The organism is Streptomyces sp. NPDC051822, assembly GCF_044452745.1.
Taxonomy (GTDB): Bacteria; Actinomycetota; Actinomycetes; order Streptomycetales; family Streptomycetaceae; genus Streptomyces.
Genome location: NZ_JBITBZ010000015.1, coordinates 55,634 through 113,304, shown reverse-complemented (window position 1 = coordinate 113,304; position 57,671 = coordinate 55,634). Strand labels below are relative to the sequence as shown.

At 72.8% G+C, this 57,671-nt stretch carries 46 protein-coding genes and 2 pseudogenes (2 of these 48 running past the window's edge); 25 read left to right on the top strand and 23 right to left on the bottom strand.

Annotated features, from left to right (window positions below):
* The 5 genes from ACIA8N_RS33710 to ACIA8N_RS33690 form a co-directional block, all read right to left on the bottom strand.
* Nucleotides 1-266, bottom strand: the start of a protein-coding gene (locus ACIA8N_RS33710) for a hypothetical protein (RefSeq protein ID WP_365787434.1). The gene continues 637 nt to the left of window position 1, outside the view; 266 of the gene's 903 nt are visible here — the first part of the coding sequence; the start codon lies at nt 264-266; its stop codon lies beyond the left edge, outside the window.
* The gene (locus ACIA8N_RS33705) at nt 263-1,372 is read right to left on the bottom strand and encodes a hypothetical protein (protein ID WP_365787436.1); all 1,110 of its coding nucleotides are present in this window, start codon (nt 1,370-1,372) and stop codon (nt 263-265) included. Before ACIA8N_RS33705 ends, ACIA8N_RS33710 begins: the two co-directional genes overlap by 4 nt.
* Nucleotides 1,369-2,421, bottom strand: a complete 1,053-nt coding sequence (locus ACIA8N_RS33700) for a hypothetical protein (RefSeq protein ID WP_365787438.1) — start codon at nt 2,419-2,421, stop codon at nt 1,369-1,371. The genes ACIA8N_RS33705 and ACIA8N_RS33700 overlap by 4 nt, the downstream gene beginning before the upstream one ends.
* Nucleotides 2,418-3,155: a cupin domain-containing protein gene (locus ACIA8N_RS33695; RefSeq protein WP_365787440.1), complete on the bottom strand. Its 738-nt coding sequence runs from the start codon at nt 3,153-3,155 to the stop codon at nt 2,418-2,420. The genes ACIA8N_RS33700 and ACIA8N_RS33695 overlap by 4 nt, the downstream gene beginning before the upstream one ends.
* A gap of 125 nt (nt 3,156-3,280) precedes the next feature.
* Nucleotides 3,281-4,018, bottom strand: a complete 738-nt coding sequence (locus tag ACIA8N_RS33690) for a lysophospholipid acyltransferase family protein (protein WP_365787442.1) — start codon at nt 4,016-4,018, stop codon at nt 3,281-3,283.
* Between the two features lie 188 nt (nt 4,019-4,206).
* Between ACIA8N_RS33690 and ACIA8N_RS33685 the strand changes: the two genes are divergently transcribed.
* Entirely contained in the window at nt 4,207-4,635 is a 429-nt protein-coding gene (locus tag ACIA8N_RS33685; protein WP_365787444.1) for a hypothetical protein, read from the top strand.
* Between the two features lie 147 nt (nt 4,636-4,782).
* Nucleotides 4,783-7,131 carry a protein translocase subunit SecD gene (gene secD / locus ACIA8N_RS33680; protein WP_365787446.1) on the top strand — a complete coding sequence of 783 codons (2,349 nt, stop codon included), beginning with the start codon at nt 4,783-4,785 and terminating at the stop codon, nt 7,129-7,131.
* Nucleotides 7,132-7,223: 92 nt separating this feature from the next.
* On the opposite strand, the gene mgt is transcribed toward secD, so the two are convergent.
* The gene (gene mgt / locus ACIA8N_RS33675; RefSeq protein WP_365787448.1) at nt 7,224-8,426 is read right to left on the bottom strand and encodes a macrolide-inactivating glycosyltransferase; all 1,203 of its coding nucleotides are present in this window, start codon (nt 8,424-8,426) and stop codon (nt 7,224-7,226) included.
* Between the two features lie 144 nt (nt 8,427-8,570).
* On the opposite strand from mgt, the gene ACIA8N_RS33670 reads away from it, so the two are divergent.
* The 4 genes from ACIA8N_RS33670 to ACIA8N_RS33655 all read left to right on the top strand — a co-directional run bounded on the left by ACIA8N_RS33670 (nt 8,571) and on the right by ACIA8N_RS33655 (nt 13,919).
* Nucleotides 8,571-9,338 carry an NPP1 family protein gene (locus ACIA8N_RS33670; protein WP_365787450.1) on the top strand — a complete coding sequence of 256 codons (768 nt, stop codon included), beginning with the start codon at nt 8,571-8,573 and terminating at the stop codon, nt 9,336-9,338.
* Between the two features lie 199 nt (nt 9,339-9,537).
* A complete protein-coding gene (locus ACIA8N_RS33665; RefSeq protein ID WP_365787452.1) occupies nt 9,538-11,943 on the top strand; it encodes a collagenase in 2,406 nt (801 codons plus the stop codon).
* An 84-nt stretch (nt 11,944-12,027) separates the two neighbouring features.
* Entirely contained in the window at nt 12,028-12,987 is a 960-nt protein-coding gene (locus ACIA8N_RS33660) for a proline racemase family protein (RefSeq protein WP_365787454.1), read from the top strand.
* The gene (locus tag ACIA8N_RS33655; protein WP_399416865.1) at nt 12,984-13,919 is read left to right on the top strand and encodes an ornithine cyclodeaminase family protein; all 936 of its coding nucleotides are present in this window, start codon (nt 12,984-12,986) and stop codon (nt 13,917-13,919) included. The genes ACIA8N_RS33660 and ACIA8N_RS33655 overlap by 4 nt, the downstream gene beginning before the upstream one ends.
* 55 nt (nt 13,920-13,974) lie before the next feature.
* On the opposite strand, the gene ACIA8N_RS33650 is transcribed toward ACIA8N_RS33655, so the two are convergent.
* From ACIA8N_RS33650 to ACIA8N_RS33630, 5 genes are read right to left on the bottom strand one after another with little or no spacing between them, the layout of a single operon-like run.
* Complete coding sequence (locus tag ACIA8N_RS33650; protein WP_365784667.1) at nt 13,975-14,991, bottom strand: oligopeptide/dipeptide ABC transporter ATP-binding protein; 1,017 nt, start codon at nt 14,989-14,991, stop codon at nt 13,975-13,977.
* On the bottom strand, nt 14,988-15,989 hold the full coding sequence (locus ACIA8N_RS33645; RefSeq protein WP_365784665.1) for an ABC transporter ATP-binding protein: 1,002 nt from the start codon (nt 15,987-15,989) through the stop codon (nt 14,988-14,990). The genes ACIA8N_RS33650 and ACIA8N_RS33645 overlap by 4 nt, the downstream gene beginning before the upstream one ends.
* Entirely contained in the window at nt 15,989-16,975 is a 987-nt protein-coding gene (locus ACIA8N_RS33640; RefSeq protein WP_365784663.1) for an ABC transporter permease, read from the bottom strand. Before ACIA8N_RS33640 ends, ACIA8N_RS33645 begins: the two co-directional genes overlap by 1 nt.
* Nucleotides 16,972-17,934 (bottom strand): ABC transporter permease, encoded by a 963-nt coding sequence (locus ACIA8N_RS33635; RefSeq protein WP_365784661.1) that lies wholly within the window; start codon nt 17,932-17,934, stop codon nt 16,972-16,974. The genes ACIA8N_RS33640 and ACIA8N_RS33635 overlap by 4 nt, the downstream gene beginning before the upstream one ends.
* Before the next feature lie 29 nt (nt 17,935-17,963).
* Complete coding sequence (locus tag ACIA8N_RS33630) at nt 17,964-19,709, bottom strand: ABC transporter substrate-binding protein (RefSeq protein WP_365784660.1); 1,746 nt, start codon at nt 19,707-19,709, stop codon at nt 17,964-17,966.
* Nucleotides 19,710-19,910: 201 nt separating this feature from the next.
* Here ACIA8N_RS33630 and ACIA8N_RS33625 point away from each other — a divergent pair, with 201 nt between their 5' ends.
* The 10 genes from ACIA8N_RS33625 to ACIA8N_RS33580 all read left to right on the top strand — a co-directional run bounded on the left by ACIA8N_RS33625 (nt 19,911) and on the right by ACIA8N_RS33580 (nt 31,799).
* The gene (locus ACIA8N_RS33625; RefSeq protein WP_365784658.1) at nt 19,911-21,068 is read left to right on the top strand and encodes an FAD-binding oxidoreductase; all 1,158 of its coding nucleotides are present in this window, start codon (nt 19,911-19,913) and stop codon (nt 21,066-21,068) included.
* A gap of 51 nt (nt 21,069-21,119) precedes the next feature.
* Nucleotides 21,120-21,434: a (2Fe-2S)-binding protein gene (locus ACIA8N_RS33620; protein ID WP_365784656.1), complete on the top strand. Its 315-nt coding sequence runs from the start codon at nt 21,120-21,122 to the stop codon at nt 21,432-21,434.
* Nucleotides 21,415-22,905 carry an NAD(P)/FAD-dependent oxidoreductase gene (locus tag ACIA8N_RS33615; RefSeq protein ID WP_365784654.1) on the top strand — a complete coding sequence of 497 codons (1,491 nt, stop codon included), beginning with the start codon at nt 21,415-21,417 and terminating at the stop codon, nt 22,903-22,905. The genes ACIA8N_RS33620 and ACIA8N_RS33615 overlap by 20 nt, the downstream gene beginning before the upstream one ends.
* A gap of 79 nt (nt 22,906-22,984) precedes the next feature.
* A complete protein-coding gene (locus ACIA8N_RS33610; protein ID WP_365784652.1) occupies nt 22,985-23,893 on the top strand; it encodes a dihydrodipicolinate synthase family protein in 909 nt (302 codons plus the stop codon).
* 34 nt (nt 23,894-23,927) lie between these two features.
* Nucleotides 23,928-24,932, top strand: coding sequence for a proline racemase family protein (locus tag ACIA8N_RS33605; protein WP_365784650.1), 1,005 nt, complete (start codon nt 23,928-23,930; stop codon nt 24,930-24,932).
* Nucleotides 24,929-26,314, top strand: a complete 1,386-nt coding sequence (locus ACIA8N_RS33600; RefSeq protein WP_365784648.1) for an aldehyde dehydrogenase family protein — start codon at nt 24,929-24,931, stop codon at nt 26,312-26,314. The genes ACIA8N_RS33605 and ACIA8N_RS33600 overlap by 4 nt, the downstream gene beginning before the upstream one ends.
* A gap of 47 nt (nt 26,315-26,361) precedes the next feature.
* On the top strand, nt 26,362-27,045 hold the full coding sequence (locus ACIA8N_RS33595; protein WP_037636470.1) for a GntR family transcriptional regulator: 684 nt from the start codon (nt 26,362-26,364) through the stop codon (nt 27,043-27,045).
* Between the two features lie 105 nt (nt 27,046-27,150).
* Entirely contained in the window at nt 27,151-28,416 is a 1,266-nt protein-coding gene (locus ACIA8N_RS33590) for an alpha/beta fold hydrolase (RefSeq protein WP_365784646.1), read from the top strand.
* Nucleotides 28,417-28,527: 111 nt separating this feature from the next.
* Nucleotides 28,528-30,594, top strand: a complete 2,067-nt coding sequence (locus ACIA8N_RS33585; protein WP_365784644.1) for a pectinesterase family protein — start codon at nt 28,528-28,530, stop codon at nt 30,592-30,594.
* Nucleotides 30,595-30,689: 95 nt separating this feature from the next.
* A complete protein-coding gene (locus ACIA8N_RS33580) occupies nt 30,690-31,799 on the top strand; it encodes a hypothetical protein (RefSeq protein ID WP_365784642.1) in 1,110 nt (369 codons plus the stop codon).
* Between the two features lie 57 nt (nt 31,800-31,856).
* On the opposite strand, the gene ACIA8N_RS33575 is transcribed toward ACIA8N_RS33580, so the two are convergent.
* The 3 genes and pseudogenes from ACIA8N_RS33575 to ACIA8N_RS33565 all read right to left on the bottom strand — a co-directional run.
* Complete coding sequence (locus tag ACIA8N_RS33575; RefSeq protein WP_365784640.1) at nt 31,857-34,526, bottom strand: LuxR C-terminal-related transcriptional regulator; 2,670 nt, start codon at nt 34,524-34,526, stop codon at nt 31,857-31,859.
* Nucleotides 34,527-34,653: 127 nt separating this feature from the next.
* The gene (locus ACIA8N_RS33570) at nt 34,654-35,595 is read right to left on the bottom strand and encodes an alpha/beta hydrolase family protein (RefSeq protein WP_399416868.1); all 942 of its coding nucleotides are present in this window, start codon (nt 35,593-35,595) and stop codon (nt 34,654-34,656) included.
* A gap of 147 nt (nt 35,596-35,742) precedes the next feature.
* Nucleotides 35,743-36,094, bottom strand: a pseudogene (locus ACIA8N_RS33565) (MFS transporter); the annotation flags it as partial.
* Nucleotides 36,095-36,733: 639 nt separating this feature from the next.
* Here ACIA8N_RS33565 and ACIA8N_RS33560 point away from each other — a divergent pair.
* Together ACIA8N_RS33560 and ACIA8N_RS33555 are read left to right on the top strand one after the other, a co-directional pair.
* The gene (locus ACIA8N_RS33560; protein WP_365784638.1) at nt 36,734-41,476 is read left to right on the top strand and encodes a DUF6531 domain-containing protein; all 4,743 of its coding nucleotides are present in this window, start codon (nt 36,734-36,736) and stop codon (nt 41,474-41,476) included.
* Complete coding sequence (locus tag ACIA8N_RS33555; RefSeq protein ID WP_365784636.1) at nt 41,473-41,982, top strand: hypothetical protein; 510 nt, start codon at nt 41,473-41,475, stop codon at nt 41,980-41,982. Before ACIA8N_RS33560 ends, ACIA8N_RS33555 begins: the two co-directional genes overlap by 4 nt.
* Before the next feature lie 336 nt (nt 41,983-42,318).
* Here ACIA8N_RS33555 and ACIA8N_RS33550 read toward each other — a convergent pair whose 3' ends face one another.
* Nucleotides 42,319-42,750 carry a heme-binding protein gene (locus ACIA8N_RS33550; protein ID WP_365784634.1) on the bottom strand — a complete coding sequence of 144 codons (432 nt, stop codon included), beginning with the start codon at nt 42,748-42,750 and terminating at the stop codon, nt 42,319-42,321.
* A gap of 41 nt (nt 42,751-42,791) precedes the next feature.
* Complete coding sequence (locus tag ACIA8N_RS33545) at nt 42,792-43,994, bottom strand: MFS transporter (protein WP_365784631.1); 1,203 nt, start codon at nt 43,992-43,994, stop codon at nt 42,792-42,794.
* Nucleotides 43,995-44,220: 226 nt separating this feature from the next.
* On the opposite strand from ACIA8N_RS33545, the gene ACIA8N_RS33540 reads away from it, so the two are divergent.
* Nucleotides 44,221-45,450, top strand: a complete 1,230-nt coding sequence (locus ACIA8N_RS33540; protein WP_365784629.1) for a SpoIIE family protein phosphatase — start codon at nt 44,221-44,223, stop codon at nt 45,448-45,450.
* Nucleotides 45,451-45,576: 126 nt separating this feature from the next.
* Here ACIA8N_RS33540 and ACIA8N_RS33535 read toward each other — a convergent pair whose 3' ends face one another.
* Both ACIA8N_RS33535 and ACIA8N_RS33530 read right to left on the bottom strand, forming a co-directional pair.
* Nucleotides 45,577-46,236: a DUF308 domain-containing protein gene (locus ACIA8N_RS33535; RefSeq protein WP_365784627.1), complete on the bottom strand. Its 660-nt coding sequence runs from the start codon at nt 46,234-46,236 to the stop codon at nt 45,577-45,579.
* Between the two features lie 1,016 nt (nt 46,237-47,252).
* Nucleotides 47,253-47,855 (bottom strand): sigma-70 family RNA polymerase sigma factor, encoded by a 603-nt coding sequence (locus ACIA8N_RS33530; protein ID WP_365784625.1) that lies wholly within the window; start codon nt 47,853-47,855, stop codon nt 47,253-47,255.
* 235 nt (nt 47,856-48,090) lie between these two features.
* Here ACIA8N_RS33530 and ACIA8N_RS33525 point away from each other — a divergent pair, with 235 nt between their 5' ends.
* Entirely contained in the window at nt 48,091-48,909 is an 819-nt protein-coding gene (locus ACIA8N_RS33525) for a DUF4397 domain-containing protein (RefSeq protein ID WP_365784623.1), read from the top strand.
* Nucleotides 48,910-49,003: 94 nt separating this feature from the next.
* A complete protein-coding gene (locus tag ACIA8N_RS33520) occupies nt 49,004-49,609 on the top strand; it encodes a class F sortase (protein WP_365784621.1) in 606 nt (201 codons plus the stop codon).
* A gap of 46 nt (nt 49,610-49,655) precedes the next feature.
* On the opposite strand, the gene ACIA8N_RS33515 is transcribed toward ACIA8N_RS33520, so the two are convergent.
* Nucleotides 49,656-50,651, bottom strand: a complete 996-nt coding sequence (locus tag ACIA8N_RS33515) for a MerR family transcriptional regulator (protein WP_365784619.1) — start codon at nt 50,649-50,651, stop codon at nt 49,656-49,658.
* Between the two features lie 99 nt (nt 50,652-50,750).
* Nucleotides 50,751-51,008, bottom strand: a complete 258-nt coding sequence (locus ACIA8N_RS33510; RefSeq protein WP_365784617.1) for a DUF6479 family protein — start codon at nt 51,006-51,008, stop codon at nt 50,751-50,753.
* A 472-nt stretch (nt 51,009-51,480) separates the two neighbouring features.
* Between ACIA8N_RS33510 and ACIA8N_RS33505 the strand changes: the two are divergent.
* A pseudogene (locus ACIA8N_RS33505) lies at nt 51,481-52,090 on the top strand (phytanoyl-CoA dioxygenase).
* A gap of 87 nt (nt 52,091-52,177) precedes the next feature.
* Here the strand turns inward: ACIA8N_RS33505 and ACIA8N_RS33500 are convergent.
* Nucleotides 52,178-54,664, bottom strand: coding sequence for a glycoside hydrolase family 9 protein (locus ACIA8N_RS33500; RefSeq protein ID WP_399416864.1), 2,487 nt, complete (start codon nt 54,662-54,664; stop codon nt 52,178-52,180).
* Nucleotides 54,665-54,884: 220 nt separating this feature from the next.
* On the opposite strand from ACIA8N_RS33500, the gene ACIA8N_RS33495 reads away from it, so the two are divergent.
* The 3 genes from ACIA8N_RS33495 to ACIA8N_RS33485 are packed head-to-tail and all read left to right on the top strand — an operon-like array spanning nt 54,885 to nt 55,703.
* Nucleotides 54,885-55,337 (top strand): hypothetical protein, encoded by a 453-nt coding sequence (locus ACIA8N_RS33495; protein WP_365784615.1) that lies wholly within the window; start codon nt 54,885-54,887, stop codon nt 55,335-55,337.
* On the top strand, nt 55,273-55,506 hold the full coding sequence (locus ACIA8N_RS33490) for a substrate-binding domain-containing protein (RefSeq protein WP_365784613.1): 234 nt from the start codon (nt 55,273-55,275) through the stop codon (nt 55,504-55,506). The genes ACIA8N_RS33495 and ACIA8N_RS33490 overlap by 65 nt, the downstream gene beginning before the upstream one ends.
* 26 nt (nt 55,507-55,532) lie before the next feature.
* Nucleotides 55,533-55,703 carry a hypothetical protein gene (locus ACIA8N_RS33485; protein WP_365784611.1) on the top strand — a complete coding sequence of 57 codons (171 nt, stop codon included), beginning with the start codon at nt 55,533-55,535 and terminating at the stop codon, nt 55,701-55,703.
* Between the two features lie 36 nt (nt 55,704-55,739).
* On the opposite strand, the gene ACIA8N_RS33480 is transcribed toward ACIA8N_RS33485, so the two are convergent.
* Nucleotides 55,740-57,233, bottom strand: coding sequence for a glycoside hydrolase family 43 protein (locus ACIA8N_RS33480; RefSeq protein ID WP_365784609.1), 1,494 nt, complete (start codon nt 57,231-57,233; stop codon nt 55,740-55,742).
* Nucleotides 57,234-57,445: 212 nt separating this feature from the next.
* Nucleotides 57,446-57,671 carry the final stretch of a beta-galactosidase gene (locus ACIA8N_RS33475; protein ID WP_365784607.1) on the bottom strand. It continues 1,760 nt past the right edge of the window, so 226 of the gene's 1,986 nt are visible here — the last part of the coding sequence; the start codon falls outside the window, past its right edge; its stop codon occupies nt 57,446-57,448.

The following is a 57,671-nucleotide window of genomic DNA, read 5'->3' as shown; positions in this document are numbered from 1 at the left end:
GCGTCCAGCGCGCGCGTGAAGGCGGGCAGGCGCAGGACCGGGGCAGGGGTGCCGGGGATCCGGCCGAGGAGGGCCGCTCCGGGGCTCAGGACGCGGCAGGTCTCGTAGTAGAGCTGGCGCTCGGTGAAACGCAGCCCGCCGGGCGCGGCGGCGCGGTCCGCGGCCACGGCGACGGCCCGGCCGGCCGGCCGGGCGGCGAGGCCGTGACCGGGGCGGCGGCCGGGAAGGGCGGTCGGGGCGGCGGGAGGAAGGTGTCGCTGGCTCATCCGGCCGGGGCGCCTTTCGTTCGGGACGTCCCGCCGACCGGCGCCGGCGGTTCGGCAGGCCAGCTCAGGAAGCCGTCGGGGGAGCGGAGTCCGGCTGTCCTCGCCGCCCGCGCCTGCCGTACCGCTGCCGTGACGACCGCCTCCAGGCGGCGTGGCGGCACGGCGGCGAGGGGGCTCCAGAACCCCTGGGCCAGCCACGCGGCGTCCGCCTCGGACAGGCCCGCGACGGAACGGAGGTCCGCGGCGCTCGCCCCGGGCGCCTTCGCGACCCGGTGGACGGCTCCGCGGCGCGTCCGGACGGCAGCCGCGGGAAGGCCCGCGTCCAGCACCACCCTGTCCGGGTACGCCTGCCGCAGCAGCGGGGCGAGCAACGCCCCCAGGGTGCTCGCGTCGTGGAGCACCACCACCGGAAGCCCCTCGGGTACGTCGACGAGCGCCTCGTGCGCGGCGGACGGCCGGGCCTCGACGAGGAGCGCCTTCAGCTTCGCGGGGATGCCGTTGACCCGGAGGAACACGGCGACCGCGTGGTCGGTGCAGAGGATCACGGCCTCGGGGCGGTCCACCGGGGCCTCGCGGGGTGCCGGGGCGCGCGGGCCGTCGTCCGCCACACCCGGCGGCAGCTTCCGGTAGGCGGCCTGCCAGGGGCCGGCCATCATCTGCCGGAACTCGCCCTCCGCGGGGCTGATGTACGACCGGGGGGCTTCGGCGGGCCTGTACCGCATGACCGAGGCCGCCACCACGACGGCGACGGCGGCGGTGACGGTGACGGCGATCGTGCCCGGCGGGCCGTGGGTGAGCGCGCCGGCCACGAGCAGGAGCAGGGCGAGGGGAGCGGCGACCAGCCACCGGACGCCGGCTCTGATCCCGCGGGCGGGCTTCGCCACCCGGCAACTGCTGTACGTGCGGCTGAGGTACCAGAGCTGGGTGACGGTCATCCGCAGCCGGCCGCTCTCGGTGGCCTCCGCGGCGATCCGTCGGATCCGGAGGTCGTTCATGCCCCGGCCGTGGATCCTCGGGTCGAGCGCGAACCGCTTCGCGCAGCGCGAACACACCTGCCCGGTCCGTTCCTTGGCCGGCAGCTTGGCGGCGCAGTGGGGGCAGGTCACCGGTCACCCGCCAGGTCCGGTGCCGCCGTGTCCGGCCAGGTCAGGAAGCCCAGGTCGGCGGCGCGCCGCCGGTCGGCGTCGAGCCCCCGCGTGAGCTGTCCCGCGACCCGCTCGACGACGGTGAGCAGCCGGGCAGGCGGCAGCCCGACGAGCGGGAACCGCCAGCCCTTGGCGAGCCACTTCAGTTCCTCGGGGGTGAACGCGCCGAGTCCGGCCAGGAGCCGCATGTCCTGCGCGCCGGGCCTGCGCCCAGGCTCCCGGTACGGAACGGCCTGGGGCAGGGCCCGTACCGTGCGCAGCGGCGGTGCGGCGTCCACGACGGTACGGCCCGGCAGGGCGTCCCGGACGCGCAGGACGAGGAGTTCGCCGTACGCGTCGATGTCGCGGAGCACCAGTACCGGACCGCTCGACGGCACCGCGCGGGCCTCCTCGGGGCTCCGGGCGGGGACCAGGCCGTAGCGGGCGGGCAGCCCGTCGGCGACGAGGAAGGCCAGGACGGCGGGGTCGGGGCAGACGAGGACCCCGAAGACGGCGCCCGGCTCCGCCGCGCCGGCTGGGGCGGAGTCCCCGGCGTCCAGCACTCCGGCCGGCAGGGCTCCGTACACCTTGCGCCACTCGGCGAGCACCTGGGCGGGGAAGGCCTCGCGGGGGACGGTCGGGATGCCCTTCCCGACGCCCGCGGCACGGGCCGCGGCGATGCCCAGGGCGACGAGCAGCATGGCGGCGGTGAGGAGCAGCACCTGCGGGACCTCGCTGACGGCGGCCGCGATGGTGGCGATGACGGCCACTCCGACCGCCGGGCCGACGCAGCCCGGCGCGAAGACGTCCTCCCGGAGGCGCTTGCGGGAGAGGGCGTACCAGAGCTGGTCCGGTGTGATCCGGATGCGGCCCTCGTCGGTGAGCGCGGTGGTGATCCTGCGCACCCGGAGATCGTTGAGACCGAGCGGGTTGGTCTTGGGGTCGAGGGCGTACGAGCGGTGGCAGTGGGAGCAGCGGTTGCCGGTGCGTTCCCTGCGGAGCAGGCTGCGTTCGCAGTGCGGGCAGATCACCGGGGCACCTCCAGGGCGGAGGCCATCCGGCGCAGCCGCGCGGCGATCCGTTCCCGGACCGTCGTGGCGGCGATGCCGTCGACCCGCTGGGCGCGTTCGATGTCGCGGAGCGCGGCGGCCAGGGCCCGGTGGTCGGTGAGCGCTCCGGCGGCCGGGGCGGTGCCCCCGCCGGGGCCGCCCGCGGGCGCATCCGCCCGCCGCTCGGCCTCGGCCGCGGTGATCGCGTAGTCCTCGTGATCGATCCCGTAGCCGGTGTTCGCGGCGAGGATCGTCAGCGGTACGTCGGCGCGGTTGGCGAAGGAGTGCGGCATCATCTCCGGGATCCGGATCAGCATCCCCGGCACGAGCGGGACGTCGACGACGCGTGCCCGGGCCCCGTCGTACAGCCCGCAGGCGGCATGGCCGAGGCTGAGGACGAAATGCTCGCCGCCGTGCGCGTGCGGGGTGAAGGCGCTGCGCGGGCCCACGACCCCGAGTTTGACGGTGGCGTTGGACGGCCGCTCGGGCGAGGTGGCCGCGTCCCCCACCAGATAGTGGGCGAACTGCCCGTCGTCGATGAACCGCAGGAAATCCCGCTCCGGCCCGAGCTCCCTGCGGCCCTCCCGGTCGGCGAGCAGGATGCCGCCGTCGGGCCTCAGGTGGTACAGCTCCACGCCGCCCGGCAGGTCCCGGGGGAGCCCGCCGGGCATGTCCTCCGGCACCCTGTCCCACGCTCGTACGGGTCGCTCCGCCATCGCGCCTCCCCCTGACGCCCGTTGCACGTGCTCACGTGCAACCAGCGCATCGTAGAACGCCGTTCGGTAACAGCGGGAGTCCTCGGCGTGACTCCCGGGCGGTCCGGAGGTGAACGCCCGACGTCTTACGCCGCCTCACGCCGGGCGCGACCCGGCGACGACCCGGCCGCGGGGTCCGGCGCATGGCCGGGCTCCGCCGGCCGCCCGAGCGCGGAGGGCTCGCCCAGCGCCCCGGCCGCCGTACGCCATGCCTCGGTGACCGCCCCGTGGGCCAGCGCCGTCGCGGCGGCCACGTCGTCCGGCAGCCGGAGCGGGGTCCCGATGTGGACGTGGAGGCACGGTCTCCTGACGGGCGCGGTGAGCACCCCCGCGATCTGCTTCACGCGCCCGCCTGAGGTGATCCGGCGCGCACCGGCCTGGCCGATCGGCACGACCTGTGCCCCGGTGACCCCGGCCAGCCGGGCGAGGCCGGTGCGGAACGCCTCCGGGGGATTCTCGGCGGAGTCCGGGCGCGGCGGGATGCGGCCCTCGGCGTACAGCATCACGTGCCGGCCGGAGGCGAGGGCGACGGCGGCGTGGTCGAGGGCGGCGGCCGCACGCGCCGAGTTGCGGTGGACGGGCACGTGGCCCTCGCGGGTCAGGACCCGGCCGAGCAGCGGGACCCGCCACAGCCCGGCGGTGGCGAGCAGGACCGGCTCGACGGCCAGCCGCTTGCGGAGCGCGGCGAGGACGAGTGCCGGGTCGGCCGTCGAGGTGTGGTTCACCACCAGGATGCTGCCGGGTTCGATCCGGGCTCCGGGGTCGGTGGTGACGGTGAGCCGTCCGAAGAACGGGACGACATGGGCGGCGAGACGGCTGAGCACGGGCGGGCCCCCTGGATCCGAGCACGAAGCACTGACCCGCCCATCGTGCGAGACCGCGCCGCGCCCCACATGAGCACGCGTACTCAGCTGTCGTACCCAACAGCCCTGGCCGAGCGGCCCGGTGGCCGGCGGCCTCGCCTCCCCGTCTAGGCTTGGCCCCCACAGGCGGATCGGGGAGGGGAGGGGCGGTGGGACGTTCGGCCCGGCGACTCGCGACCCTGCTGCCCGCGCTGCTCTGCGCGGTCTGGTCCCTGCTCGTGCTCCCGGCACCGGCGGCGCAGGCCCTCGCCCCGACGCCCCACCCCGTCACCGCCGCCTTCCCGGCCGCCCCCGGCGCCGCGCACCACGCCCCCGGGTACAGCCCGCCTCACAGCCCCGCGCGAACCTCGTCGCCCGAGCCGCACTTCGCGCCCACCGCCGTCGTACGACTCCCGGCCGCCGTCGAGAACCCCCTGCGGATCCCCGGAACGCCCGCGGGCACCACCGCCGTTCCCGTCGACCTGTCCGTACCCGCGCGCGGCGTCCTCGCCGGCGACCCCCGCCGCGAGCGCGCGCCGCCCGCCGGACCCCGCGCACCGCGCGCTCCCCGCGGCCCTCCCTCCGCCCGGCACAGCTGACGTAACCCCGCGTCGCCGTCCGGGCCCCCGGCATGCCCCCGGACCGGTCGACGACGCGCATCCGACCGTACGTCCGGCACGGCCGACGAGCGTTCCCACCCTCCGCGTGGACGCGCGCCGTCGCCGTGCGCTGCCCGTGGAGTACCCGTGACCTCTCGTTCCGCGCTCTGGCGCGCGCTGCTCGCGCTCGCCGTCGTCGCGCTCTCCCTCTGGATCACCCTGACCAACCCGCCCCGTCTCGGACTCGACCTCCGCGGCGGAACCCGCATCGTCCTCCAGACCGAGGACGGACCCGCCACCCGTGCGGACGCCGCCGCCACCGACCGCGCCCTGGAGGTGCTCCGCAAGCGCGTCGACGGCCTCGGCGTCGCGGAACCGTCGCTCGCCCGCTCGGGCGAACGGCGCATCGTCATCGAACTCCCCGGGCTCCGCGACCCGCGCCAGGCGGCCGACGTCATCGGCCGTACGGCGCAGCTCACCTTCCACGCCGTCACCGGCGAGGCGCGGGGACCCGCGGGACCGGTCGCGCCGGACGGGACGCGCGTCCTCGCGGACCCCGACGTGCCGGGACGCCTCCTCGCCCTGGCCGCGCCCGCGCTCACCGGTGACGGAGTCGAGAGCGCCGACGCCGTCCTCGACACCACGAACGGCCGGGGCTGGACGGTCGACCTCTCCTTCCGCGACCGCGCCGCCGGCACCTGGGCCGAGCTGACCGGCGACGCGGCCTGCGCGGCACCCGCCGACCCGGCGCGCAGGGTCGCGATCGTGCTCGACGACCGGGTCGTCTCCGCGCCCGGCATGCAGACCGGAGTCCCCTGCGGCGCCGGCATCGGCGGCGGCTCCGCGCAGATCACCGGCGGGTTCTCCGCCCACGAGGCCCGGGATCTCGCGGCGCTCGTGGAGGGCGGCGCGCTGCCCGTCCCGGTGACGACGGTCGAACAGAGCACCGTGGGACCGACGCTCGGCGCCGAGGCGATCCGGGCGAGTGCCCTGGCCGCGCTGATCGGACTCGCCTGCACCGGACTCTTCGTCATGGTGGTCTACCGGCTCCTCGGCGTCCTCGCCACGGTCGCCCTCCTCCTCTACGGGCTGGTCTCCTACGCCGCCGTGGTCGCCCTGGGGGCCACACTCACGCTGCCCGGCCTGGCCGGCTTCGTCCTGGCCGTCGGCATCGCCGTCGACGCGAACGTCCTCGTCTTCGAACGGGCGAGGGAGGAGTACGCGGCGTTCGGCCGGACCGCCGGGCGGGATCCCCGGCGTCCACTGGCGACGGCGTTCGGCAAGGTGTGGAGCGCGGTCGCGGACTCACACATCACCACCCTGCTCGCGGCCGGCCTGCTGTTCGTCTTCGCGACGGGCCCGGTCAAGGGCTTCGGCGTGACCCTCGCGATCGGTGTCGTGACCTCGCTGCTCACCGCGATGGTGATCACCCGGCTCCTCGCCGACCTGGCACTGCGGCTGCCCGCGGTGCGCCACCGGCCGGCCGTCACCGGCATCGCGGGCCTCGGCCGGCTGCGGACCCGGCTGACCCGGCGGGTCCCCCGACTGATGACCCACCGGCGCCGCTGGCTGCTGTCCTGTGCCGGGCTCCTGATGGCGGCACTCGCCGGCATCGGCGTCCGGGGCCTGGAGTTCGGCGTCGAGTTCACCGGCGGCAGGGTCGTCCAGTACGCGGCCGAGCGCCCGGTCGACGCCGACGCGGCACGCGAGGCGATCGCCGCGGCGGGCTTCCCCGACGCGGTCGTGCGGACGACGGGCGACGGTGGCGGGTCCGACGGCGGGTCCGACGGCGAGGACGTGTCGGTACGGGTCCGGGAGACCGGGGACGACGAACAGGACGAGATCCGGGAGGCGCTCGCCCGGGTCGCCGGCCCGGTGGAGGTGACGCGCGACGACCTGATCGGCCCGAGCCTGGGCGGCGAGCTGCGCACCCACGCGCTGCTCGCGCTCGGCCTCGCGGTGGCGGCCCAGCTCCTGTATCTGACGGTGCGGTTCCGCTGGACGTACGCGACGGCGGCGGTGGCGGCGATGGCCCAGGACGTGCTGCTCGTGGTGGGCCTGTTCGCCTGGCTCGGCAAGCCGGTGGACAGCGTCTTCCTCGCCGCGCTCCTGACCGTCGTCGGCTATTCGGTCAACGACTCCGTCGTCGTCCTCGACCGGCTGCGGGAACTCCGGCGCCGCGGCGGGGGCGTCGGGCTTCCCGACCTCGCCGACCGGGCCGTCGCCCAGACCCTGCCCCGTACGGTCAACACCGGGATGGGGGCGCTCTTCGTCCTGGTGGCGCTCGCGGTCCTGGGCGGTGACTCGCTCACCGACTTCTCCGTCGCGCTGCTCGCGGGCGTCGTCCTGGGTATGGCGTCCACCGTGTTCACCGCGATGCCGCTGGCCGTGGCCCTGGAGACCCGGCGGCCGGTCAGGACCCCGGCCGTCGGCGGGGGCTCGGGGCCGGGGCGCCGGGCAGGCGTGGACCGGGACCGTTCGGGCGCCGTGGTCTGACCCCGCCGGCGCGGCCCGTCATCCCCCTCTCGTACGAGGAGGGGTGACGGGCCGCGCCGTGCCCTCGCGCCCACCGGTCGCTCGCCGTCCCGTCAGGCCCCCGCGAGTTCGGCCTCGATCAGGTCGGCGGCCCGGCGCGTACCGCCCTCGTGGGTCATCGACTCCTGGATCTCCCGGGCCCGGCGGGCCACTTGGGGGTCGCCGAGCAGGGCGAGCATGTCCTCCCGCAGCCGCTCGGGGGTGACCTCGTCCATCGGCAGGTGCCGCGCCACCCCCAGGGACCGCAGCATGTCGGCGTTCCCGAACTGGTCGACGGCCTGCGGGACGGCCACCATGGGGGTGGCCGTGGCCAGGCCTTCCTGACTGCCGCCGGCGCCGGCGTGGGTGACGAACCCGTCGGCCTGCCGCAGGATCTCCAACTGGGGCACCCAGGAGTGCGCTTCGACGTTCGGCGGCAGCGGGCCGAGTTCGGCCGGGTCGACGAACTTCCCGATCTGCAGGACGACGTGCCAGCCCGGGAGCCCGGCGAAGGCCTCGACGCAGTCCCGGTAGAACCCGGGCAGTTTGGTGAAGGCGGAGCCGAGCGAGACGAGGACCACCTTCTCCGCGTCCGCGGGGCGCTGCCACGTGCCCTGCTCGGCGCGCTCGCCCTGGCAGGCGCCGACGAAGGTGTAGACGGTCTCGTCGACGCGGTCGGCCTGCGGCTGGAGCGCCTTCGGGATGAGGACGAGCGCGCGGCGCGGGCGGGCGACGAACCTGTCCGGTTCGGTGTCGAGGCCGTGTTCGGCGAGCCAGGCCTCGAACCGCGCGTAGTACGCCTTGCCGCGCGGTGAGGCCTTGAGCTCGGCGGTCATCGGCTCGGCGACCTCCTCCTCGTACCCCTCCCACGGCACGAGGTTCGGCCACAGGGAGAGGGCGGGGACGTCCCAGGTGTGGGCGAGGACGGGGGCCGGATAGGAGGTGATGTCGTGGAGCACGAGGTCCGGCCGGTCCGCGTCGAAGGCCGCGGCGAGCTGGGGGAGTGCCTGCACGGCGTCGTTCAGGAACGGTTCGAGGTTGTCGATGAGTTCGGTGCCCCAGGCGTCGGGGTCGTCGTCGGTCGGGAGGGTCGAGGTGTAGACGACGGGGGTGGCCCCGGTCGCCGCGACCTTCTCGGCGAAGGACGCGGGGACGGCGTAGCTGACGCGGTGGCCCCGGTCGACGAGTTCGCGGACGACTTCCAGGCTGGGGTTGACGTGGCCGTGGGCGGCGATGGAGAACATGGCGATGTGCGCGGGGCGCGCGGTGGCGGTCATGACGACCACTGTAGACGAGACGACACGTATCGTCTACTTCTCATGAGTGACGCGTCCGGTTCACCGCCGGGTCTCCTGGTGATGAACTGTCCATGTCAAACTGACGCCCTGTCGCGTCCACGCAGTCCGACCCAGGGGACACAGTTGAAGACACAGGCGTACGCCACCCGGGGCGCACTCGCCCTCGCCGGCGCCCTCGCATTGATCATCGCCCTGCCGACCAGCGCCTTCGCCGCACCGCCGCCCGCCCTGCCCGCCAACGCCGACGGTCTGGAGCAGACCTTCCAGCCGGCCTACGACTACGACACGGACGGCTGCTACCCCACGCCCGCGATCGGGTCCGACGGCACGATCAACGGCGGCCTCAACCCGTCCGGTGCCCTCAACGGTCAGTGCCGCGACTCCTGGGACCTCACCCAGACCAACGGATACTCTCGCGCGAAGTGCAACAACGGCTGGTGTGCCGTCATCTACGGCCTGTACTTCGAGAAGGACCAGGCCCTGGCCGGAACCAGCATCGGCGGACACCGTCACGACTGGGAGCACGTCGTCGTGTGGGTGCAGAACGGCCAGGCGCAGTACGTCTCCACGTCCGCCCACGGCGACTTCGACATCCACGGCCGTGACCGGATCCGCTGGGACGGCACCCACCCCAAGATCGTCTACCACAAGGACGGCATCGGCACCCACTGCTTCCGTCCGGCCAACACCAACGACGAGCCGCCCGAGAACCACCAGCACACCTGGCAGTTCCCGAGCCTCGTCGGCTGGAACGGCTATCCGGCCGGCCTGCGCGACAAGCTCAGCCAGGCAGACTTCGGCAGCGCGGTCTTCGGCCTCAAGGACGGCAACTTCGCCGCCCATCTCGCCAAGGCCAAGCCCGCCGGCATCCCCTTCGATCCCTACGCCTGACCTGCGGGGCCGCTCCTTCCGGTGAGGGGGAGCGGCCCTTCGTCGCAAAGTGGGGGCGCCAAAAGGGTTGTCAGTGCAATTTCACATTACTATGTTACAGCGCACACGGTGAGATGAACCGCGGTCATACGCCGTGCGAACCACGGCAGTTGCCGTTCCGATCCCCACCCGGCCACCCCCCTCATCAGCAGGAGTTCTGTTGTCTCTCCACAGACGTGTGCGCTCGTCCCTGCTCGCCTCCGCCATAGCCGTCACCCTCCTCGCCTCCGCCGGCCAGTCCGCCGTCTCGGCCGCGGACGCGGACGACCGGCGCGCCCCGGCGGCTCCCTCTGCCCCGGCGGCCGGCGCGGCAGGCCCGCGGGCCGAGTCCGCGACCAACCCCTTCGACGAGGTCGAGCACCTCGCCACCGCTCCCGGCAAGACCTTCGGGCCCGCGCCCGCCCCGGGCGGCCTCGCCGCCGGCCGCGTGCCCGGCAGGGCCAAGGCCGCCACCACGACCACTGCCGAGGCCACGGGCAAGGCCGACGCCACCGCCGCCGCACGGTCGTCCGCCGCGGTCGCCGGCACCACCGCGGCGGGTGTGCCGTGCACCCTCGACGGGATCGCCGGCCTCTCCCCGGAGCAGCTCGCCGACTTCCTCGCCGATCCGGCGGTCACCGCCCAGGGCTGTCTGAGCGGACTCATCTGGACCTGGGACGCCCGGCTCACCCCCGTGATGTCCGACGCCCACGTCCAGGCCGTGGCCCGCCGCATCTCCGGCCTGGCCGCCGCCCACGACGGCCGCAACTCCTCCCACCTGGAGGAGATGTTCACGTACCTGCACGCCGTCGTGTACCACGACTTCTCACGCGGCGAGATCGACGTCACCGACGCGCCCACCGTGAACGCGATCACCCAGGCCGTCACCGCCTTCGGCAACGCGGCGCGCACCTTCGACGTCACCAAGACGAACGCGAACACCCTGCGCGAGGCCCTCTACGCCGCCAGCGGCCCCGGCCTGCGCCACCACCAGCTGGGCCTGGTCAAGCGGGTCCTGGCCACCATGGACCCCGCCCACCCCGCCACCCACCTGGACCCCGCCTGGGCGGGCGCCGCGCTCGCCGGGCTCTCCCTCAACTACCTCGGCGTCTACCCGGGCAACCAGGACACCGCCTTCCACACGGCCGTCGCCGCCGACCCGTCGTACCGCGCCGTCTTCAAGGCCTTCGCGACCTACGGACACCTGAAGAACACCGTCAACGCCTGGGTCGCCCGCGACGCGCTCGGCGAGTACGGCCGCTTCGGTGAGATCGCGAGCCTCAGGACGGGCATCGTCGCCGACCTCGGCAGCCTCCTGGGCACGGTCGTGAACACCTTCGGCCACGGCAGCCAGCAGTGGGCCAAGATCGTCTCCTGGCTCAACTACTACGACGCCTGCAAGCCGTACGGAGTGTGCAAGGAGGACATCGAGAAGCAGATCTTCCCCTACACGTACACCTACGACAACGGCGCCATCAAGGTCCGCACCGGCCTCGACCGGGCCACCGTCGACCAGCTCTACTACGCCAGCAAGCTGGTCAAGGCGCAGTACCACCGCGTGCTCGGCACGGAGCAGCCGCTCACCGGCGACCCCAACACCAGCCTGAACATCGTCCTCTACGGCTCCCGCGCGGACTACGAGAACTACCACCCCATCCTCACCGGGATGGACACGAACAACGGCGGCATCTACATCGAACGCGGCGCCACCTTCTACACCTACCAGCGGCGCGTCCCCCAGGACTCCTCGCTCACCCTCGAAGAGCTGTTCCGCCACGAGTACACCCACTACCTCAACGGCCGCTACGCCGTCCACGGCTTCTTCGGCGAGGGCCCCTGGTACCAGAACGACCGCACCACCTTCATGGACGAGGGCACGGCCGAGTTCTTCGACGGAGCCACCCGCGACAACGGCATCGCCGTCCGCAAGTCCCTCGTCCGCAGCATCATCAACGACACCTCGGCCGGCGGGCCCCGGATGAGCGTGCGCCAGATCCTCAACGCCACCTACGACGGCGACGGCTTCCGCTTCTACAGCTACGCGGGCACCTTCTTCGAGTACCTCTGGACCGAGAAGCCGTCCCTGCTCCGCGAGATGTACCGGCACCTGCGGGCCGACGACGTCCAGGCGTACGACGCCTGGCGCACCCGGCTCGGCGCCGACGCCGGCCTCCAGCGCGACTACGACCGCTTCCTCGACACGCAGATCGCCAAGGTCGACGACCTGTTCGTCCCGAACACCACGTACACGCCCAACGCGCAGCTGCGCGACTCCGCCGTCGCGAACGTGAAGTCCTCCTTCGCCGCCGCCACCTACAACACCCCCGACTGCGTCGAGAACGGCGACCCGGGCAAGCGCCGGTTCACCTGCACCGGCCGGATCACCGCCAACCTCTCCAACTGGGCCAGCGAGGACCAGAACTTCAAGGACATGTCCGAGACCGTCGACTACTTCATCCTCGACCGCGCGGGCGCCGCCTCGAACAACCTCGCCGACATGAACTGCTCCTTCGGACCGGTCGAGATCTGGTCCACCAAGGTCGCGGGCACGTCGAGCTTCAGCTGTGAGGGCCCCCTGCGCAGCTGACACACCCGCCCCGCCGGGCCGGTCCCACCCGTGGGGGGAGGGGCCGGCCCGGCGCCGTCCCTCCCCTCCTGGAGAAAGTACTTCGTGAGCACCGTCCCGCACCCGGTCCGCACCACCGACTACCACACCGCAGGCGAACCCTTCAGGATCGTCGACGAGGACCTCCCCCCGATCCCCGGCGACACCGTCGCCGAGCGCCGGGACCTCGCACCCCGCCTCGGACCCCTCGACGAGCTGCGCCGCCTCCTCGTCCGGGAGCCACGCGGACACTCCGGCATGTACGGCGGGTTCGTCGTCCCCGCCGACGACGACGGCGCCCACTTCGGCGTGCTGTTCTGGCACAAGGACGGCTACTCCACGGCCTGTGGCCACGGCACCATGGCGCTCGGCGCCTGGGCCGTCGACACCGGCCGCGTCCCTGCCCCCGACGACGGCGACGCCGCCGTCCGGATCGACGTCCCCTCGGGCCGCGTCACCGCCCTCGTGCACCGCACGGCAGGCCGCACCACCGGCGTCACCTTCCGCAACGTCCCCACCCGTGTCACCGCACGCGGGCTCCCCGTCACGACCTCCTTCGGAGCCGTCGACGTCGACCTCGCCGACTCCGGCGCCTGCTACGCCTCCGTCGCCGCCCACAGCCTCGGCCTCGACACGACCGGGGCCTCACTTCCCGCGCTCGTCCGAGCGGGACGGGAGATCCGCGCGGCCCTCCCTGCGCACGACGTCTACGGAGTCATCCTGTACACGGACCTGCCCGACACTCCGTCAGGCCCCCGGCAACGCAACATCACGGTCTTCGCCGACGGCCAGATCGACCGCTCGCCCTGCGGATCCGGCACCTCCGCCCGGCTCGCCCTGCTCGCCGCGGACGGGCGCCTCGCCCCCCGCGACACCCTCACCCACGAGTCCGTGACCGGCACCGTGTTCACCGGCCGGCTGCTGCCCGGCGGAATCACCGAGGTCACCGGCTCCACGTACCGCACCGGCACCCACATCTTCCTCCTCGACCCGCACGACGACCTGGGGACGGGGTTCCTCCTGTGACCCACCTGCTCCAGATCGACGCGGCGACCATGGCGCGCCTCCTCGGCCCCGCGGCGGCCACCGACGTCCTGGCCGACGTCCTGCGCGCCGGACTCGACCCCGAGGCCGCCCCGGCCCGCACCGCCGTCCCCGTCCCGGCGGGCGAACTCCTCCTCATGCCCGCGGCCTTCGGCTCCCACGCCGGCGTGAAGATCGCCGGTGTCGCCCCCGGCAACCCCGCCGCGGGCCTGCCCCGCATCACCGGCTCCTACCTGCTCCTCGACGGCGACAGCCTGCGGCCGGTCGCCCTCCTCGACGGCGCCGCCCTCACCGAACTGCGCACACCGGCCGTCTCCGCGCTCGCCGTGCGCCATCTGACGCCGGACGACAGGCCGCTGCGCCTCGTCCTGTTCGGCACCGGACCCCAGGCGTACGGGCACCTGGAGGCCGTCCTCGCCGTCCGTGAGCTCGCCGAGGTGATCGTCGTCGGCCGCAACCCGGTCGGCGCCCGCGCCCTCGCCGGATACGCACGGACGATCGGCGCCCTCGCCCGCCCCGGCACACCCGACGACGTGGGCCGCGCCGACCTCGTCGTCTGCTGCACCACGGCCCGCGAACCGCTCTTCGACGGAGCCCTGGTGGCCCCCGGCGCCACGGTCGTCGCGGTCGGCTCGCACGAGCCGACCGCCCGCGAGACCGACTCGGCGCTCGTGGCCCGGTCCGAGGTGTACGTCGAGGCCCGCTCCGCCGCGCTGCGCGAGGCCGGCGACCTGCTCGTCCCCACGGCCGAGGGGGCGATCGAGGAGAACCACATCGCGGGCAACCTCGCGGAGCTGGTGAACGGACCGCGCGTCCCGTCGTCCGGGCGGCCGCGGTTCTTCAAGAGCGTGGGCATGGCCTGGGAGGACCTGGCCGTCGCCGTCGCCCTCCACCGGGCGGCCCGTACCGTCTGAGCGAAGCCGAACGCCCCGGCTCCCCGCACGCGCGGGGGCCGGGGCGTTCACGTGCTCAGGGGGCCTCGGGGAAGTGGCAGGCGACCTGGCGGGCCTCGCCGGGGGCGGCGATCCGCAGCAGCGGCGCCTCCGTACGGCAGATCTCCCGCGCCTTGGGGCAGCGTGGGTGGAACGTGCAGCCCGGCGGGGGAGCGGCCGGGCTCGGGGGGTCGCCGAGCAGGGTGATCCGTTCCCGGGACCGTTCGGCCGCCGGGTCGGGCAGGGGTACGGCGGAGAGCAGCGCCCGCGTGTAGGGGTGCGCGGGGGCCGCGTACACCCGTTCCTTCACGCCGATCTCCACGATCCGGCCGAGGTACATCACGGCGACCCGGTCGCAGACCCGTTTGACGACCGACAGGTCGTGGGCGATGAAGAGGTAGGCGAGCCCCAGTTCGCGCTGGAGCCGTTCCATCAGGTTGACGATCTGCGCCTGGACGGAGACGTCCAGGGCGGAGACGGGTTCGTCGGCGACGACGAGCCGGGGGCCGGTGGCCAGGGCGCGGGCGATGCCGATGCGCTGGGCCTGGCCGCCGGAGAACTCGTGCGGATAGCGGTCGATGTGCTCCGGGATGAGGCCGACGAGATCCATCAGCTCCACGGCCCGCGCGCGGGCCTCGGACACCGAACTTCCCTGCACCATCAGCGGGTCGGAGATGATCCGGGCCACGGTCTGGCGGGGGTTGAGGGAGGAGTGCGGGTCCTGGAAGACCATCTGGAGGTCGCGCCGGAGCGGCTTGAGCTCCCGCTGCGAGAGGTGGCTGATGTCCCGCCCGTCGTACGAGACGGAGCCGCCGGTCGGTTCCAGGAGCCGCACGATCATGCGGCCGGTGGTCGACTTGCCGCAGCCGGACTCGCCGACGAGGCCGAGGGTCTCGCCCGCCGCCACGTCGAAGCCGACGCCGTCGACGGCCCGGACGGGCGCCGAACGGGCCCGGCGTCCCGGGAAGGTCATGGTCAGGTCGCGGACGCTGAGCAGGGGCGCGGCTGTCGTGCCGCCGCTCGCGGCCGCGGTCGCGGTGGTGGTCGTGGTCATGGGGCGACGCCTTCGTACGCGGGGAAGTGGCAGGCGGCCGGATGTCCGTCCGGGCCGCCGAGCAGCGGGCGTTCGCCCGCGCAGCGCGCCCGTTCCTCCTCGGAGCCGGCGGACGCCCGGGGGCAGCGGGGCGCGAACGCGCAGCCGGGCGCCGGTTCGAGCAGGGACGGCGGGCTGCCGGGGATCGCCCGCAGCGGGGCGTCGTCATCGTCGAGCCGGGGGAGCGAGTCGAGCAGGCCGCGGGTGTAGGGGTGGGCGGGGGACGCGAAGAGGGCGTCCACCGGGGCGTGTTCGGCGGCCCGGCCGCCGTACATCACCAGGACGTCGTGGGCCACCCGGGCGACCACCCCCAGATCGTGGGTGATCATGACGACGGCGAGTCCCCGCTCCTGCTGGATCCGGGCGATCAGTTCCAGGATCTGGGCCTGGACGGTGACGTCGAGCGCGGTCGTCGGCTCGTCAGCGATCAGCAGGTCCGGCTCGCAGGCCAGGGCCATCGCGATCATCACGCGCTGCCGCATGCCGCCGGAGAACTGGTGCGGGTACTCGCCGGCCCGGCGGCGGGGTTCGGGGATGCCGACCTCGCCGAGCGCCTCGACGGCCCGTGCGCGGGCGGCCGCGCGGCGGGAGCCGAAGTGGACCCGGTGGTGCTCGGCGATCTGTTCCCCGACCGTGTAGTACGGGTGCAGGCTGGACAGCGGGTCCTGGAAGATCATGGCCATCCGCCGGCCACGCAGCCCGTTGAGCTCACGCTCGGGCAGTCCGACCAGCTCACGCCCGTCGAGGGTGACGGAGCCGGAGACCTCTGCGCCCGTGTGCAGGCCCATGACGGCGAGCGAGGTCACGGACTTGCCGGAGCCGGACTCGCCGACGATGCCCAGGGTGCGGCCGGGAAGCACGTCGAAGGAGAGGGAGTCGACGGCCCGTACGGGGCCGCGCTTCGTCGGGAAGGTGACCGTGAGGTCCCGTACCGACAACAGGGAGGTGGCGTCGGCCATCAGTACCTCACTCGCGGGTCGACGACGGCGTACAGCAGGTCGACGGCCAGGTTGGCGACGACGATGAAGGTGGCGGCGAGCAGCGTGACCCCGAGGATGACCGGCTGGTCCCCGGTCGACAGGGCGCCGTAGAAGAGGCGTCCGATGCCGGGAAGGCCGAAGATGGACTCGGTGATCACGGCGCCCGCGAGGAGTCCGCCGAGGTCCATGCCGAAGATGGTCAGGATCGGGGTCATGCCGGCGCGCAGGCCGTGTTTGACGACGACGGTGCGGCGCGGCAGGCCCTTGGCGCGGGCGGTGCGGATGTACGGCTCCGCCATGGACTCGATCATCGAACTGCGGCTCTGCCGCGCGTACATGGCGGCGTACAGGATCGCGAGCGCCAGCCACGGCAGCAGCAGGTTGGTGGCCCAGGCGAGCGGGTCGTCGCCGAAGGCCGTGTACTGCGGGTACGGCAGCAGCCCGGCGACCCGGATGAGCCCGAAGATCAGCAGCACCGAGGTGAAGTAGACGGGCAGGGAGGCGGCGGCGACCGCGCCGACCATCAGGGCCCGGTCGGTGAGGGTGTCCTTGTGCAGGGCCGCGGTGACGCCCGCGGAGAGGCCGAGGAGCAGCCAGATCGCGGCGGCGCCCAGGGCGAGCGAGGCGGAGACGGGCAGCCGGTCCACGAGCAGGTCCCAGACGCCCTGGCTGTTCTCGTACGAGTAGCCCAGGCACGGGAAGTCGCAGTGCAGGGCGTACTGGCCGGAGCCCATCGTGCGGCCGGTGAAGATGCCGGTGACGAAGTCGGCGAACTGCCGCCACAGGGGCGCGTCGAGCCCCATGTGGGCGCGGATCGCCTCCAGGCGTTCGGCGCTGCACGACTTGCCGCAGGCGGCGGCGGCCGGGTCGGAGGGGAGGACGTAGAAGATGGTGAAGGTGACGGCGGCGATGGCGACGAGGACGCCGAGCACGCCCAGGAGCCGGCGGCCGAGGTAGAGGATCACGCGCCGCTGCCTCTCGGGTCGAGGATGTCGCGCAGCGCGTCGCCGAGCAGCGTGAACGCGAGCACGGTGAGGAAGAGGCAGAGGCTCGGCACGACGAAGTACATGGGGTCCGTGTCGTAGTAGGCGACGCTCTCGGCGATCATCTGGCCCCAGGAAGGGGTGGGCGGACGCACGCCGACGCCCAGGTAGCTGAGGGCCGCCTCGGTGGCGATCATCCCGGGCACGATCAGCGTCGTGTACGCGATGACGGGCCCGGCGACGCCCGGCAGGATGTCGCGGGCGAGGATCCGCCAGGGTCCTGAGCCGCCGACGCGGGCGGCGTCGACGTACTCGCGGTGCTTCAGGGACAGGGTCTGGCCGCGGACCACCCGGGCGATGCCGGGCCAGCCGAAGAGGCCGATGACGGCGGTCATCAGGAGGATCCGGTTGACGTCCCGGGCCACCGACATCATCGCGATCATGAAGATGAGGGAGGGGAAGGACATGGTGAGGTCCATCAGGCGGGACAGCACGGTGTCGACGCGTCCGCCGAAGTAGCCGGCGGCGATGCCGGCCGCGGTCCCGGCGACGACGACGATGGCCGTCGCCGAGAAGGCGATGAGCAGGGAGACCTGGGCGCCGTACACCACCCGGGCGAACAGGTCGCGCCCGGTGACGGGCTCGACGCCGAGCCAGTGTTCGGCCGAGACGCCGCCGAGCGGTCCGATCGGGAGGCCGCCCAGGTACGGGTCGACGGCGCTCTTGTCGAACTCCTCGGGACCCCAGCCGCCCAGCGCGCTGATCAGCGGGGCGGCCACGGTCATGAGCGCGAAGAACGCGACCACGGCGAGCGAGAGTTTCACGGACGTGCGGCGGCGCAGCTCCGCGCGGGCGAGCTGCCAGGGTCCGCTGCCCGTCCGTGCGGGAGGAGGGGCGGCCTTCGGAGGGGAGGCGGTGGACGTGCGGGACGTGGTGTTCATCGGGGCGGTCTCCTTCGGTTCGCCTTCCTTCAGCTCGCGCTCTTCGCGGGGTCCTTGAGGCCGACCGTCGCGTAGTCGATCTGCCCGCCGAAGGAGGTGTGGCCGAAGGCGCCGGCGACGTTGGTGCCGATCAGCAGGGGCATGCGCTCGATCACGGCGGGCGCCGTCGGCGCCTTGGCGAGGATCCGGGCGTCGAGCTCCTGCCAGGCCTTGTTCGCCTGCTCGGCGTCGGTCATCGCCGCGATCTCGTCCATGCGCTTCATCGTGGCGTCGTCACGGAAGAGGGAGTGGTTGCCGGAGTTGCCCTTCTCCTTGATGTAGCGGCCGTCGAAGACGAAGGGGAGGAAGGTCGAGCCGGAGGGGAAGTCGGGACACCAGCCGGTGTAGGCGAGGTCCGTGCGGTTCTTCGTGTCGCCGATCGTGTCGTAGAAGGCGGAGGGGTCGACGGTCTCGATGGTGACCTTGATCCCGGCACGGCCCAGGGACTGCTGGACGGCCTCGCCGACGGCCTTGTCGCCGTTGGAGACGGTGATGCTGGTGGTGAGGGAGGTCTTGCCCGCCTCCTTCAGGAGCTGCTTCGCCTTCTCTACGTCGCCGGTGAGCGGGATCTTCAGGGTGTCGGGCTGCTTGCCGCCGTCGAAGAGGGAGCCGGGCATGAGCGCGGTGGCCGGGTCGTTGAGCGCGGGGCCGCCGGAGGCGGTGAGCACGGCCTCGCGGTCCAGGGCGTACTGCACCGCCCGGCGGACCCTGACGTCGTCGAAGGGAGCGCGGCCGGTGTGCATCTGGAGCATCTCGGTGCAGTTGGTCGACTCGGCGAGCAGGCGCGCCTTGACCTCGGGCTCGGTGAGCACCTTGGGGGTCGACTCGGGGCGGAGCTTGCCCCAGGAGACCGCGGAGGCGTCGGCGCCGGAGGCGGCGATGAGACGGTCGTCGATCTGGTTGCCCTTGAGGCCCATGGTGACGACGATCCGGTCCGGGTACGCCTTGCGCACGGTGTCCGTGGCGGGGTTCCAGTGGGTGTTGCGCACGAGGACGAGCTGCTTGTCGCGGGCGTACGACTCGATCTTGTACGGGCCGGAGGAGAAGGGCCGGTTGTCGTACTGCGGTCCCTTGTCCTGTGCCTTGGGGACGGGGGCGAAGGTGGGGAGCACGGTCGCGTAGGGGAACTCGGCGAAGGGCTTGCGGAGTTCGAAGACGATGGTGCGGTCGTCCGGGGTCTTCACGGAGTCGAGGTGCTCGCCCTGCGCGGGGCCCTGGTAGCCCTCGGCGCCGACCAGGTAGCGGGCCGCGTAGTCGGGGCCGCCGGGCAGGTCGGGGGAGAAGGACCGCTCGACGTTGTACTTGACGTCCTGGGCGGTGATCGGGGTGCCGTCCTCGTACTTCAGCCCCGGCTTGAGCTTGAACGTCCAGGTCTTGGCGCCGTCGGAGGAGACGCCGAGGTCCTCGGCGAGGTCGGTGGTGAGCTCCCCGCCCTTCGCGCCGGGCTCCGCCTTGTAGGTGAGGAGGGTGCGGTAGAGCAGGCGGGTGCCGAAGTCCATGTCGCCCATCACCCAGTTGCGGGCGGGGTCGAGGTGGCTGAAGTCCTGGTTGGACAGGATGGTCAGGGTCCCGCCCTTCTGCGGGGTCCCGCCGAGGACGGCGCCGCTGTTGGCGAGGGCGGGGTTCTTCCCGCGGTCCCGGGAGCCGCCGGGCTTCTCGCCGCCGGCACAGCCGGTCGCACCGAGGGCCAGGGCCGTCACCAGAGCGGTGGCGAGGACGCGTGTGCGCTTGTTCATGAAGGTCACTCCGGGAGAGCGGTTCGGACAGCCGAGGGCTGGAATGTGACCTGTAACATAGTAATGTGAAATTGCACTGACAAGGCATCGGAAGCTCCGTTACCCATCCGTGTCCGGAGGGGGTGTGAGGGGAGGCGTGACGGCTGGAATGCTCCGATGCGGGGTCTTGGCAACGTCAGTGCCATGTGAAATATTACTGCTGTGCCCACGAGAAAACCCTCGGATGTCATCATCGTCGGCGCCGGCGTCGTCGGCGCGGCCTGCGCCTACTACGCCGCCCTCGCCGGCCTCTCCGTCACCGTCGTCGACCGCGGTTCCGTCGCCGGCGGAACGACCGGAGCGGGCGAGGGGAACCTCCTGGTCTCCGACAAGGAACCGGGCCCGGAACTCGAACTCGCCCTCCTCGCCACCTCGCTGTGGCGGGAACTCGCCGACGTACTGCCCTCACGGATCGAGTACGAGACCAAGGGCGGCCTCGTCGTCGCGGCGGACGAGACGGGGACACGGGCCCTGCGGGAGTTCGCGGCCCGCCAGGAGAAGGCGGGCGTCACCGCCCAGGAGATCCCCGGGGACCGGCTCCACGACCTGGAGCCCCACCTCGCTCCCGGGCTCGCCAGCGGCTTCCTCTATCCGCAGGACGCCCAGGTGATGCCCGCCCACGCCGCCGCCCAACTGCTGCGAGCGGGCGGCGACCGCGTCCGGCTGCGCCTGGACGAGGAGGTGACCGGCCTCCTCACCGGCGCGGCCGGAGAGATCCGCGGGGTGCGCACGGCCGGGGGCGAAATCCACGCTCCCTACGTGGTCAACGCCGCCGGAACCTGGGGCGGCGCCCTCGCGGAACTCGCGGGCGTGCACCTCCCGGTGCTGCCCCGCAGGGGCTTCGTCCTCGTAACCGAACCACTGCCGCGCGTGGTGCGCCACAAGGTGTACGCCGCCGACTACGTGGCCGACGTGGCCAGCGACTCCGCCGCCCTCCAGACGTCCGCCGTCGTCGAGGGCACCCCCGCGGGACCGGTTCTCATCGGTGCGAGCCGCGAACGGGTCGGCTTCGACCGGACACTCTCCACCGAGGTCCTCGGCCGCCTGGCCGCCGGAGCCGTGCGGCTGTTCCCGGTCCTCGGCACCGTACGGGCCATCCGGACCTATCTGGGCTTCCGGCCCTACCTGCCGGACCACCTGCCCGCGATCGGCCCCGACCCGCGGGTCCCCGGGCTGCTGCACGCCTGCGGCCACGAAGGGGCGGGCATCGGCCTGGCCCCGGTGACGGGCCTGATCGTCGCGGCCTGCCTGACCGGCGACCGGCCGCCCCTCGACATCCGTCCGTTCCGGCCCGACCGGTTCACCGCCCCCGCGCCCTGAGCCTGCCCGCACCGGCAGGCCCGTACCGTCATCGTCATGAGAGGAGGGCCCGTGGCCCGCACGCCCGCCGACCTGGTCGGGGCACAGCCCGATCCGCCGTTCGACATCACCTTCGACGGCCGGCGCGTCACCGCCCTGCCCGGCCAGACGGTCGCCGCCGCCCTCTGGGGCGCCGGCATCCTGGCCTGGCGCACGACCAGGGAAGGGGGACGGCCGCGCGGCGCGTTCTGCGGCATCGGCCAGTGCTACGACTGCCTCGCCACCGTCAACGGCGAACCCAACCGTCGCGCCTGCCTGATCCCTGCCCGCCCCGGCGACGAGATCACCACCCAGGAAGGGCACGGCCATGACCGCCTCACCGTCTGAAGCGGGAACCGGCCGCGACCCGCGCGCACCGTACGACCTCGCGGTCGTCGGCGCGGGCTCCGCGGGACTCGCCGGCGCCGTCACCGCCGCCGAACTCGGGCTTTCCGTCGCCCTCCTGGACTCCTCGCCCCAGTCCGGCGGGCAGTTCTACCGGCACCCGGCACCCACCCTGGGCGCCGTACGCCCCGAGGCACTGCACCACGACTGGTCCGCCTTCTCGGGCCTGCGGCGACGCCTCGGCGAGAGCACCGTCGACCACCTCTCCGGACACCACGTGTGGTCCACCGTGCGAGAGTCCGACGGGACGTGGACCGTGCACGCGGTCACCGGCGCCGACGGAACGGCCGAGGCGCCCGCCCTGATCCGCGCCAGGACACTGCTCCTCGCCACCGGCGCGTACGAGCGTCAACTGCCCTTCTCCGGCTGGACCCTGCCTGGCGTCGTCGGCGCCGGGGGAGCGCAGGCCATGCTCAAGTCCGGGCTCGTGCTGCCCGGACGGCGCATCGTCGTCGCGGGCAGCGGCCCCCTGCTGCTCGCCGTCGCCTCCTCGCTCGCCGCGGCCGGCGCGCGGGTGCCGGCCGTCGTCGAGGCTGCGGGCTATCTGCGGTACGCCCGCAGCCCCCGGGTGCTCGCCGCCAACCCGGCGAAGGCCGCAGAGGCCCTGGTGCACGGGGCCGCGCTGCTCAGGCACCGCGTGCGGGTGCTGCCGCGCAGCGCGGTCACCGAGGTGCACGGCACCGACCGGGTGGAGGCCGTCACCGTCAGCCGCCTCGACGCCGACTGGCGGCCCGTACGGGGGACGGGCCGCCGGATCGTCTGCGACGCACTGGCCGTCGGGCACGGCCTCGTCCCCCAGATCGAGCTGGCCACCGCCCTCGGCTGCGACACCCGTCCGCTGCCCGACGGCACCCTCGGCCTCGCTCTGGACGACCTCCAGGAGACCTCGGTGCCCGGACTGTGGGCGGCGGGTGAGACCGGCGGCGTGGGAGGCGCCGAACTCGCCCGCATCGAGGGGGAGCTGGCCGGACGGGCGGTCGCCGCACGGCTGAAGGGCCGCCGGGCGGACGCCGGCCGGGTCGGCGAACTCCGCCGACGCCGGGACCGGATGCGGGCCTTCGCGGACGTCATGTCCGCCGCGCACGCGCCGGGCCCCGGCTGGCCCGCCTGGCTGGCGGACGACACGGACGTGTGCCGGTGCGAGGAGGTGACCGCGGGGCGGGTGCGCGAGGCGGTCGCCGACCTCGGGGCGCGGGACGCGCGGACCGTCAAGCTCCTGACCCGCGCCGGGATGGGGTGGTGCCAGGGGCGGATGTGCGGATCGGCCGTGGCCTGCCTCGCGGCGGACGGAGGCGCCGCCGAACCACCCGCCGAACGGCGCCCGTTCGCCGTCCCCGTACCGCTGGCCACCCTGGCCGCGCTCGGCGAGACCGAGACCCCGGGATCGACCGAAGAGCGCCCCGGCACTTCCTAGACCGAAATCGAGGGAAGGGTCCGAGCGGCCCCTTCCCCACCCTTGTGAAATGTCACACGCCATAGAAAGGTCCGTCGACATGAGCGACACCACCTGGAGCCCCACCCGCCCCTGGCGCGGCATCATGGTCGCCACCACCCTCCCCTTCCGCGAGGACCTGACGGTCGATCACGACGCCTACGCCGAGCACGTGGCCTGGCTGATCGCCCAGGGCTGCGACGGCGTCGTACCGAACGGCTCCCTCGGCGAGTACCAGACCCTCACCGACCAGGAACGCGCCCAGGTCGTCCGTACCGCCGTCGACGCCGCAGGCGACGGCGCGCGCGTCATGCCCGGCGTCGCCGCCTACGGCAGCGCCGAGTCCCGCCGCTGGGCCGAGCAGGCCGCGGAGGCCGGCTGCGGCTCCGTCCTGCTCCTGCCGCCCAACGCCTACCGCGCCGACCCGGAGGCCGTGCGCGCCCACTACAGCGAGGTGGCCGGCGTCGGCATCCCCGTCGTCGCGTACAACAACCCGATCGACACCAAGGTCGACCTCACCCCCGACCTCCTCGCACGCCTGCACGGCGACGGCAGCGTCGTCGCCGTCAAGGAGTTCAGCGGCGACGTCCGCAGGGCGTACGAGATCGCCGAGATCGCCCCCGAGCTCGACCTGCTCATCGGCGCCGACGACGTCCTCCTGGAGCTGGCCGTGGCCGGAGCCGTCGGCTGGATCGCCGGCTACCCCAACGCCTTCCCCGCGAGCTGCGCCGAGCTCTACCACGCGGCCGTCGCGGGCGACCTGGCCACCGCCGTGCCGCTCTACCGGTCCCTGCACTCCCTGCTGCGCTGGGACTCCAAGACCGAGTTCGTCCAGTCCATCAAGCTGTCCATGGACATCGCGGGCCGCCGGGGCGGTCCCACCCGTCCGCCGAGGCACCCGCTCACCGGAGCCATCGAGAGCGGTGTGCGCACCGCGACCGAGAAGGCCGTCGCCGACGGCCACCGCTGACGGCCACGGCACCCCCTCCACCGAAAGGAACCGCGTGCGTACGCGTCATGTCTTCCACGCCGTCGACTCGCACACCGAGGGCATGCCCACCCGGGTGATCACCGGCGGCGTCGGGGTCGTTCCCGGTGCCACCATGGCCGAGAAGCGGCTGCACTTCATCGAGCACATGGACCACCTCCGTACGCTCCTGATGTTCGAGCCGCGCGGGCACGCGGCGATGAGCGGCGCGATCCTGCAGCCGCCCACCCGCCCCGACGCCGACTACGGCGTCCTCTACATCGAGGTCTCCGGGCTCCTCCCGATGTGCGGGCACGGCACCATCGGCGTCGCCACCGTCCTCGTCGAGACCGGCATGGTGCCCGTCGTCGAACCCGTGACCACGGTCCGGCTCGACACCCCGGCGGGACTCGTGAGCGTCGACGTCCAGGTGGAGGACGGCGCCGCGAAGTCGGCCACCTTCACCAACGTGCCCGCCTTCAGCGTGGCTCTCGACCGAGAGGTGACCGTCCCCGGGTACGGCACGGTCACCTACGACCTGGCCTACGGCGGCAACTTCTACGCGTTCGTCTCCCTGGACGACCTGGGCCTGCCGTTCGACCGCGACCGCAAGGACGACCTCCTCGCCGCCGGACTCGCCGTCATGGACGCCGTCAACGCCTCGCCCGGCCGGCCCGCGCACCCGACGCGGCCGGAGATCGCCGGTCTCAAGCACGTCCACCTCACCGCACCCGGCTCGGACGCCCTGCACTCACGGCACGCGATGGCCATCCACCCCGGCTGGTTCGACCGCTCCCCCTGCGGCACCGGCACCTCGGCGCGCATGGCCCAGCTCCACGCCAGGGGCGAGCTTCCGCTCGGCCGGGACTTCGTCAACGAGTCCTTCATCGGGACCCGGTTCATCGGCCGGCTCACCGCCGAGACGGAGGTCGGCGGCCTCCCGGCGGTCGTCCCGACCGTCACGGGCCGCGCCTGGATCACCGGCACCGCGCAGTACTTCCTCGACCCGCACGACCCCTTCCCCGGAGGCTTCCTCCTGTGACCGACGCACCTCCCACCGTCACCTCCCACAATCCGGCCGACCCGGCCGACGTCCTCCTGCGGATCCCGGCACCCGGCGCCTTCGCGGCGGTCGACACCGTCGAACGGGCCCGGGCCGCCCAACCGGGCTGGCTGCTCGCCGGCGCCGCCGCCCGCTCGGCCGCCCTGGCCGCCGTCGCCGCCGGCATCGAGTCCGCCGCCGGCGAACTGGCCGCCCTGGCCGTACGCGAGGTGGGCAAGCCGCTCGGCGAGGCGCGGGCGGAGGTGGCCAGGACCGTCGCGATCTGGCGGTACTACGCCCAGGCCCCGTTCGAGGCGACCGGCGCCGTCCACGAGACCGCTGCGGGGCCCGGACTGCTCCTGACCCGCCGGCGACCCCACGGCGTGGCCGGGCTCATCACCCCCTGGAACTTCCCCTTCGCCATCCCCACCTGGAAGGCCGCCCCGGCCCTCGCCGCGGGGAACACGGTCGTCCTCAAGCCCGCACCCGAGGCCACGGCGTGCGCCCTGCGCCTGGCGGAGATCGTGCGGCAGGCCCTGCCCGAGTCGGTGTTCACCGTCCTGCCCGGCGGGGCGACCGAGGGCAACGCGCTCGTCTCCGCCGCCGACGTCGTCTCCTTCACCGGCTCCACCCCCGTCGGCCGGGCCGTGGCCCGGGCCGCGACCGCCCGGGGCATCCCCGTACAGGCCGAGATGGGCGGCCTCAACGCGGCCCTCGTCCTGCCGGACGCGGACATCGGGCAGGCGGCCGCCCACATCGCCGCCTCCGTCGCCGGATACGCGGGCCAGAAGTGCACCGCCACCAGCCGCGTCATCGCGGTCGGCGCCGCCCTCGACCCGCTGCGCGAGGCGCTCTCCGAGGCGCTGCGCGCCCTCCCCGTCGGCGATCCGGCCGACCCCGCCACCGTGTGCGGGCCCCTCATCCACGAGCGGGCCCGTGACCTGACCGCCGACGTCTGCCGGGGACTCTCCGTCCTCGCGGGCGGCACCGTGCCCGACAGGACCGGCTGGTACGCGGCACCGACCCTGGTCGAGAAGGTCGCCCCGGGGCACCGGCTGCTGCGCGAGGAGGTCTTCGGACCCGTCGCGTCCCTGCTGGCCGCCGACGACCTCGCCCACGCGGTCCGGATCACCAACTCCGTCCCGTACGGCCTCGTCACCTCGGTCCACACGGCCGATCTGAACACGGCCCTGACCGGCCTCGACCTGCTCGACACCGGCATGATCCGGATCAACGCCCCGTCCACGGGCGTCGACTTCCACCTGCCGTTCGGCGGCGCCAAGCAGTCCGGCCACGGCGCCCGCGAGCAGGGCGGGGCGGCCCTGGAGTTCTACACCTCGGGCCGGACCTACACCCTGGCGCCGGCGGGCCCCGCGGCGTGACATCGTACGGTGGTGATGTCAACCGGAACGAAGGGATCACCACCGTCATGGGGCACCTGACCCACCGCGACCTCAACGCCTCCCGGGAGCGGCTGCGCGACCAGGTCGCCCACGCCCTGCGCGCCGCCCTGATCTCGGGCGAGCTGCGTCCCGGGGTGGTGTACTCGGCGCCGACCCTCGCCGAGGACTTCGGCATCTCGGCCACCCCCGTCCGGGAGGCCATGCTCGACCTGGCCCGCGAGGGCCTCGTCGAGCCCGTGCGCAACAAGGGGTTCCGGGTCACCGAGGTCGACGAGCGCGACCTCGACCAGTACACCGAGATCCGCGCGCTCATCGAGATCCCCATGGTCGGCAGGGTCACCCGGATCGCCGCGCGCGAAGACCTCGAAGCACTCCGGCCCGTCGCCGAGGACATCGTCCGCGCCGCCCGCGAGCACGACCTCATCGGCTACCTGGAAGCGGACCGTCTCTTCCACCTCACGCTGCTCGGTCTCGCGGGCAACGAACGCCTCGTGGAGACCGTCGGCGAACTGCGCAAGCGGTCACGGCTGTACGGGCTCACCGCCCTGGACGAGAGCGGCGACCTCATCCCGTCGGCCGAGGAGCACCTTGAGCTCCTCGACCTGATGCTCGCCGGTGACGCCAAGGGCGCGGAGAAATGCATGACCCGGCACCTCGGCCATGTCCGCTCCCTCTGGGCGAAGGGCGAAGGGCCGGCCGGGGGCCGGTAGTACCGGCCGGCGGAGGGTGTGGGTTCCTCTCGGCGGGCGGACGACGGCCACCCTCCGATGCCATGTCACATCCGACCGGCCGTATGCCGGCCGTGGAAGGAACCCATGAACCCCGCGTACGCCACCGTCGACCACACCTTCACCGTCCCCCTGGACCACCGGGCCCCCGGAGGGCCCACCATCGAGGTCTTCGCCCGCGAGGTCGCCGACCCGTCCCGTGCCGGCGAGCGGCTCCCGTGGCTGCTCTACCTCCAGGGCGGTCCCGGCGGCAAGTCGCCCCGACCGACGGCCGCTTCGCCCGGCTGGCTGCCCCAGGCGCTGAAGACCCACCGGGTCCTGCTCCTCGACCAGCGCGGCACCGGCCGCTCCACCCCGGTCACCGCGCGCGCCGCCGCCCGGTTCGCCTCGCCCGAACGACTCGCCGCGTACCTCGCCCACTTCCGCGCCGACGCGATCGTCGCCGACGCGGAACTGATACGCCGCGAACTCTGCGGCGACGCCCCCTGGGAGACGCTCGGGCAGAGCTACGGCGGCTTCATCACCCTCACCTACCTGTCCCGGGCACCCGAGGGACTGCGCGCCTGCTACGTCGCCGGAGGCCTCCCCGGCCTGACCGCCACCGCCGACGACGTGTACGCGCGCACCTACCCCCGCGTCCGCGACCGGGTCCTCGGCCTCTACGCCCGCTACCCCGAGGACGCCGCCCGGCTCCGGAGGATCGCCGACCTCCTCGCGTCCGACGACGTCCGCCTGCCGAACGGCGACCGACTCACCCCCCACCGACTGCGCACCCTCGGACTCGCGCTCGGCATGGGCGACGGATTCGAGCGCGTCCACTGGCTCCTCGACGAAGCGCTCGACACCGCGGGGGAGTTGAGCGACACCTTCCTCCACCAGGTGATGTCCCTGACCGGATTCACCGGCGACCCGCTCTTCGCCGTCCTGCAGGAATCGCTGTACGGGCAGGGCGCGGGACCCACCGGCTGGGCGGCCTCCCGCGCCATGGCGGCCTTCCCCGAGTTCGCAGGGGACGCCGACCCGCTCCTGCTCACCGGCGAGATGATGTACCCCTGGATGTTCCGCGAGATCGCGGGCCTGCGCCCCTTCGCGGACGCCGCGGAGCTGCTCGCCGCTCGCACCGACTGGCCGCCGCTGTACGACCCGCACCGCCTCGCCGCCAACACGGTGCCGCTCGCCGCGATCGTCTACCACGACGACATGTACGTCGACGCGGGCCTCTCCCTGCGTACGGCGCGCGAGGTCCGAGCCGCCCGCGTCTGGGTCACCGACGAGTGGGAGCACGACGGCCTCGCCGCCTCGGGCGCCCGCGTCCTCGCCCGCCTGATGGACCTGGCGGCCGGCCGCGCCTGACCAGGCCGACGAGCGCCCGCGGCGCCGGGGCAACCTTTCGCGCCCCGGCGGCGACTACCGTCCGCCCGCCCTTCCCCGCGGGCACCCCCCACGGACGGAAGGACGTACGACATGACCGAGACGCGAGGCAGGGCGAGGCACCGCAGGCGCGGTAAGGCTCTGGTGACCGGTGCTCCGGCGGCGCTCGCCGCGGCAGGGGTCCTGGCGTACGGCACGGCCTTCGACGTGTTCGGTACGGACGCCCGCCCCCAGGCGAAGGCAGCCGGTGCTGCGGCGCCCGCGTGGGCGAGCGCCGTCGCCGACGGCTTCGCGTCCGTCGACGCGCTCGGACAGAACGGCACGTACGGCGGACGCGACGGGCGGACGGTCACCGTCAGGACGCTCGCCGACCTGGAGAAGTACGCGACGGCCCCGGAGCCGTACGTCATCGTCGTGGCCGGGACGATCACCGTGAACCCCACCGGCAAGGAGATCAGGGTCGCCTCCGACAAGACGATCATCGGCTCCGGCACCTCGGGCCACATCGTCGGCGGAGGCTTCTTCCTCGGCCAGGGCGTCCACAACGTCATCATCCGCAACCTGACGATCCGGGACTCCTACCAGGGCGTCTGGAACGACAAGGAACACGACTTCGACGCCGTCCAGATGGACGGCGCCCACCACGTCTGGATCGACCACAACGACCTGCGGCACATGGCCGACGGCCTCATCGACAGCCGCAAGGACACGACGTACGTCACGGTGTCCTGGAACAGGCTCGGCCACAACAACAAGACCTTCGGCATCGGCTGGACGGAGAACGCCACCGCCGACCTCACGATCCACCACAACTGGATCCGCGAGACCGAGCAGCGCAACCCCTCCACCGACAACGTCGCCCACGCCCACCTCTACAACAACCTGCTCCAGGACGACCCCGGCACGGACATCACCTCGTCCTACGGGAACTACGCGCGCGGCAGGACGCGGATGGTCCTGGAGAACAGCGTCTTCCAGGGCGTGAACAACCCCGTCATCAAGGACGCCACCGCCGCGCTCGTCCAGCGCGGCAACGTCTTCTCCGGCACCACGGGCCGCAACGAGAGCGGCGGAACGGCGTTCGACCCGAGGGCGTACTACCCGTACACCGCCGACCCGGCGGCCGCCGTGCCCGACCTGCTCAGGTCCGGCGCCGGCCCGCGCTCCACCCTCGGCACCACCCCGGCCGCGACCGCCGCCGCCACCGTCCTGACCGTGGCGAAGGACGGCAGCGGCCGGTTCACCAGCGTGCAGAAGGCCGTCGACGCCGTACCGGCCGGCAACACCTCCCGCGTCGTGATCCGGGTCGCGCCCGGCGTCTACCGCGAGACGGTCAAGGTCCCCTCGAACAAGCCCCACGTCACGATCGAAGGCACCGGCGGCAGCCGCAAGGACACCGTCATCGTCGAGGGCCACGCCTCCGGCATGACCAGGCCCGACGGCTCGGGGACGTACGGAACGGGCGGCAGCGCCACCGTCGCCGTCGAGGCGGACGACTTCCAGGCGCGCAACCTCACCCTGTCCAACGACTTCGACGAGGCGGCGAACAGGAACCTGAACGGCCACCAGGCCGTCGCCCTGCGCACCGCGGCCGACCGCGTATTCCTCGACGGCGTCATCATCACCGGAGACCAGGACACCCTGCTCCTCGACACCGCCGCGAAGGACAGGACCGGCCGGGTGTACGTCACCAACTCGTACGTGATCGGCAACGTCGACTTCGTCTTCGGCAGGGCCACGGCCGTGATCGACAGGTCCGTCCTCACCCTGAAGAAGCGCTGGGACGGCACGTCCGCCGGATACGTGACGGCGCCGAGCACCCCCGCGGGCCGCAAGGGCTTCCTCATCACGCGCTCCACCGTCAACGGCGACGTCGGCCCGGGGACCTTCTACCTCGGGCGCCCCTGGCACGCGGGCGGCGACGCCACCCTCGACCCGCAGACGACCGTCCGTGACAGCGTCCTCGGCGCCGCCGTCAAGCCCACGCCCTGGACGGACATGAGCGGCTTCTCCTGGAAGGACGACCGCTTCGCCGAGTACCGCAACACGGGCCCCGGCTCCGGCCCCTCCCACCCGGACCGTCCCCACCTGACGGACGCGCAGGCTGCCGGCCAGGACACCGCGACCTGGCTCGACGGCTGGACGCCGACAGCGGGCTGACGCCGAACCGCCCCAGGGCGCCCGCCGTGGCTGTGCGATCATGCGGGGGCCCAGGGGTGGGGTCGAACAGATACTCGGTGCAGAAGGAGTGCGGTGTGAACACGGGTGGGGACCAGGACGGTTCGTCCGTGCCGGACGACGTGTGGGAACGGTTCCTCCGGGAGTCGGTGGACGGCGTGGCCGACGCGCCCAAGGAGCCGTCGGCGCGCGCCCGGCTCGTCACGGAACGCCTGCGCGACGAGCCCGCCGGCATCGGGGGATGGCGTACGCACACCCCGCCCCCGCCCCGGCGGAAGAAGGGCTGGTACGTGGCCGGGCTGCTTGCCGCCGTGGCCCTCCTCGTCGTGGCGTTCGACCCGTGGCGACTCATCGGCTCGTCCGACGGCGACGGGCGCTCCAGGCCGCCGCTCGCCCAGGAGTCGGAGCGCCCGGACGGCGCCCCGCCCGTCGAACCGGCCGGACGGCCCACGCTCGACGAACCCTTCAAGGGCTCACCCGCCGCGCGCTGGGCGGACGGAACCGCCGGGATCACGGTCCCGGCCGCCCGCGCCACCGGATGGATGAGCACCGCGCAGGTGGAGAAGGCCCTCCGGCAGACCCGCGACTTCCTCGCCGCGTCCAACCTCGACCCGGCCGTGCTGGCCGGTGAACGCCCCGCGAAGGCGATCGCCCTGATCAACCCGCACCAGCGGGACGTCAAGGACTTCCTCGCCGCCGCGTTCCGCACGCCGAGCGCGGAGAACGACCCGCTGCTGCTCTTCAGCCGGTTCGACGCGACGCACGCGCGCGTGGTCGGCGACGTGGTCAGGACCCGCGGCCGGATCACCTACGGCGAAGGCGTGAACGGCGTCCTCCGGGTGACCACCGACGTCACCTACGTGTATCCCGTCGTACGGGCGGCCGCGGCCGGCGGCGGCGACGAGATCGTGCGCACGATAGCGCGGCGCGAGGTGGTCATGGACTGGCACGACCCCTCGAAGGTCGTCACCGCGCCGGGCACCTTCTCCCTCGTCTCGTACAAGGCCGACGTGACCAACGGCGGCTGCGACACCCTCACCGGCTACTTCACCCCGGAGTTCGGCGAGACGAGAGCGGAGACCGACACGGCCGGCGGCGCCACGATCGACCCGTACGACCGCAGCACGTCGATGGACGAGGTCCCGGAGTCCGCCGACAGCGGCTGTAGGACGGCGGCGCGTTCGTAAGGCGTGTCCGGAGAGTCCCGCCCGAGCCGCGGCGTCCGCCACGGCCCGGGACCGGGCTCACGCGCGCGCGTGCCGGCCGGGAACGCCGGTGGCGGGTTCCCGCTGGGCGTCCCACAGGCCGACCACGGCGGGGAGCTCGACCCGGGATCGGATGCCGAGCCGGGCGAAGACGCTCCGGAGGTGATGGTCGACGGTCCGGGGACTCAGGGTGAGCCGGTCCGCGACCTCCCGGTTGGTGGCGCCCCCGGCGACGAGGCGGGCGATCCGCTGCTGTTGCGGCGTCAGCCGCCCCAGCGCCGCCGGATCCGTGACCCCGCCCGTGGTGCCCCCGGTGGCGCGCAGTTCGGAACGGGCGTGCTCGGCCCAGCCGTCCGCAGCGGCACGTTCGAAGGTGACCAGGGCGTCGCTCAGCGGACCGCGCGCCTCGCCAGGGCGCCGACGGCGCCTCAGCCACGTGCCGTAGGCGAGCAGGGTACGGGCGCGCTCGAAGTCGTTGCCGCAGCTGTCGTGACGGCGGACGGCCTCACCGAACCAGTACGCCGGCTCCTCGCCCCGCGCGAGCAGCGCCCGGCAGCGGGCCAGCTGGGCCGGTGCCGAGCCGTCGATTCCCTGGACGGCCCAGACCGCGTACTCCTCGGCCGCCACCCGCGCCTCCGCGCGCCGCCCGGACGCGACGGCCGCCTCCACGAAACAGGGGATCACCAGCATCCGCAGCGCGAAGTGGCCGCCCCGCGGACCCGGCCGGACGAGCGGTGCGAGGCGCGCCGCCGCCTGCGCCGCCAGACCCCGGCCGAACTCGGCCCGGGACAGGGCCCATTCGGCGAGCGTCGCGGCCTGGACGAGCCCGTGCGGGAGCGCCGTGTCGAGGGCCCGCCCGGCGTGCTCCGTCACGGTCGGCCCGTCACCGGCCACCGAGGCCACCAGGGCGAGGACGGCGTGCTGATGGGCGGCGATGTTGCACTGGCCGGTCAGCTCGGCCGCCCGCAGCCCCTCCTGCGCCGCCCGGGCGGCCCTGCTGTACCGGCCGGCGCGCAGCTCCGCGTAGGCGAGGTGCTCCAGGGCCCGTGGCACCAGGGCGGTACGGTGCTCGGCCCGCGCACGGGCGAGAGCACGGGCGTGGATCCGGGAGGCCGCCACGGTGTCGCCGAGTACGAGCGCGGCCGACCCCGCCCGGAGCAGCAGCCGGGGATCGTCCAGGGCACCGTCCCGGGCGACCACCCGCGCCAGGGGGGAACGGGCCTGGTCGAGCCGGACGGTGAGGGCGGCGCGCAGCCCCTCGACGAAGTCGCGCTCGGTGCCCCGGGGCACGGTCCCCGAGCCGAGGGCGGCCAGGCACGCGGCGACGTCACCGCCCGCCCAGGCGGCCTCCATCGCGAGGAACCGGGCGTCGGACGCCTCCGCGGGCTCCCGGTCGTCCAGCAACTCGGCTGCCTGGAGCAGTACTTCGTGCGCCTCCATGACGGGCCCGCCGCCGAGCGCCGCGAGACCGCGGACGAGCTGGGAACGGCCGCGGACCACGGGAGCGAGGGCGCGTACGGCGGCCGGCGCGCCGAGCCGGTCGGCGCGGTGCCCCTCGCCGCGGACGAGCGCGGGGTCGGCCGGTGCGGGGGGACGCGCGACGGGCACGGAGCGCGGGGCCGGTGCGGGCTGGGCCGGCGTGGTCGGGTCGGAGGCGTCGGCGGCGCGCTCGTGTCCCGCGTACCAGGACGCGGGGGCGGACGCGAGCGCCGCCCGGCCGAGGAACGGGTCTTCAAAGCGGAGCGCGTCGCCCCTGCGGCACAGCAGACCGTCCGTGATCAGACCGTCAAGCGGCTCGACGGAGGTGCGGGTCGCCCGCGCGGTGGCGAGAACCGCGCCGAGCGTGACCTCGTACGCCTGGAACCCCTCGGGCGCCGCGGGGAAGGCCTGCGACCCCTCGTCGCCGCGGCCCGCCAGGGCCACCACCGCGAGCAGCCGGCGGGAGTCCACCGGAAGACCGTCCACCAGACCGCCGTACACCTCGGCGAGGACCGCGCCGTCGACGAGCGGCCGGGACAGGGGTACGGAACCGTGCGCGGGTACGGCCGCGAGGCGCCGAACCGCCGAGGCCAGGACACCGGGGTGCCCGGCGACCGCGTCGAGCAGCCGCTCCGCGACCGCGGCCGGCGGCGGCACCGCGCACAGATCCCCCAGGAGCGCCCGCGCACCGTCCCGGGAGAGCCGCCCGAGGCGTACGGTCTCCGCCTCGGGCACTTCGGGGAGACGGTGGTGACGGGCCGCCGACACCAGCCAGGCCGTGCGGCCCGACCGGGGGCCGGACTCCCGCCAGGCCGTGGTGAGGGCGGCGCGCGAGTGGGCGTCCCAGAGGTGCAGGTCGTCCAGGCAGATCAGTACCGGAAGACCACCGGTCAGACCGCCGACGGCCGCGGCGACGCCGTCCTCGCCCCGCGCGAGCCGCAGTGCCCGGCGCCCGGCGGACGGATGGGGCGCGAGGGCGGCGCACAGGGCCCGCACCCCGCTCCAGGCGCCCCGGTGCGCGGGCGCGGCGATCCGGTGGGCCGCGCCGGGGAAATCGTGGGCGGCCCGTGCGAGAAGGGCGGTGCGCCCCTCGCCGGGGTCGCCGGTGACGAACAGGACGCCGCCGGCTCCGGTGCCCGCACGGGCCGAAAGCCTGGTCGCCGCGGCGAGTTCGGCCGCACGGTCGTACAGCCGCGGGCCGGTCGCGGCGGCTTGCGTCGATCCGCTCACGGCGGTGACGTTACCGACCCGTAGGGAACGGCGGAAGGCTCCCGGGCATGGGCGTGGGCCCCGGCCCAGACCCGGGAGCCGTGTCCTGTGACGGCGCACAGGGCGCCGCCGCAGGACCGTTCGATCGTCAGGAGTCGTGCGGGCAGGTGCCCCGGTACTCCTCGATCGTCAGGCTCGGCTGCGGCAGCGGGCAGAGGAACTGCTCGTAGCGGGTGTCGTTGTCGATGAAGCGCTTGAGCCAGGAGATGCTGTACTTCGCGATCGTCGTGTTCGAGCTGTTCGGAGTGAAGTGCGAGGCGCCGTTCAGCTCCAGGTACGCCTTGTCGAGCGAGCTCGGCAGACTCTGGTAGAAGGGCTCCGAGTGGCTGGCGACGGGGGCGACGGTGTCGCCGTCCGCGCCGATGACCAGCGTGGGTGTGCTGATCTCCGGCCACGTCTTGTCCGTGTTCCACCCGGTCAGGGGGATCGCGGCCTGCAGCGAGGGCCGGCTCTTGGCGGCTTCGAGCGTTCCTCCGCCGCCCATGGAGTGGCCCATCACGCCGAGGCGGGTCGCGTCGACCCGGCCCCGCACGGAACTGCGCTGGGTCAGGTGGTCGAGCGCCGCAAGCAGCTGACGTCCTCGGCTGTCCGGCTGGTCGACGGTGGTGAGGGTGTCGATGGTGAACACCACGAAGCCCTGCGAGGCCAGGCGCGGCCCGAGCCAGGCGATCGAGGACTCGTAGGCGGTGAAGCCGGGGGAGATCACCACCGCGCCGAACGTTCCGTCGCTGGTGGACGTCGGGTAGTAGATGGTGCCGCCGCCGAAGCCGGTGGCGGAGAGGGAGGAGACGGAGGTCTGGGAGACGGCGTACGGGCCGCGCAGGGCCTCGATGCTCGACTGGCTCGGGGCGGGGCCCCGCTCGTACGGGTTGGCGGCGGTGCCGGCGGCGCCGGCGCTCGGGGTGAGGAGCAGGGTGAGGCAGGCGGCGGTGGTGGCGGCTGCGGCAAGGTGTCGTTTCACGACGGAGTCGTCCTCTCGTGTCGTGTGACGGCCGCCCCCGGGGGAACCGGAGGGCGGCGCGTCCTGCACTGGCCCGGTCACTGTCGGCGCGGCACGGCACGAGGGCATCGGCAGAACCACCGGTCTCGGCTCAGACGAGGGCCTCGACGGCGGTGAGCGCGAAGGCGTGGTCCTGCTCGGGGGCACCGCCGCCCACCCCGATGGCGCCGACGAGCCTGCCGTCGCGGTGGACCTTGGGGCGGTGTAGCCGAAGCCGGCGGCGATGACGAGGCCGCCGAGCCAGGCGGTGGGCTGAGGCCAGGGTGGGCGCGCCGTGTGCCTGGTCGAGGACGCGCTTCTGCAGCGGCGGCACCGTGGCGAAGCCGAGCGCGCCGACGAGGAGGATGGCGATCGCGGCGAGGACCTTGTCGTGGGCGAGCACGGTGAACAGCGCGAGGACGGTCGCGAGGCCGCCGAGGGTGGCGTACAGCAGGGGCATCAGCGCACGGTCGGCGTACCGGCCGCCGAGGAACATGCCGACGCCGAAGAGGACGAGCAGCCAGGTCACCGCGCCTTCGGAGTAGCGAGCCTTCGTCGCCGGCGGGGGCTCTGCTCATGCGAGGGGCCAGAATCAAAGAGCGGTTGTGGATGGACCCAAGAAGGACAGCGAGGTCGTGCCGGGCAGGGCCACACGTCAGGCCGCCGTGTTTCGGCCGGGCGGGGACGCCCGCCGGGGGTGCTGCTGCTCTTCACGGCGGTCCGGGGCCGGGGGTGTTGTTCGTGCGGAGGGTCCGCTCGCGACTGCCCGAGGCGCTCGCCGTGTATCGGCATGTGTCGTACGGCACCCTCACCGCCGGGCAGTCCCCCCTGCGGGTCCGCAAGTTGGTCCTGGACTCCGCTGCTCCGTTCGACCCGGCGCGGAACATCGCTCCTCTCCACGCGTGGTTCGCACAGCGTCCGTTCCTGGCCGAGCCGCCCACGATCACGGAGCGACATCCTCCACGGACGAGGCCGTACCGCATCGCATTCACAACGAATCCCAGTGCCCCCTTGGGCACTGGTCGAGGACGTGCCGTCAGTGCTGGTGCCTGCTGCAATGGCGCTTTATGCAAGGGCGGCGAGCTGTCACGTCGGTCATGCTGGTTTGCGACCGCGGATTACCTGTCAGTCAACCACCGTGGTAGGACTGTTCGAGCTCATCGGTCTATATCTACGGGGGATGCGAGTCGTGGCTGTCACGGTGCCGGACTGGGCGGACACGCTACTGGACCTCGTGGGGGTGAACTGGCCCAACGTCGACGAGGACGCCTACCGCGACATGGCCGACGCGCTCCGGGAGTTCGCGGACGACCTCGCCGACGACGGCCAGCTCGCCAACAACCACGTGCAGCGCCTGCTGTCCTCCGGGCACGGCGAGGCGATGGACGCGCTCAACGCCCACTGGGGCAAGGTCAAGGACAAGCACCTCAAGGACATGGTGTCCGCGGCCCGTACGATCGCGGACGCGCTCGACCTCGCGGCGGGTGCGATCGAGGGCATGAAGTGGAAGGCGGTCGCGGAGCTGGGGATCCTGGCAGGGCAGACCGGTCTGGCCATGGCGCTGATTCCGGTGACCGGTGGTCTGTCCGCGCTGCTGGGCGCGGGTGCGATCGCGTTCACGAAGAAGCAGCTCCTGAAGCTGATCACGGACGCGATGCAGGAGGCGGTCGGTCACATCGTCTCGGTGATGACGGAGCCGGTCGTCGCCGCGCTGGAGAACATGGCGGCGGACCTGGTCGTCCAGGTGAGCATGGACGCGCTGGGCGTCCAGAACGGTGTGGACCTCGACCAGACCAAGCAGGCCGGCAAGGACGGCTTCGACGAGGGAGTGCAGGGTGCCAAGCAGGGGTTGAACCTCGCCTCGGCCGCGGGTGGTGGAGGTGGCAAGGGCAAGGGCTTCCACATCGAGCACGACGAGCACGATCAGGCCGGTACGAGGCTGAACGGTGTGAGCGTCGGCATCCACGGCAAGACCGCCGGGAAACTGTCCAAGGCCAAGGGGCACCAGGGCCGTAACAGGGGCCGGGACGACATCGCAGACGCCCTCGACCCGGTCATCGAGAAGGCCATGGGCGCTCTGGTGAAGTCAGCCAAGACCATGGGCGACCACATCGGCGACACCCTCCCCAAGGCCGTCAAGCAGATCTCCAAGGACCACAAGAACAACGACGACGACACGGCCGCACGCATCGCCCGGCAGCGAAAGGGCGACCACGACAACGGCAGCGGTGGGGGCGGCTGGGGTGGCGGTAACGCCGGCCGGGATCGCGGCAAGGGCGGGGGCCGGACACCCGACTCGACCCGGGACAGCCTCGGCGATCCACGGGGCAAGGGCATGAGCCTCGACAAGCGCCGATGCAAGACCGACCCGGTCGACATCGCCAGCGGGGAGATGCTGCTCCAGCAGACCGACCTGAGGCTGCCCGGCACTCTGCCCCTCGTCCTGCGCCGTACGCACGTGTCGGGGTATCACTACGGGCGCTGCTTCGGGGCGGGGTGGGCGTCCACGCTTGATGAGCGACTGGAAATCTCCGTAGACGCCGCGGGAACGGCGGCGTGGGCCCGCGAGGACGGCTCTCTCCTTCTCTATCCCGGGCTCCCGCACGGCGACGAGACGCTGTTGCCGATCACCGCGAACCGGACGGCCGCCTTGAGCCTGCGGTCCCGGGACGGGCTCGGGCAGGTCACTTACGGGGTGGAGGATCCGCACACCGGGCAGACACGTCTGTTCACGGGGAACCCCTACCAGGGCGAGCGTTTCTACTGGCTGAGCCGTATCGAGGATCGCAACGGCAACACCATCGACATCCAGCGGAACGCGGCCGGCGGAATGCCCACAGGAGTCGTCCACAGCGGCGGATACCAGGTCGGCGTCACCTCCGACGAGCGGGGGCTCGTGACCGGACTCGACCTGCGGACCGTCGAAGGCCGGCAGGTACTCAGCGAGTTCGCCTACGACTCCGAGGACCGGCTCACCGCCGTCTCCGACGCGCGCGGCAGCGATGGTGAGGCCACCCCGTTGGGATTTACCTATGACGACTCCGGCCGGGTCACGTCGTGGACCGATCGCCTCGGCTCGACGTACCGCTACGTCTACGACGCGGTGGGCCGGGTCGTGGAAACGGTGGGTCCCGACGGATTCCTCTCCTCCCGCTTCTCCTACGACACCGCCGAGCGGGTCACGCGTTTCACCGACGCCACCGGAGCGGTCACGACGTCCCGTCTCAACGAAATCGGCCAGGTCGTCGCGGAGACCGACCCGCTCGGACACACCGTGTACCGGCAGTGGGACGCCTACGACAACCTGCTCTCGCGGACCGATCAACTCGGCCGCACCGCGACGTTCACCTGGGACGAGCGCGACAATCTGACGTCCGTCACCCGCCCCGACGGGACGCGGACCCTGACCTCGTACAACGAACTCGATCTGCCCGTCACCGTCATCGGTCCCGACGGCAGCGTCTGGCGGCAGGAGTACGACGCGCGGGGCAACCGCACCGCCGTCATCGCGCCCGACGGCGCCACCACACGCTCCACCTACAGTGATCTCGGTGCTCTCACCTCGCGCACGGATCCCTCGAACGCCACGCACCGAATGACCCACGACGCGGCGGGCCTCACCCTCAGCCACTCAGATCCGCTGGGCAACACCTACCGCGTCACGCGTGACGACTTCGGCCGTCCCGTCCGCGGCACCGACCCGTTGGGTGCGGAACACACGACGGAGTGGAGCACCGAAGGCTGGGCGACCCGAGCCACGCGCCCGGACGGCGGCGCAGAGGCGTGGACGTGGGACGCCGAGGGCAACCGCACCTCCCACACCGACCCCGCGGGAGCGACCACACGGGTCGAGTACACCCATTTCGGGAAGCCGGCCGCGCGGACGGGAGCGGACGGCGCGCGATACGAGTTCCGCTACGACAAGGAACTCAGGCTTGCCGAAGTGACCGGCCCGCAGGGGCTGACCTGGGTCTACACCTACGACGCGGCCGGACGCCTGGTCTCCGAGACCGACTTCGACGGCCGCACCGTGACGTACGAACTCGACGCCGCCGGCCGCACGACCGCTCGTACGACTCCGCTCGGGGAGCGCATCACCACCGCCTACGACGTCCTGGACAGGGTCGTGGAGAAGAACAGCGGCGGTGAGACCACCCGTTACGGCTACGACCCGTTCGGTCGACTGGTCACGCTCGCTTCGCCGACGTCCACGGTCGTCCTCGAACGGGACGTTACGGGGCTGCTGTTGGCCGAGACGGTCGACGGCCGTACCACGAGGTACGAGTACGACCCGGCCGGAGCCCTGATATCCCGGACCACTCCGAGCGGTGCGCGGTCCCACTACACGCACGACGCGGCAGGACGCCGCGCCCTGCTCGCCACGGATGGGCACGGCATGCTCATCACCCGCGACGAGCGCGGCCGCGAGGTGGCCCGCGTCCTGGGCGAGGGCCCGGCGTCCGTCACGCTCGCCTCGGCCTGGGACCGCATGGGCCGGCTCGCCTCCCGCACCGTGACCGCGGGGGAGCGGGTCGTGCGTTCCCGCGGCTACGGATACCGCGCGGACGGTCACCTCGAACGGATCACGGACCGGGTTGCCGACACCGACCTCACGTTCCACCTCGACCCGGTGGGACGGCCGCTGAGGGTCACGGCCGAGGACTGGAGCGAGACGTACGCGTACGACGCCGCCGGCAACCAGGCCCAGGCCGACTGGCCGGACAGCGCACTCAGGGACGACGCCCGGGGCGAGCGCGCCTACGAGGGAAGCCGCCTGCTCCGTGCCGGCCGGATCCGCTACGAGTACGACACCGCGGGCCGCATGGTGCTGCGGCAGAAGTCCCGCCTGTCCCGCAAGCCCGAGACCTGGCAGTACACCTGGGATGCGGAGAACCGGCTCACCGCCTGCCGGACGCCCGACGGCGTCACCTGGCACTACGCGTACGACCCGCTCGGCCGCCGTACCGCCAAACACCGCATGGCGCCCGACGGGAGGAGTGTCGAGCAGTCGGTGTTCTTTACCTGGGACGGCACCCGGCTGGCGGAGCAAACGGACACGGCCACCGCCATCACGGTCACCTGGGAGTACGACGCGCACGACCACCGCCCGCTGAGTCAGCTCGAACGACGCCCGCGGAGCGCCGGACAGGACGCCTACGACACACGGTTCTTCGCCATCGTCACCGACTTGGTCGGCGCCCCGACCGAACTGGTCGACGAGGACGGCGAATTGGCGTGGCAGTCCCGCAGGACGACCTGGGGCAGCACCCGGTGGAACCGTACGGCGACGGCCTACACCCCGCTGCGCTTCCCCGGCCAGTACGAGGACTCCGAAACGGGCCTGCACTACAACTACCTGCGTCACTACGACCCTGAGACGGCCCGCTACGCCAGCCCGGATCCGCTGGGCCTGGCCCCTGCGGCGAACCCGGTCACCTACGTGACCAACCCCTGGACCCTCACCGACCCCCTGGGCCTCATCGCCAAGGGGTGCACCGAGGACGGCGGCTGGTACGGAGGCATGACCCCGGCCAACCTCAAGGACGACGACGGCAACCCGAAGTACCCGGTCAAGATGGAGATCAACCACATCCCGGCCAAGGCCTCCTACGCGCACCTCGACGAGGAGGGCTTCATCAACGACGCCGGGATGGGCCCGGCGATCCGCATGGAGAAGGCCGACCACCGGGACATGTCCTCGACCGGCTCCTGGGCGCACTCCGCCCAGTGGCGTGCCGACCAGCGTGCCCACATCGACGCCGGACGCTGGGACCTCGCCATGAAGATGGACATCGACGAATGCCGTGCCAAGTACGGCGACAAGTACGACAAGCACATCGAGGACATGGTCGACAGCCTCAAGAACAACCGAAAGTTCCAGGCGATGCTGGAGAGCCGGGGCTGGACGATCGACTACGACATACTGAAATGATCGCAACCCATCAGAAAGGCCCCCTCATGCAGTTCGTCCTCGACCCGCCCCGCGGTGTGGCTCCCGTCCACCTGGGAATGACGCTCGACGAAACGGTCGCCGCGGTCTCGGCCTGGGGCGCGCCGCGGGTGTACCCGGCTGACGCGGTACGCGACTTCGACCTCGTCTCCACCGAGTACGACGGCATCGGCTTCCAGGCGGCCCTCGAACGCGACCATCAGGTCACCGCCGTCACCATCTGGGGACCCGACGAAGACGAGGACCCCGACGTCCAGGTCCTGCTGGACGGCCTCGACGTCTTCCGCACCCCTGCCGACGAGATCCTCGCCCACGCCACCCGGAAGGGCTGGCACGTCAACAACGACGACCCGCGAGCGCCCTACATCCCTGGAGTCACCCTGGCCTTCACCCGGGACACCTCCCAGGAGGTCCCACGGGACGAGAGCGGGCTGCCGGTCCACTTCACCTCGGTGCTCGTGGCCGACGCGAAGTACCGGGAGAAGTGACGGAGGCCAGCTCGCCGGGGGTGGAGCGGACCTCCAGGGGCTGACTGCTCCGCAGCTTCCGAGACCGTGTCGGTGTGCCTTGCCGGCCGGGGACCCCTTACTGCTTCTCTGCTTGGGGGCACCCGGCCGCCAATCGGACAGCCCCCGGCACGGCACAGCCGACACGGACTGACGCTCACGTCATGGCGGAGCGGACGGTTTGCGCTTCGGGCTCCTGCCGCACAGACCGTTGTGTCCGTCAGCCTGTGTGTGTCGGACGGCTCGTGCCACCAGTGACCTCATCCGCCGGAGCAGAAGCGCTCGCGGCGCCGTGCGTCGGCGAAGACCTGCGGCGTGTCATCGGGAGAGCTCCTTCAGAGCGGTGGTGGCGAAGCTATGGTCCTGCTCCGGCGCGCCGCCACCGATACCGATGGCGCCGACGAGGCGGCCGTCGCGGTGGATCGGCAGACCGCCGGCGATGAAGAGCAGCGGCCGGTCGAGGGCGGTGGTGAGGGAGTGGAAGGGGCCGTCGGGCTTGACGAGGTCGACCAGGTCGGCCGTGGGGGCGTTGAGCTGGAGGGCGGTGTACGCCTTGCGCGTGCTGGTCTCGCCCGAGATCAGCACTGCCTGGTCGTCACGGCGGAAGGCGAGCAGGTGCCCGCCGGCGTCCAGCACGGTAACGCTGACGGTGACCCCGGCGCTTTCGGCGGCGCGACGGGCGGTGGCGATCAGGGTCTCGGCCTCGGCGGTCGTCAGCGGGGTGAATGCGGTGGCGGCGGTGGTACTCAAGGCGGTTCTCCTCGGGGGTGCACAGGGGGAGTGGAGGGCGGTCAGTGGTGTACGGGAGTACGGGCGGGGGTGACGGCGGCCTCGGCCGGCGCGGACCCAAGGGCCCGGCGCTCCAGCGCGGCGGACCAGAAGGCGAGGCCGAGGGCGGCGGCGGCGAGGGCGGCGCCGACCCAGTTCGGGGCGGTGTAGCCGAAGCCGGCGGCGATGACGAGGCCGCCGAGCCAGGCGGCGAGGGCGTTGCCGAGGTTGAAGGCGCCGATGTTGACGGCTGAGGCCAGGGTGGGCGCGCCGTGTGCCTGGTCGAGGACGCGCTTCTGCAGCGGCGGCACCGTGGCGAAGCCGAGCGCGCCGACGAGGAGGATGGCGATCGCGGCGAGGACCTTGTCGTGGGCGAGCACGGTGAACAGCGTGAGGACGGTCGCGAGCCCGCCGAGGGTGGCGTACAGCAGGGGCATCAGCGCACGGTCGGCGTACCGGCCGCCGATCAGGTTGCCGAGGAACATGCCGACGCCGAAGAGGGCGAGGAGCCAGGTGACCGCGCCTTCGGAGTAGCCGGCGACCTCGGTCATCATCGGTGCGATGTAGGTGATCGCGGCGAAGACGCCTCCGAAGCCGAGGACGGTCATCGCCATGGCGAGCAGCACCTGCGGGTTGCGGAACGCCTTGAGCTCGCGGCCCAGGCGGGCACCCTCGGGGCGGGACATGGCGGGTACGAGCCTCGCGATGCCGAGCAGTCCGACGACACCGAGCGCGGCGACGAGTGCGAAGGTGGTCCGCCAGCCGACCGCCTGCCCGATGAACGTGCCGAGCGGTACGCCGATGATGTTGGCGACGGTGAGGCCGGTGAACATGGTGGCGATGGCGCCGGCCTTCTTGTCCGGGGCCACGAGGCCGGCGGCGACGACGGACCCGATGCCGAAGAACGAGCCGTGGGCGAGTGAGGCGACCACGCGGCCGGCCAGCATCGTCCCGAAGGTCGGGGCGAGGGCGGACAGCACGTTGCCGACCACGAACAGGCCCATGAGCAGCATGAGCATCCGCTTGCGGCTCACCCGGCCGCCGAGGACGGTGAGCAGCGGCGCACCGACGACGACGCCGAGCGCGTAGCCGGTGACCAGCAGCCCGGCGGTGGGGATGGAGACGCCGTAGTCGGCGGCGATGTCGGGCAGCAGCCCCATGACGACGAACTCGGTCGTCCCGACCCCGAAGGCCCCGACTGCCAGAGCGAGGAGCGCGAGCGGCATGGCCCACCCCTTCCGTGTTTGCTTGAGTAGGCGGTTTACGTGCTGCAACAATAATTGCAGACGCGCTATAAGTGCAAACGCGGATAGCGTGCTCATGCCGCACGCGTCATGGAGGGATGGGTTCCTGCCGGCCGAAGTCGTCCCACCTGCTGCGCCGCCCGGTTCCACGGCGTGTCAGCTTCTATCGTGGAGCGCCAGTACAGTTCGGATCCGAGGCGGGCAGCACATGAGGAATCCGCAGATCGACTACGCGGCGGCTTTCCGGGCCCTTCCGGGCATGGTGGCGCTGCTCACCCCCGACCTGGTCTACGCCGACGCCAACGAGGACTTCCTCCGGCTGGCCGGGCGCACGCGCGAGCAGCTGCTGGGCCGCTACATCTTCGACGTGTTCCCCGAGAACCCCCACGAGCCGGCCGCGGCAGGCATGCGGGAGACCCAGGCGTCGATGCGGCGCGTGGTGGCCACCGGCGAGCGCGACACGATGGCGCTGCTGCGCTACGACATCGAGGATCCCGACAGGCCCGATCACTGGGTGGAGCACTTCTGGAGCCCGGTCAACGCACCCGTGCGGGGACCGGACGGGCACGTGGTGCTGATCGTGCACCGCGTGCAGGAGGTCACCGAGCTCATCCGTGCCCGCGGCGGCACGGACGGCGGCGGCGGAGCCCGCGTGCTGGAGGCGGAGCTCTACACCCGCTCCCGTGAACTGCAGGAGGTGAACGAACGCCTGCGACGGGCTCATGCCCGCGACCGCGAGGTCGCCCTGGCCCTGCAGGAGGCGATGCTCCCCGCCCCGACACCGGTCGGTCACCACCGGGCGGCCGTCCGCTACCGGCCGGCCGTGGGCGCCCTCAACGTGTGCGGCGACTGGTACGACCTGGTGGACCTGCCCGGGGACCGTATCGCGGTCGCCGTCGGCGATGTGGTCGGCCATGGCCTGCGGGCCGCCTGCGTGATGGGGCAACTGCGCAGCGCACTGAGCGCGGCCGCTCGCGTCGCCGACGGCCCGGCCCGAGCCCTGGAGGCCCTCGGTCTGTATGCCCGGCATGTCGAGGGGGCCGAGTCGACCACCGTGGTGAAGACCTTCATCGACTGGGACACGCACACCCTCACCTACAGCAGTGCGGGCCATCCTCCACCCGCCCTGCTCCACCCCGACGGCACCGTGACCTTCCTCGACCAGGCGACCGACCCGCCTCTCGGCGCGCGCCCCGAACACGTTGCGCGTCCGGAGGCCGTTACGGCCTTTGCCGAGGGTGCCACCCTGGTCATGTACACCGACGGCCTGATCGAGCGCCGCTCCGAGGACATCGACACCGGCCTGGCCCGCCTCGCCGACTCCCTCGTCCGTCACAGGCGAGCCGACCCCGAGGCCCTGGCCGACGCTCTGCTGGCCGATCTCCTCCCGCACGTCGGCAACACAGACGACACAGCGCTGGTGGTCATCCGTCTGTGACCCTCCTGGCCGCCCAGGTGGGTTCCAGCCGCATGGAGGAACGGCGGGCCGGGGCTCGGGGCGGACCGGTTGCCGTGGACGAGAAGTGGGCGTGCGGAGGCGGCGGCGGGAGCGGCGCGTCTGTCGTCAGAGGGCGGGGCCGGACGAGTCGTGGCCCGAGATGCCCGCCCTGCGCAGCGCCGACCGCCACGCCAACGCGACTGCCGTCTCCGCCAGGCCGAGGAGGACGAGCCACAGGCCGAGCAGCCTGGTCAGGGTCCGGGCCGACTCCGCCGGCAGCGCGAGGACGACGATTCCCGCGACGATGCCGAGGGCCGCGACGGCCATGACGATGCCGCGGTGCGGCATGTCCTTGGTGGCGATGGCCGTGTAGAGGGTGACGATGCCGGACACCAGCCAGACGGCGCCGACGATCAGCGAGAGCGCGGCGATCGTCTGGAGTGGGTTCCTCAGGCACAGCACGCCACCCAGGACACACAGCACGGCCACGATGAGGCCGGGCACGCGGTCGCTGTTGCGCCCGAACACGGCCACGAACCGGAAGCCACCGATCAGCAACAGGTACACCCCGATCAGCACGGCCAGGACGTGCAGGGTGACATCCGGCCAGACGAGCGCCAGGATGCCCGGGACGAGTGTCGCCATCGCGGCGCCGAGGAGCCAGACCCAGGAACGGCCGAGCCGCGCCAACTGGTCCGCCGGGTCGATCGTAGGGGCGGGGGGCGGGGCCCCGCCGGCCCTCTGTTCCGGTCCGGCACGGGATGCGGAGCCTTGTGGTGCTGTCATGTGTCCTCCGCGCCGGCTTGGCCGCCACCACACGATTGGGCTGGAACCTCGCAGCGCATGAGGTGTCTCTCGCCGGGGGTCGGAAACGGGATCACGCGGGGCTCCAGGACCAGTCTGCACCCTTCGCCGACTCGCCGCCTCACCTCGTGGGGACGGGCGGCACGAGTCCTCCGGACCCGCTCCGGGACCCATCACGGGAGCAGCGCCCACCGCGGCCCGTGCCGCGAAGCCGTGATCGGCCGTACCCGGAGGGGGCGCTCCACGATCTCGCCGTCACCACGACCGCGACGCCGGCCTGGGAGATGACGGGAAGGGCGCCCGGCGGCCGTAGGGCCCAGGGCGTTCACGAGACGCGCGGGTTCCCGTCGCCGTCCTGGACCTGCGCCACGCGCACACCCCCACCACCACGGCCGGTCGGTCCCCCCGCAACGCCCACTGCACCTACCTCACCCACGGGGACCGTTACGCCGCCCGCACCGGGCCCCTCCCCGTACCCGGCAAGATGCTCTTGATCCCACGCGGCACCACCCCCGTGCCGCCGACACCGCCGACACCGCCGACAGCCAGCAGACACTGATCGGCCTGCGCATCGACATCGCGCCGAAGTAGCCGTCGCCGCCGCCCGGCACGGGGGCCCGCACCCGGGAGGAGCCGGTGGGGTGCACGTGTTCGCGGCTTCGCGTTCGTCACCGAGTTCCTCGCCCTCATGGCCGAGGGCTGCCCTCGGGAGCAGCGGAGGTCATGGTTCCGCCCTCTTTCGCCCGCCAGCGCTCCGCGGAACAACCAGGTGGGAACGGAGGGAAGAGGTGACCGGCCAGGTCGATCCGCCAGAGGTGCCCCCCGGCGCAGTCGCACTCGTAGAGGCCGGCCCTCGGGGTGTAGGCGCCGGGTGTATGTGTCTCGACGAAGGCCATCGGATCTCCTTGGCAGCTCATGGGGACGGTTCGACTGGGGCTTATGGCGATTTGGTGCCGTTGGATGCGACCTTCACCCGTACGGCCCTGGGCGCCGTCAGCTCAGGCAGGTGGTTCCATGCAACGCCGAAGGGCGTGCAGGGCCCGCCTGATGTGACTCTTGACCGTGCCGAGCGGGAGCCCGGTCTCCTCCGAGATCTGCGCCTGGGTCATGTCACCGTAGATCGCCATTCCGACCAGACGGCGTTGGACGGGGGAGAGGAGGCAGAGCTTCTGCAGGACGAGCACGCGGTTCAGAGCTTGCTCGCACTCGTCCCTGCTGTGGTTGCGGACCACCTGTGCGTGCTGTCTCGTCAAAGCGTGCTCGAGATCGGTTCGCCGTGTGCGTGCCGTACGCGCGTCCAGGATGACGTGTCGTGCGATGCCGGCGAGCCAGCCACCGAGCGCACCTCGTTCCGGGCGGTATCCGGCACGGCCGCGCCAGGCGGCGATGAACACCTGCTGCGTGACGTCCTCCGCGTCCTGGGCGTTGCCGAGGGCACGACGGGCGAGCGCGTAGACCAGAGGGGAGTGCCGCTCGTAGAGAGCGGCCAGCGCGGACGGATCACCGCTCGTGAACCGCGCCGAAAGCTCTGCTTCCGACCCGTCGAGCATCATGGAACGCTCAGCCGTCTGCGTTGCCCGGGTGCTGGTCGCGTGCGGCACCTGCCGACGACCTTGAGTCGACTCCGAGTATCGAGCGGAGACCATGGCTTGCTCCTATGGCACGAGAATGCACCGTCCCCCACACGGTCCGTCGAATCGATGCGCTGCGGCAATGCGCATTGATATTGCATCGAAAAGACCCGGGCGGGTAAATCTGCATCCCGCCCCTGGTCGCGCGGCGAAGCTCAGATATCCGCTCACTCGCACGGAGTGAATGGTTCGAAAGGAATCAGAGATGAATCCCCGGACCCCCACCCTGGTGGCAGCCACCCTCGGGACATGCGCCATCGCCCTGAGCGCCGCGCTGCCCGCCTCCGCCGCCGACGAGGACAAGGCCACGGTGTCTGTCCTGCACGCGGTGCCCGGACTGACTGTCGACGTGTACGCCAACGGTGACGAACTCCTCCCGGACTTCAAGCCGGGCACCCTGACCGAACCCCAGGAACTCCCCGCGGGGAGTTACGACCTGAAGGTCTTCCCGGCCGGAGCCGACCCCAAGGGGACTCCCGCCATCCAGAAGACCGTGGAAGTCCCCGCGGGCGCGAACGCGACCGTCGTCGCGCACCTGTCGGCCGATGGCAAGCCCCAGCTCGCCGCATTCGTCAACGACACCTCGAAGATCCCCGCGGGGGAGACCCGGCTGACCGTGCGCCACGTCGCCGCCGCACCCGCCGTGGACGTCAGGGCACAAGGCCAGCCCGTGTTCAAGGCACTCGAGAACCCCAAGGAGGCCACCGCTGAACTGCCCGCCGGCACCGTCTCGGCCGACGTCGTCCTCGCCGGAAGCGACGATGTCGTGATCGGCCCGGCAGACCTCGACCTGAAGGAAGGCACGACGAACGTCGTCTACGCCTGGGGCAGTGCCGCGGACAAGAACCTCGCGCTCAAGGTCCAGACTCTGACCGGTATGCACGGCGCACCCTCCGCGGTGGCCGCCGGACTCGGTCAGCCCAACAACTCCGATGCCTGGATCGCCCTCTCCGCCGGAACCGGACTGCTCGCGCTCGCCGGCGCCCTCACGGCTCGCCGTGTGGTGGCACGCTCCCGTGCCTGAAGCACGAAGGGCAGCACCGTCCCGAAGGCGTCCGGCGTACTGCGTCGCAGTCGCAGTGCTGGCCGCCTCCGGAACGGCCGCACTGGCGGTCGGAGTGACACTCCAGCCCTCCGCCCGGGCAGCCCCGGACATCCCCGCCCGGACGTCACTCTCCGCCTCCGAGCCCAGGCCGGAGGCGTCCCCGGGGCACGCCTCCGTCTCGCTGGGTCCCGCACCCGCGCGGGCCGGGAAGTCGCTCGGAGAACCCGCTCGCCCGCTCCGCATCGAGATCCCGCGCGTCGGCCTCGATGCCTCCGTCATACCGGTCGGCGTCGGTCAGGACGGCAGCGCCCAGGTTCCCGCCGATCCCGGACTGGCCGGCTGGTACCGCTTCGGCCCCGCTCCGGGCGAGCCCTCCGGCTCGGCCGTACTGATGGGGCACGTCGACTCGCGTTCGGGAGACCTGGGCGAATTCGGCGCCCTCTTCGACGTCCGCGCCGATGACACGGTGCTGGTGCGACGCGACGGTGCGCCTGCTGTCTCGTACCGCATCACGTCCCGCGAGACCGTCGACAAGAGCGAGCTGCCCGCATCCGCTTTCGCCAGATCGGGCCCACCCGTCCTCACCCTGATCACCTGCGCCTCACCGTACGACCCTGACAGGGGCGGCTATCTGCGCAACCTCGTCGTCACGGCGGTCCCCGTGGCCGGAACAGGCTGACGGCTCGCTACCGGGGAAACCCGCGCCATGTCCCGTCCGGGGCGGATCAGCGTTCCGATCCCGGCAAGGGCTCGCCGTAGACACGGGAAATGGCGTCGAGAGCCTCCCGCAGGCTCCGGGGCCGCAGCATGCCGGAGTCGGAGGTCCGGCCCGCCCAGCCGGGGCCCGCCAGCAGCACCAGCGGCGCCGTCCGGGCACCGCGCAAACCGAACGTCATGCCCGCTACGTGGCGTGCCAGTGCGTGGCTCGCCGTCGAACGCGCTTGAGACCACAGCACGACCGCGGCGGGACCGCACCTGCGCACCGCCGAATCCAGTGCCTCCGCGGGGACGGAGCCTCCGAACATACGGGTCGCGATACCCCGCTCGGACAGGCCCGCGGCAAGTGCTTCGAGCGGAAGCGTATGGGGCTCCGCGGGCACGCACGCAAGCAGAACCGGAGGCTTCGGACTCCCCACGGAGGCGATGGCGGCGCGGCGAAGCGCGGTCGAGACCTGCCAGGACAGCAGATGCTCGACTTCGACGTAACGGTCGTCCGAGGATTCCCATTTACGGCCGACGGCGTGCAGGGTGGGCACCATCACCTCCTCCCACGCGGTCAAGAGGCCGTGGTCGGAGATCACCTGGTTCAGCAGCGTCTCCATCGCCGGGGCGTCCAGCCGGACTGCCGCCCGGGCCAGGCCCCGGCACTCCAGGCGCACATCCCCCAGAGGCAGTCCGCCGCCTCCGGCCGGCCTGCTGCCCGAGGAAGGACCGGCGTCGGACGCGGACCGGGCGAGGAGCCCAAGGTCCATGTCGACGGGGTCCCGGCGGTCGCTCCGGGCGGCCCGAGCGGCTTCCGCAGGGGGAACGCCCGAGGCGGTGAGACGGCACATCTCCTCGAGCATCGCGACATCGGTGGGGGACCAGCGCCGGTGCTTGCCATCCGCGCGGACCGCCGGCCCGATGCCGTAGCGCTGTTCCCAGGAACGAACGGTGGTCGGCGACACCCCCAGGCGTCGGGCCAAGGCCCCCGTGGTGATTCCCGTGGTCGTCTCTGCCATGCGATCCCCTTACGGTGCGTAAACGCTGCGTAGCGGGTCGAACGCTGCATGACTCCGAGGAGTCCGCCCTGCGCCGGATGCGCTCGCGGGACGTGCCGGCTACTCCCGCGGCGGAACCGGTGACGTCTCCGTACTGGCTCCGAGCTGGTGCGGCCGGAGGCGGTGTGCCCAGTCTGTGCGGGGGATGGCGAAGGGCCTCCGGTACGCGGACATCTCGCCCGGCAGGCGGTCGGTGGGGGGTCGCAGCGGATGCGAGGCGGGGTCCGGCGGCGGGGCCTCCCCGTCGCGGACCTTGGTGCCGAGGACGAACGCGCCGATCAGGACGGCGACGACGATCAATCCGATCAGAACGAGCACAGCGGCCTCCCGTGAAGCGATGGATGTACGCGTTGTTTCGGTTGCCGGTACGCGTACGGATGCGCGAGGGAGTCATCTCCGCCCGCACGACACGAGGGAGGGCGTCATGCCGGAACCGCGACGGGCCGATCGGCAGCCACTGACCGGAAGAACGCCGTGCGAGGAACCGGGAGTGCTGCTACGGGTCGGATCAGGCCGGTCGAACACCACGGTGACGTCACGGCGCGCGAGCTGCGTGAGTAAGGAAGCCCGTTCCACATCCCGGTCGGGCAGGAAATGCACCTGGTCACGGAACTGGGTGAGACGCAGACCCAGGTATGCAGAGGCCTGTGCGGGTATCTCGGGCTGCCGCGCAGCAGTCGGCGCTTCAGGGGTGCGGTGAGGTGTCCCCGGTGCCGAGGGTGAGAACCGACCAGTGGAGGGTGAACGCGGCCCACGCGGAACGCGGTGGTCGCGACCTGGCGTGGCCGTCATGGAGAACAGGCGGGAACCGCTGAACCCGGTCCGGATGGCGCGCTTCGTCGCCCGCGGGTCGCTGCGCCTCGACGCGGTCGTCCCCGCGGAGATGAACGCCGAGGGCCTGGCCGTACTCGCCGAAGGGCTGCCGTCCGTGCCGTGCGGGACGCCGCCGTCCGACGCGTAACCGGACGGCTCCTTCGTGCGCAGGCTGCTCGCGCTGCCACGGGTGGCAGGGGCCCTGCGCAGCCTGGTCGGCCCGGAACCGTGGGTGGACCACCGCGGACACCGGCCGCTACCAGAACCTGCGCGGCCAGGACCGGCTGGTCTGCCCGGCCGGCACCGTGGTGTTTGTGCACCACGGCATCTGGCACGGCGGCCGGCGCAACGACAGCGACACCATCCGCCACATGTTCAAGATCCGCTTCAATCCCCGGGTACGCCAGCGCCGTCTGTGGGACACCTCGGACCTCGACGACCCGCAGGTGATCGCCGAGCTGGACACGATGTTCCCGGGGTACGAGGGAGCGGCCGGCCGGCTTGAGCGGTACAACCGCATCCTGCTCTGGCGGCAGCTCACCGGCGACGACGACGTCTCCTTCCTCAAGCACGAGTTCTTCCTCTAACGGCTCGTCGACGTGCGGGTCTCCTGAGGGCCACGGACGACGCCCTGCCCGTGCCCCTCCCGGGGGCATGGGCAGGGCGTGACCGGCTCAGGAGCAGACCGCGCCGTTCACCGTGAACCGCGTCGGCACCGCGTTCGTGCCCGAATACGTCGCCTGGAACCCGAACTCCGCGCTGCCGCCCGGCGCCAGCGAACCGTTCCACCCGGAATCCCGGACGGTCACCGCATTTCCGGACTGGCTCGCCGTCGCGTTCCAGGCGCTGCTGATCCGCTGGTCGCCCGCGAAGCTCCACCCGGCCGTCCAGCCGGAGAACGCCGACGTCCCGGTGTTCTTCACGGTCACCGTCGCCGTGAAGCCGTTGCCCCACGAGCTGGCCACCCGGTACGTCACCGCACAGGACGCCGAGGGCGGCGCCGTGTCGTCGTCCGCCTCGGTGGCCGTGAACGTCGCCGACCGCACTCCGGTCCCGGCCGCGCCGAACGTCGCGCTGCCCGCCACCGCGTCCCCGTCCTGCGCGGCGGACACCGAGACCTGCTGCGCCGTGGCCCAGTTCGCGGGCGTGAACACCAGCGTCGTACCCGCTGTCGCGGACAGGTCCTCGTCGCCCGCCGACCGGGCCACCGCCACCGTGACCTCCTGCGCGGGCGCGGCCGACAGCCGGACCCCCACCGCCGCCGAGCCGCCCTCCGGAACCGTCACCGCGGCGGGCGTCACCTGCACCGCGGGGGTCGCCGGCACGTCGCGCCGCTCCGCGGCGAAGGCCGTCAGCCACGCCAGCGCCGAGTTCCAGTTGATCGCCACCTCGTTCGTGGCGTACGAGCCGATGTCGTCCACGTAGCAGGCGGCCGGGGCGCAGCCGTTCAGCCGCTCCTTCGCCACCGGGTCCTCAAGACCCGCGTTCGGCCCGCCCGCGAAGGAACCGGCCGGCGGGTGCGGCAGCGAGGCGTCGTTCTGGTGCGCCCAGAAGCGGTGGTGCTGGTTCTCGGAGGCGCGCTCGCCGTACCCGGTGACGTACGAGCGGTCCAGGGCGTTGCGGCCGAGCAGGTAGTCCAGCGACTCGAGCGCGCCCGCCCGGTAGCGCTGCGCACCGGTCAGCTCGTACGCCACGGCCATCGTCATCGCGTTGTTGGCGACGGCGCTGTTCGATCCCCACACGTAGCCCGTCGCGGGGATCGGCACCGCGTAGCCCTGGCCGGCCGCGGTGGACAGGTGGCCGTCGGCCGCGGCCGTCAGCACGCCGCGCACCCGGGTCACGTCGTCGGCCGGAAGCGACACGCCGGCGAGCGTGGCGAGGGTGATCCGGCCCAGCGTCGCCGTACCGCCCCACCAAGGGCCGTCGGCGGGCTTGGTGTGGTGCGGGGAGGAGGTCACGGCGTCCCGGTACTGCGCCTCGCCGGTGGTGGCGAGCAGTTCGGCAGCCGCCCAGTAGAACTCGTCGGAGACGTCGGCGTCCTCGTACGCGCCGCCGCCGGCGTTGTCGCTCGCCGGGGCGAGCACGTTCGGGTTGGCCTTGGCGGCCGCCCAGGCGACGCGGGCGGCGTCCAGGCAGCGGGCGGCGAAGGCCGCGTCGTGCGGCGCGTACACCCGGGCGCACTGGGCGGCCGTCGCCGCCAGGTTCAGCGTGGCCGCCGTGGACGGGCGGTGCAACTCCCGCACCCTGTCGTCCAGTTCAGGGCGCGTCGGTACGGCGGTCCACTGGGCGTCGTGCATCTTGTGGAAGGCCATGCCCGCCGATGACCGGCCTGCCGGGACCTGCATCCGCATCAGGAACTCGAGTTCCCAGCGGGCTTCGTCGAGCACGTCCGGCACTCCGTTGCCGCGCTCCGGCACCCGCAGCGTCGAGTCGCCCAGGGCGGCGTCGCCGCCGGAGCGGCGGGCCCGCTCGTAGGAGTTGACGATCTGCCAGGTCGCGATGCCGCCGTTGACCACGTATTTGCCGTGGTCGCCCGCGTCGTACCAGCCGCCACGGACGTCCAGCCGGTAGTCGCACACCCCGGCCTGGCACGGCACGCTGGTGTCGCCCTTGTTCGGGGCCACGCCGAGGTGTCCGGCGGGGCGTGCGTACGCGCTGCCCGCCAGGGCCGCGTCGATCGCGACGCCGCTGCGCTGCTGGTAGAAGAACGACATGCTGTCGGAGCGCAGTCCGTCGTACAGCGAGGCGGAGATGTCGAACGGGTGGCTCGCCTGACCGCCGGCCACCAGGGTGAAGCCCGTGCCCGTGCCGGTGAAGGCGCCGAAGTCCACCAGGTGGGTCGACTGGCCGGACGCCTGATCGGCGCCGCGCACCGCGGTGCTGCCCGACGCGACCTGGGTGCCGGAGGCGTCGCGGAGCTGCCACGTGAGCGGCGAGGCCGCGGAGGTGACCACGGTGGCCCGTTTCGGGCCGTCGGGCAGGTAGCCGAGCTGGTTGACCCGGACGGGGGATTCGGCGGGCGCCGCGAGAGCGGCCGGGCTCGCCGCGCGGGCGGAGTCCGCCGCGAGGGCGGTGCCCGTCAATGCGCCGGCGGCCAGGGCCAGGCCGGCGACCGCGGCGGCCGCGCGGCGCGACGCGCCGCGGAGAAGGAGAGGAGGCACGGGTGGGGCCTTCCACGAATGGGGACGGGGTGATGGGAGCGCTCCCATATGCATCAAGCCAGGGTTGTAGGTGTCCCGTCAAGACGCGTGTACGGAATGATCCGTCGACCCGGCGGGCGGGCCCGGGCCGTGCGCCGTCCCCAGGGGGAGGTGCCGGAATGGCGGGCGCGACCAGGGGAGGGGTGGCGGACCGTGCCAAAAGACCGAGCCGATGTGGGCCGTGGAGATCATCCGCGGCGTCGAGCGCGTGGCCCGCAAGAACCGGGTCAGCGTGCTGGTCTCCGAGTTCGAGCTCCGGGAACCGGTGGGCAGGACCATCGGCGACACCGTGGAGCGGCGCCCCCGGTGCGTCCTCTCGGTGTCCCAGCTGTCCGAGGCGGAGCGGGCACAGCTCACCGCGAAGGGCATCCCTTTCGTCGTCTTCGACCCCGCCGACGAACTGCCCGACGGCGTGCCCTTCGTCGGCGCCACCAACTGGCGCGGCGGCCAGGCCGCCACCCGGCACCTGCTCGACCTCGGGCACCGGCGCATCGCCATGATCAGCGGGTTCCTTCTGCCTCGCCCGGCTCTCCGGATACGTCTCCGCCCTCGCCGAGGCCGGCCTGCCCATGGAACAGGACCTGGTGATCAAGACCCAGCTCACCCGCGAGCACGGCCACGCCGCCGCGCGTGAGCTGCTGTCCCGTCCCGACCGGCCGACCGCCGTCTTCACGGCGAACGACATGCAGGCGCTCGGTGTCTACCGGGCCGCCCGTGAGCTGGGGCTGCGCATCCCGGACGACCTCAGCGTGGTGGGCTTCGACGACGTCCCGACCGTGGCCTGGGTGGACCCCCCCCGCTGACCACCGTCCACCAGCCGCTGGCCGAGATGGCGACGGCCGCCACCGAGATCGCCCTGACCATCGGCCGGGGCGAGGAGGTGGCGCAGGTGGGGCTGGAGATCGCGACCACTCTCACCGTCCGGGAGAGCACGGCCCCGCCGAAGCCGAAGCCGAAGCCGACGCCGAAGCCGACGCCGCAGCCCGCGCAGCCCGCGTAGTCCGTGCACTCCGGGCGATCCGGGAGTTGACCCCGGTCACGCCGACGGCCCCGGCTCGTAGTCGAACCAGTCGAAGTGGACGGTGCCGGCCGAGGCGTACATACCGATGACCCGGCCGGTGAACCCGCCCGCCACCTCGGTCGAGAGGTAGCGCCCGTCGAGCGTGGCAAGGACGGTGAACCTTCCGTCCGGTTCCTCGACTCCGAAGGAGAGCAGGTCGGGTCCGGTCCGCGCGTCCCCCGGCGGCTGCGGCGCGATGCCGAGGCCGAGGACCACCGGCCCCACCGGTACCGGGGCCGACGCCACCTCCGTGCGGAGCGGACCGACGCGGGCGAAGACCGTCACCGCTCCGGCGGTGGCCTCGATCTCGTAGTGGTGCCGCTCGTCGAGCCGGACGGCCAGGCCGCCGCGTCCCTCCGAGGCGTCGACCAGTGTGCGTATCCCACAGGTCAGGTGCTGCTGGCGCCGGCCGGCGAACACCGCGTCGTCCGCGTCGAGGGAGTCACCCGCGGCGCGGAGCGTCAGCCACCCCGACCGCTCCTTCGTCGTGCACAGCCGCTCGGGGCGCCGACGCAGCGAGACCCAGCAGGGCCGCAGCTCGGCCTGGTCGAAGTCGTCCCTGACCGGAGCGTCGGGGCCGGGGCGGAGCGGCCAGGCGGGTGCGGGCAGCTCGGTCGAGACCTTGCCGACGACCGGCCAGCCGTCGACCCAGTCGACCGGCGCGAGGAAGGTCTCGCGGCCGAGTACGTGCCAGCCCGGGGTGCCGCCGCGCGGCCGGACGCCGAGCAGCACCATCCACCACGACCCGTCGGGCGCCTGGACCAGGTCCGCGTGGCCGGTGTTCTGGATGGGGTGATCGGTGCTGCGGTGGGTGAGGATGGGGTTGGCAGGACCGGATTCGAACGGGCCGGCGGGCGTACGGCCACGAGCGATGGACACGCCATGGCCACGCTCGGTGCCGCCTTCGGCGATGAGCAGGTACCAGTACTCCCCGATCCGGTACAGGTGCGGCGCCTCGGGGGCCGCGCCGCCGGTGCCCGACCACAGCTTGCGCGGCTCGCCGAGCGTCTCGCCGGTGGCCAGGTCGAGACGGACCTGCGAGACTCCCGCGACGGTGCACCAGCTGGTGCCGTCCTCGTCCCAGACGAGATCCGGGTCGATGCCGGGAACCCCCGGGAGCCTGACCGGGTCCGACCAGGGACCGGCCGGATCGGTGGCGCTGAACAGCAGGTTGCCCTCGCCCCGTGCCACGTTGGTGACGATCAGCCAGAACCTGCCGTCGTGGTGGCGCAGCGTGGGCGCGTAGATGCCGCCCGACGAAGAGGTGTCGAGGCGCAGCTGGCTCGGCCGGTCGAGGGCGTTGCCGATCTGGGTCCAGTGCACCAGGTCGCGGCTGTGGAAGACGGGGATGCCGGGGAAGTACTCGAAGCTGGAGCAGACGACGTAGTAGTCGTCGCCCACGCGGCAGATGCTGGGATCGGGGTGGAACCCGGGGATCACGGGGTTGGTGACCACTTGCTGAGCTGACACTTGATCAGTTCCTCTCGGCGGAGGCGGAGGCGGAGGCGGAGGCGGAGGCAGATGCGGGTGCGGTAGCGGTAGCGGTTGTCGGGCGCGCCGACGCGCACGAGGCGGGCGGTGCCGTCCCCGCCGAGGGCGATCTCGATCCCCGGGCCCGATGGCCCCGGCGGATCGGCTCGGGTACGTCGGTCACGGTGGCTTCACTTCCTGTGGGGCGTGTCTCAGTGGGCGCGCAGCACCGCGCTGCCCCCGGGCTCCAGCCGGTCGGTCCGGCCGCCCGTCAGCAGGTCGTGCGCGGATTCCGGCAGCGGCACGGCGTCGGCGCGGTGGTTGATCAGCACGTGCCAGCGCCGCCCGTCCCCGGCGTGACGGGTGACGGCCTCGACACCGGACGGCAGGCCCGGGAGCTCCTCGGTCACACCGGCTTCGTCGAGCAGCCGGGCGACC

Bases quoted from the DNA above. Each gene is read 5' to 3' on its own strand.
- ACIA8N_RS33695 (WP_365787440.1), bottom strand. From the start codon at position 3,155: ATGGCGGAGCGACCCGTACGAGCGTGGGACAGGGTGCCGGAGGACATG.
- mgt (WP_365787448.1), bottom strand. From the start codon at position 8,426: ATGACCGCCACCGCGCGCCCCGCGCACATCGCCATGTTCTCCATCGCC.
- ACIA8N_RS33650 (WP_365784667.1), bottom strand. From the start codon at position 14,991: ATGACCACGACCACCACCGCGACCGCGGCCGCGAGCGGCGGCACGACA.
- ACIA8N_RS33645 (WP_365784665.1), bottom strand. From the start codon at position 15,989: ATGGCCGACGCCACCTCCCTGTTGTCGGTACGGGACCTCACGGTCACC.
- ACIA8N_RS33635 (WP_365784661.1), bottom strand. From the start codon at position 17,934: ATGAACACCACGTCCCGCACGTCCACCGCCTCCCCTCCGAAGGCCGCC.
- ACIA8N_RS33630 (WP_365784660.1), bottom strand. From the start codon at position 19,709: ATGAACAAGCGCACACGCGTCCTCGCCACCGCTCTGGTGACGGCCCTG.
- ACIA8N_RS33615 (WP_365784654.1), top strand. From the start codon at position 21,415: ATGACCGCCTCACCGTCTGAAGCGGGAACCGGCCGCGACCCGCGCGCA.
- ACIA8N_RS33610 (WP_365784652.1), top strand. From the start codon at position 22,985: ATGAGCGACACCACCTGGAGCCCCACCCGCCCCTGGCGCGGCATCATG.
- ACIA8N_RS33595 (WP_037636470.1), top strand. From the start codon at position 26,362: ATGGGGCACCTGACCCACCGCGACCTCAACGCCTCCCGGGAGCGGCTG.
- ACIA8N_RS33590 (WP_365784646.1), top strand. From the start codon at position 27,151: ATGAACCCCGCGTACGCCACCGTCGACCACACCTTCACCGTCCCCCTG.
- ACIA8N_RS33585 (WP_365784644.1), top strand. From the start codon at position 28,528: ATGACCGAGACGCGAGGCAGGGCGAGGCACCGCAGGCGCGGTAAGGCT.
- ACIA8N_RS33555 (WP_365784636.1), top strand. From the start codon at position 41,473: ATGATCGCAACCCATCAGAAAGGCCCCCTCATGCAGTTCGTCCTCGAC.
- ACIA8N_RS33545 (WP_365784631.1), bottom strand. From the start codon at position 43,994: ATGCCGCTCGCGCTCCTCGCTCTGGCAGTCGGGGCCTTCGGGGTCGGG.
- ACIA8N_RS33540 (WP_365784629.1), top strand. From the start codon at position 44,221: ATGAGGAATCCGCAGATCGACTACGCGGCGGCTTTCCGGGCCCTTCCG.
- ACIA8N_RS33535 (WP_365784627.1), bottom strand. From the start codon at position 46,236: ATGACAGCACCACAAGGCTCCGCATCCCGTGCCGGACCGGAACAGAGG.
- ACIA8N_RS33525 (WP_365784623.1), top strand. From the start codon at position 48,091: ATGAATCCCCGGACCCCCACCCTGGTGGCAGCCACCCTCGGGACATGC.
- ACIA8N_RS33515 (WP_365784619.1), bottom strand. From the start codon at position 50,651: ATGGCAGAGACGACCACGGGAATCACCACGGGGGCCTTGGCCCGACGC.
- ACIA8N_RS33490 (WP_365784613.1), top strand. From the start codon at position 55,273: ATGGAACAGGACCTGGTGATCAAGACCCAGCTCACCCGCGAGCACGGC.
- ACIA8N_RS33485 (WP_365784611.1), top strand. From the start codon at position 55,533: ATGGCGACGGCCGCCACCGAGATCGCCCTGACCATCGGCCGGGGCGAG.